Here is a 56,896-nt window from a genome sequence, read left to right on the forward strand (position 1 = left end):
TCGCCAGCGCGGTCCATCCCGTGTGGGCGGCGCTGCGTGTGGCGCCGCATGGCGCGCTGACCGGCCGGCAGGACGACGAATCGGTGCGCGCCAGCCGCGTGCGCAAGGCGATGACGATGCTGCAGATCGGCGCGGCGATGGGCCTGGCCTGCGTGACGCTCGCCATCACGTGGCAGACCCGGTACGCGCTGGCGCAGGCGCCCGGATTCGATCCGTCGTCGCTGCTGATCGTCGACCTGGAAGGCGGCGCGAACGCCAAGGACAGCGCGGCCGTGCGCGGACTGATCGCGGCGCTGAAGGCCGATGGCGCGGTGGCCGGCGTCGCGATCAGCGAAGACGCGGTGGGCCGCCACGATGCCGCCTGGTCGCGCGAAGTGCGCCGGCCCGGCGTGGCCGACGTGCGCGTCGAGATGAAATCCGTCAGCCCCGATTTCTTCGAGCGGTACGGCATCCGGCCGGTGGCGGGCCGCTTGTTCGATCCGCGCGTCGACGCGGACGACGCGGCCGAACCGTTGGTCGTCAACGCCGTCACGGCCCGCCAGCTCGGCTTCGCCACCGCGGCCGCCGCCGTCGGCCAGATGGTGGTCTTCACGAGTTTCGACGACAGCGTCGTCCACAAGCGGATCGTCGGCGTCGCGCCCGAATTGCGCTTCCATTCGCTGCACGAGGCACCGGCCGCCATCGGGTACGAGGTGTGGATCGCCGGTTCGACGCTGACGGTGAAGGCGGCGCATGCGCTGCCCGAGGCCGAAGCGGCCGTGCGCGCGTTGTGGCCGCGCTGGTTCCCCGACGCGGTGCTCACGATGCACCGCGCCGCCGACGTGCTGGCCGCCGACTACGCCGAGGACCGGCGCCTCGCCCGGCTCGTCGCGATCGCCACCGGCATCGCGCTGGCGATATCGGCCTTCGGCACGTATGCGCTGGCGGCCGACGCCGCGCAAAAACGGGCGCGCGAAATCGTCCTGCGCAAACTGTACGGCGCCCGCAGGCGCGACATCGCCATGCTCATGCTGCGCGAGATCGGCGTGCTGACGTTGGCGGGCGCCGTCGCCGGATTGCCGCTGGGGGCGCTGGTGGGCGAACGCTATCTGTCGTCGTTCGTGGAGCGCGCCCCGTTCGGTTACTGGAACGTGGCGCTGGCGTTTTGCGCGAGTGCCTGCGTGGCGGTGGCGGCGATGGCGCAGCATGCGTGGGGCGCGATGCGCATGTCGCCGGCCGATGCGCTCAGGTAGAATCCAACGGCGGCGCGCGCTGCACCCTGGACGATGAGGACTTTGCATGAGCACTCAAGAATGGACTCCGGTAACCCATGACAACTGCGGCCACGTGCCGGGCCCGTTCTACCACGGCACCCGGATCCGCCTGCAGCCCGGCGACCTGTTGACGGCGGGCCAGGCTTCCAATTTCGAGGACGGGCGCGTCTCCAACAACGTGTATTTTTCCGCGCTGCTGGAGCCTGCCGTCTGGGGCGCGGAGCTGGCCGTGGCGCTCGCTGGCGCCGAGGGTCGGGGGCACGTCTACATCGTGGAACCGACGGGGACGTTCGAGGACGATCCCAATTTGACGAACAAGCGCTTTCCCGGCAACCCGACGCGGTCGTACCGCACGCGTGCGCCGCTCAGGATCGTCGGGGAAGTGGAGGACTGGGCGGGGCATCCGCCCGAGGTGCTGCGGCAGATGCTCGACCACCTCGAGGAACTGCGGCGCGCCGGGCGCGCCGTGATCGAAGACTAGGTCAGCCCCGCGTGCGCTTGCGTGCGCGGCGCGCGGCAAGCAGCGCGGCCAGGCCGGCGCCACCCAGCAGCAGGGTGCCCGGTTCTGGTGCGGCGCCCGGTTTCGTCGGCGTCTTGCCGGGTTTGTCCGTGGTGCCGGGCAGGTCGGTCGTCGGGGGCAGCAGGGTGTCCGGGATCGACGACGGCGGCTTCGTGCCCGTGTCGGTGGAGGGCAGGTTCGTGTCGTCCAGCGTCGTCGGCAGCTGCGGGGCGCCGGCTGGGGAGCCGCCCTTGTCCGCAACGCCGCCGGTATCGGTGCCGTTATTGCCGCCCGTTCCCGTTCCCGTGCCCGTGCCGGCCGGAGACGTCTTGGTCGCCAGCACCTGCGGCAGCGTGCCCCGGTCCCAGGCGCCGACCGGGTTGCTGTTGTAATAAGCCGGTATGCCAGCCATGCGGTGCGCCAGCGGCGTGCCGTTGTTCAGGACCGCGCCGCCCGTGGCGAAGGTTTGCAAGTGGAAGCTCTGGCCTGCGGGATTGCCGTCGACGGCGAATCCGACCTGTGTCACGCCGCCTTCGCCGTCGCCTTCCTGCGCCTGCTCGACGGAGGAATCGAGTTCTTCCTCGCTCGGGCCCCTCGCTTCGACCGGCAGTCGCGGCACGTCGGAGATGCGGTTGCCGCAGCGCGTGCGGATCTCGTTCTGGCCGTCGGACAGCACGGTCTCGCCTTGTGCCAGCTGGAGCTTCTTCGCCGTCCAGTACACCTTGTCGCCCTTGCGGTACGAGACGTACACGCCGCGCGGCGCGGCGACCGTCCTGATGGTGGCCTTCGGCGCTTCGAAGGCGGCGTAGTGCGCCGCGACGACCTTGTCCACGACGATGGCGCGCGACAGTTCGCGGCGGTCGAGCACACCGCCGGGCACGATCGAATAGGGATAGACGCGGCGCGTCTTCTTCGTCTCCGCCTGCGCCGCGGCCGGCCGCACGGCGGTTGCCTGGGCGGGCGCAGCAGCGAGCGCGGTCGCGCCCGTGACCGGTGCCGTGGACGGGCGCATCGCCAGCGCGAACGCGGCGGCGCAGGCGGCCACGCCGAGCACGCCGGCGACAGCCAGGCGCCGGTTCAGGCGCGAACCTTTTCTGCTGCGACGGATGTAGGCGCTGCGGTAGTCCATAAGAGGCTAGGCAAGAAGAAAGTAGGATATCTCCTACAGGGTACCATCTTTCCCAGCGTCAAATCTACGGGTTGTTAAAAAAACTCAATTTGCATAGTGTAATTACGACAGGCGGCGCGCGACCCGAGAGTGCCGGCGTCAGCGTTCGACGAGCGCCAGCACCGCCGTGATGTTGTCGCGGCTGCCGTGCGCCTTGGCCAGCGCGACCAGCTCGGCGCAACACTGTTCCAGCGACTGCGCATGCGCGCCGGCCAGCACGCGTTCGATGGCGGCATGCGGCGTGTTGCCGTACAGGCCGTCGCTGCACAGCAGGTACAGGTCGCCGGGGTGCGGCGTCGTGGCCTTGACGTCGGGCGTGACGGCGGCCATCGGGCCGATCGCCTGCAGCAGCAGGTTCCGCGGCGGGAAGTCGCCGGAGACGCCCGCTTCCAGCGCCTGCTGGTACAAGGTCTGGTCGCGCGTGAGCACGGCCAGTTCGCCGTCGCGGTAGCGGTACAGGCGGCTGTCGCCCACGTGGAAGACGACGAGCGGGCCGCCCGGCAGGCTTTGCCGGAAGCCCGTCAGCGTCGTGCCCATGCCGCCGCCTTCGCCGAGGCCGTTGTCCGCGTTGGCGCCGTACACGCGTGCATTGGCGGCGTCGACGGCCTCGTGCACGGCCACGATGGCGGGCATGTGCTCGTCCTGCCAAGTGGCGTCCGGATCGAACGCGTCGCCGGGACAGGCTTGTGTCGGGGCCGCCGCGGACAGCGCGTCGCGCAGCGTTTCCAGCGCCAGCCGGGCCGCGATCTCGCCGCCCTCGTGGCCGCCCATCCCGTCGGCCACCGCGACGAGGTTCAGCTGCGCATCGATGAGGAAGTTGTCCTCGTTGGATTGGCGCACGAGTCCGACGTCGGTCAGGCCGTACGCGCAACCGAACGACAGGCGGTGATAAATGCTCGGGGTTAGCTGCTTCCAGTTGCTCATCGACGGCGCGGCTTGCGTGGCTAAGGAGGGCTGCATGCTAGCACGCGTGACGCAGGCACCGGTGGATTTCACGGGAGCCGCAGGATGCCGCTGACCGTGAAGCGGATCTCGCCGGGCCGCTCGCCCGGTACCGTCTCGATGCGCACGTCGGACAGGCCCTCGCGCTGGCTGCCGGCCACGAGCGCGGCGACGGCGTCGACCAGCTTGTCCGCGCGCGCGGGCGCAAGCGGGACGGATTCGGCGGCAGCGCCGAAGTACTGGTCGAGCATCGCCGCGAAATCGCGCCGCGTCGTCACGCAGAACACGGGACGCGCTTGCGGGAACAAGCGCGCCACCGCGTCGTCCGACCGGACGCGTTCGGGATCGATGCAGACGACGTACAGCGCATGCTCGTTGCGCTCGACGGGCAACCACTGGCGCACCTCGGCGCTCGCGCGGTCGATGCCGGCCAACAGGTCCGCCGGGACGCGCCGTCCCGGGTGGAACGCGAGATACGGCACGGCGTAGTGATCGGCCAGCGCGCGCCCGACGACGGGCAGCTTGAGCTTGCAGTCGTCGAGCAGCACGTCCTCGATGTCGCGGCCGTCGCGGCGCGCCTGCTCCACGGCCGCGTCGACTTCCGCGCGGCCCAGCAGCCCCGCGCGCAGCACGCCGACGAAGCCCATGCGTTCGCGCGGCGCGTCGTTGCGGCGCTGGGCGAACGCGATGCCCAACGTGTCGCACAGGTAGCGCGCGCCTTCGACGACGGTGCCGTCGAACGGGCCGCCGTGCAGGTTGTTGATGACCTGGAGGACGCCGCTCACTTCATTGTCATGCACGATCGGCACGACGAGCATCTGCGTCGTGCGGTAACCCGTGCGTTTGTCGACGCCCTGCTGGAAGCGCAGGTCGGCCGCGTAGCGCTGCAGTTCCCGCGCATCGTAGACGTCGTTCAGGTTCAGCAGGCGGCGCGCCAGCGCGGCATAGCCCGCCACGCTTTGCGCGGAGATCGGCAGGCGCAGCTGGCGGAACGACGCCATGCCCGTCTTGACCTTGGCGACGAGGCTCGCCTTGTCGTCGCCGACCGTGTAGATCGTCAGGCGGTCGGCACCGAACAGGGCGCAGATGTCCGGGGACAGGTCGAGCATGATCTCGTCCACGTGGCGCGTCGCGTGGATGCGCGTCGTCAGCTGCTGCAGGCGGCGGAAGAAGTCGCCGTGCGCGCCGGGGCCGTGCAGGAGGGTCGTGTCGTTCATGGGCGCGTCATCGAAGCGAAGCGCGTCGCATCGACGTCGTCGTCCGCCGCGGCCGGGGCCGGTGCCGGGGCAGGCGGCGCGATGCGGGTGGCGTCGGCGTCGACGGGTGCGGGGCGGACCGTGGGCGGGCGCGGCGTCACGGTGTCGGGCCGCCACGACGGCTGCGTCGGCGTGTCGCCGTCGAGTGCGCGCAGGAGGTCGTCGCGGAATGCCTCGGCGCTGGGGTAGCGCTCCTCGGGGCGCTTGGCGAGCGCGCGCAGCACGATGCGGTCGAACGCGGGGCCGAGCAGGGGATTCAGCAACGTGGGCGGGACGGGATGCTCGTGCAGGATCTTCTGCTGCACGGCGAACATGCCGGCGCCGCGGAACGGCCGCTCGTTGGTGAGGAACTGGTACAGCACGATCCCGACGGCGAAGATGTCCGCCTGCGGTCCGACGGCCTGGCCCGTGATCTGCTCGGGCGCCATGAAGCTGGGCGTGCCGACCATGTCGGCGCCGTCCGCGTCCAGCACGGCCGCGTTCAGCGCGGCCATGTGGGCGACGCCGAAGTCCGTCAGCTTCACGCGCAGGTCGTGGCTCAGCATGATGTTGGCCGGCTTGACGTCGCGGTGGATCACGCCGTGGCGGTGCGCGTAGCCGAGCGCGTCGAGCAGCTCGCACGTCATGCGCTCGGCGTCTTCCAAGGTGAAGTCGAGCTGGAAGTCCTGCGTCATGTCGAAGTAGGCCGCGAGCTCTTCGCCGCGCACCAGTTCCATCACCATGTAGGCGACGCCGTTTTCCTCGCCGAAGTCGTACAGCGCGACGATGTGCGGATGGTTCAGGCGCGCGACGGCCTGCGCTTCGCGGATGAAGCGGGCCGAGTACGAGGCGAGGAGGTCGGGATCGGCATCGCTGGCGGTCGAGATGACCTTGATGGCGACGCTGCGGTCCAGGCGCGGATCGAGCCCTTCATAAACCTCGCCCATGGCGCCGCGGCCCAGCACGCGCACGATCCGGTATCTGCCTAACTGCGTCGGTGGATTCATGGCCGCAAGTGTAATTCAAATTGATTCATCGACAATAAAAATCGGCCCCGCACGGGGATGCCGCAGCGGTCGCGGAGGTTTATACTTGATGTATGAACGACATCCGCTGCACCTGGGCCAACATGGCCAATCCGCGCTACATCGCCTACCACGACCACGAGTGGGGCGTGCCGTGCCACGACGAGACGACGCTGTTCGAAATGCTGAACCTCGAGGGCGCGCAGGCCGGGCTGTCGTGGGAAACGATCCTCAACAAGCGCGACAACTACCGCCTCGCGTTCGACGGCTGGGACGCGGAAAAGATCGCGCGCTACGACGATGCGAAAGTGGCCGACCTGCTCGCCAACCCGGGCATCGTGCGCAACCGCCTGAAGGTCGCGGCCGCCATCGCCAACGCCCGAGCTTACCTGCGCCTGCGCGACGAGGGCTTGACCTTGGACGGCTACCTGTGGGGCTTCGTCGACGGCCGACCCATCGTCAACGACTGGCCCGACGGCGCGCGGCCGGCCCGCACCGACCTGTCCGACCGCATCTCGAAGGACCTCGGCAAGCGCGGCTTCAAATTCGTCGGATCGACGATCGTGTACGCATACATGCAGGGCATCGGCATGGTGGACGACCACGACCGTGCCTGCCTGTGCCGCCGCCGGAGGTGATGCCATGGACTATCGCGCATGCTGGTGCAGCCGGGCGCGTTACACCGTCTTCGATGCGCATTACGGCGACGGGAGTGCGGTCCGCGTCCTGACCGACGTCTGGCGCACCGACCCGCACCGTTCGCCGAACCTGCACGTGATCGCCGTCTGCGACCACCTGCTACCGGGCTTCCACCGCATGCCGCAGGCGGAGCCGGGCCTGACCGTCGACCTGGTCAGCGCACCGCTGGAGGAGGCGCTCGCGCAGCTGACGGCGCGCGTCGACCTGTTCCGCCTGCACGACATCGAACAGGCCGGCACCGACTTCGCGCGCCACGTCGCGCGCGTGGCCGCGCAGGATGCGCACCTGCTCGCGCAAGGCCTCACGCCAGCGCAGATCGACGCGCTGACGGCGCAAGGCTTCGTGTTCGACGCGGGCGGCCAGCACGCGCGCTTCGCCAGCCGCAAGCCGCGTGCGCCGGTACCGCCCGCGCCCGAGCGGCGCGCCATCGTGCTGGGCGCCGGCATCGCCGGTTCCGCCGCCGCGGAGCGCCTGTGCGCGCGCGGCTGGCAGGTGACGCTCGTCGACCGCCAGCCGCAGCCCGCGATGGAAGCGTCGGGTAACCTGGCCGGTATCTTCATGCCGCTGCTGTCGAAGGACGACAACGTGCCCACGCGCCTGACGCGCGCCGCCTACCTGTACGCGCTGCGCCACTGGGAGCATCTGGGTGGCATCGGCCGCGCCATCGAGGGCGACACGTGCGGCGTGCTGCAGCTTGCGCGCGACGCCGGCCACGCCGACGTGCAGCGTGCCATCGCCGCCGACAAGTCCCTGCCGCCCGATTTCGCCGAGTGGCTCGAGCGGCCCGCGGCGGAAGCCTTGCTCGGCCTGCCGGCGCCGGACGGCGGCTGGCTGTTCCGCGGCGCCGGCTGGGCGCGGCCCGGCAGCGTGTGCGAGGCGATGCTGGCCGCGTGCGGCGGCCGGCTCGAGCGGCGCTTCGGCGTCGGCGACGTGCGCATCGAACGGGTCGGCGAGCGCTGGCACCTGACGGACGCGCACGGCGCCACGGTGGCGTGCGCGCCGAACCTGATCCTCGCCAACGGCAGCGGCGCCGTCGCGGTGCCGCAAGCCGCGCAGCTTCCGCTGACGACGCTGCGCGGGCAGGTGTCGCACGTGCCGGCCGGGATGGTGCCGAAGCTGTCCGTCGTGCTGTGCCGCGAAGCCTATCTGACGCCGGCGTCCGGCGGCGTGTGCAGCGCGGGCGCGACGTACGACGCCGATCCGAACCCGGCGCTGTCGCCGGAAAGTCACGCGGAAAACCTGGAGCGCCTGCGCGGCCTGCTGTCCGACCCGCAGGCCGCACAGGATGCGCCGCTGGAAGGCCGCGTGGGCTTTCGTTGCGTCGCGCCGGACCGCCTGCCGCTCGTCGGCCGCCTGCCGGATTTCGACGCGGCCGGCACCACCGAGCGCCTGCGCGACGTGCCGCGCCATCCGGGCCTGTACGCACTGCTCGGCTACGCATCGCGCGGCCTGATCTGGGCGGGTTTGGCGGCCGAACTGCTGGCCGCGCAGATGGAGGGCGAGCCGCTGCCATTGGAAGCCAGCCTCGTGGACGCGCTCGATCCGGCCCGCTTCGTGTTGCGCGCACGCCGCGCGCCGCGGGGTCCGCAGTCCGAAAATTGATTTCTTTCGGGAAACCGAAAGTTTCAAAGGTATAATGTGTGCAGAGCAACATTTCACACATGAACCGGACATGGACGACGACACCCCCGACGCGCCAGAGCTGTCCCTGTTTCTCGCCTCGACCGCGCACGACATGAAGAATTCGATCAGCGTCCTGTCCGGGACGCTGGAGCGGCTGCTGGTCGCGCATTCTTCCCGGCCCGCCGCGCAGACGGACCCGGAATACACGCAGATGGCGCACATGCTGTACCAGACGAAGCGCCTGAATGACAACCTGATGCAGCTGCTCGCGCTGTACAAGCAGGTGGGGACGCCCGCGTACCCGTTCGACATGCAGCCGCTCGAGCTGGGCCAGCTGGTCGACCAGGTGGTGGCGCTGGAGCGCGTGCTGCTGACGTCGCGCGGCATGAAGCTGGAGCTGGACTACGACGCTGGCCTCGTCTGGCATCTCGACGAAGACCTGATCGTGGGCGTGCTGTCGCATGCGATCAACAACGCCATCCACTACACGTGCGACACGGTGCGCCTGGCGATCCGCACGACGGATGACGGCTGGCTCGAACTGCGCGTGGAGGACAACGGCCCAGGTTATCCGCCGGCGCTGCTGAAGGCGGGCGCGATCGCGACGCGCGATACGGCTCCCGGCATGAACTTCCTGACCAACAGCGCGGGTCTGGGCCTGTATTTTTCGAGCGAAGTCGCGCGCATGCACCGCCACCGCGAGCGCCGCGGCGCGCTGCGTCTCGAGAACGGCGGGCGTTACGGCGGCGGCTGTTTCATCCTGAACCTGCCATGAACGCACCCGAGAATTCGACGGTAAAGCCGGTGGCCGAGATCGACTGGGCCGACAAGAACTACCTCGTCGTCGACGATTTCGTCGGCGTGCGCCAGCTGCTGCGCGAAGCCCTGCGCAGCCTGGGCGCGAAGAACATCGACCAGGCGTCGTCGGGCGGCGAGGCGATGGGCCTGCTCGCGCGCATCCGCTACGACGTCGTCCTGTGCGACTACAACCTCGGCGATGGCAAGAACGGCCAGCAGGTGCTGGAGGAAGCGCGCGTACGCAACCTCGTCAACCCGAGCACCGTGTGGCTGATGGTGTCGGCCGAGAAGAGCGTGGAATCGGTGATGGGCGCGGCCGAGCACCAGCCGGACGCCTACCTGATCAAGCCGATCACGGAAGGCGTGCTGCTCACGCGCCTGAACCGCGTGTGGCACAAGAAGCAGATCTTCCGCCTCATCGACCAGGCCTATGCCGAGAAGGATTACCTGCGCGCGGCGCGCATGTGCGACGCCGCGATGGAGGTGCACAAGGCGCACGAGATCGACCTGTTGCGCATGAAGGCCAAGCTGATGGAGAGAAGCGGCGAGCCGGATCGCGCGCGCGAGGTGTACGAGCGCGTGCTGGAACAGCGCGAGTACCAGTGGGCACGCTCCGGCATCGCCAAGATCCGCATGGCCAACGGCGAATTCGAACAGGCGCGCCAGGCCTTCCAGAGCGTGATCGCGGAAAACCGCTACTACATCGACGCGTACGACCAGCTCGCGCTCGCGTACCAGAACATGGGGAAGCTGGACGAGGCCTGCGCGATCCTCGAGCGGGCCGCGAAGCTGTCGCCGAATTCCGTGCCGCGCCAACGCAACCTCGGGAATGTCGCGCTCAAGGTGGGCAATGTGCAGATCGCGGAGAAGGCCTTCCGCAAGTGCATCGCGATCGGCGAATACTCGATCATGAAGACGCCCGACGCCTACCTCGGCCTGGCGCGCGTGTGCGGCCAGAAGAACGACGCGAAAGAGGCGCTGCAGCTGCTGGCGCAGGCCCAGCGCGAATTCGGCGCGGACCATCCGGACATCGCGCTGCGTTCGAAGATCACGGAGGGCCTCGTCTACCACGAGAGCGGCGACTACCGGCGTGCGCGTAAGGCCGGCGACGAGCTGGAAGCCCTGTTGAACGCGACGGAGAACCGGCCCGACATCCCGACCTGCCTGGAGCTGGCCACGTTGCTGTTTGCCGTCGGCGTGAAGGATGCGCCGGCCGACCTGCTGTGCTACGTCATCCGCAACAACCACGACAACCCGCTGCTGCTCGACGAGGTGCAGAAGATCTTCGAAAAGGCGCGCCTCGGCGACGAGGGCATGGAACTGATCCGCGCATCGAAGAAGGAAGCGACCGACCTGATGAACCAGGGCGTGCTGCTGTGGAAGACGGGCAAGCTGAAAGACGCCGTGACGTGGATGCGCGAGGCGCGCAAGAAGGTGCCGAACAACCAGCGCATCCTGTTCAACGCGGCCCAGATCCTCGTCTCGCACCTGCAGCAGCACGGCTATGACGCGGCGCTGTCCGCCGAAGCCTACGACGTGCTGCACCACGTCGACCGCCTGCTGCCGGGGCAGCAGCGGTTTGCCCAGCTCATGGAGCAGCTGGCGCAGTTGCAGCCGGCGGCGGAAGGTGGGGCGGTGGACGAGGTGGCTTGATCGGCCGGCAAATTCTGCTACGCGATCTGGTGAAAATCATAACGCCGGCGGCGCTGATCGCCGTGTGAGAATTTCAGCCTGACCAAAGCGGAGGGCTGCATGCGCATCGAACGGACGAACCCAGCCCCGAACGGCGTGTCACGCCGCGGCTTCCTGAAGTCCGCCGGCGGACTCGTGATCGGCTTCGTCGTTCCCGGCCCCGCGCGCGCGGGCGCGACGGCACCCGCCTCACCCAACGCGTTCCTGCACATCGCCCCGGACGACACGATCACCGTGATGGTCGACCGCCTCGAATTCGGCCAGGGCGTGCACACGGCGCTGCCGATGCTGATCGCCGAAGAGCTCGACGCGGACTGGTCGCAGATGCGCGGCGCGCTGGCGCCTGCGGCCAGCGCGTACAACGATCCGCTGTTCGGCATCCAGATGACCGGCGGTTCGATCTCCGTGTCGCACTCGTTCACGCACTACCGCGACATCGGCGCCCGCGCCCGCGCGATGCTGGTCGCGGCGGCTGCCGAGCGGTGGCAGGTCGAGCCGGCGCAGTGCACGACGGCGAAGGGCGTCGTCTTCGGCCCCGGCGGCCGCAAGGCGAGTTATGGCGCGCTGGCCGACGCGGCGATGAAGCAGCCCGTGCCGGCGACGGTCAAGCTGAAGGATACGAAGGACTTCCGCCACATCGGCAAGCCGGTGCGGCGCCTCGATGCGCGCGCGAAGGCGAGCGGCAGGCAGCAGTTCGGCATCGACTTCACGCTGCCCGGCATGAAGGTGGCCGTCGTCGCGCGTCCGCCCGTGTTCGGCGCGCGGGTGCACAGCGTCGACGCGGCCAAGGCCAGGGCGATCAAGGGCGTCGTCGACGTGGTCGAGGTGGCGGCCGGCAGCGGCGGCCATGGCGTGGCCGTGATCGCGGACGGTTACTGGCCCGCGACCCAGGGCCGCGCCGTGCTGGCGATCGACTGGGACACGAGTGCCGTCGACAAGCCCGATTCAAGCCGGCAGATGCGCGCCTACCGTGCGCTTGCCGCCACCCCGGGCTTGCCGGCCAGCGTGGCGGATACCGGCCGGCTCGCATCGGCACCGAAGACGATTGCGGCCGTCTACGAATTTCCGTACCTGGCACATGCGCCGATGGAGCCGGTCAATTGCGTGGTCGATCTCCAGGCCGACCGGTGCACGGTCTGGGCCGGCGTGCAGTTCCAGACCTTCGACCGCGCCGCCATCGCCACGGCGACCGGGTTGAAGGCAGAGCAGGTCACATTGCACACGATGATGTCGGGCGGCGGTTTCGGCCGGCGCGGCGTGACGACGTCGGACGACCTGGTCGAAGCCGTCAGCGTCGCGAAGGCGTACGGACGGGGGCCCGTGAAAGTCGTCTGGAGCCGCGAGGACGACATCAAGGGCGGCTACTATCGCCCGTCACACGTCCACAAGGTCGATATCGGGCTCGATGCCGAGGGCGACGTCGTCGCGTGGAAGCACGTGATCGTCGGCCAGGCCATCAGCGCCGGCACGCCGTTCGAAGGCGCGTTGATCAAGGACGGCATCGATTCCACGACGACGGAGGGCATCGCGGGCATGTACGACCTGCCCGTGAACCTGTCGGTCCACCACCCGAAGGCCAACGTGCCCGTCCTGTGGTGGCGCGGCTCGGCGTCCACGCACACGGCCTTCGTGATGGAGACGCTGGTGGACGAAGCGGCTCACGCGGCCGGCGCCGATCCGGTCGCGTACCGGCGCAAGCTGCTGGGTGCGACGAAGCCGCGGCATCTGGCGGCGCTCGACCTGGCCGTCGACAGGTCCGGCTACCACACCCGGACGCTGCCCGAGGGCCGTGCCTGGGGCGTCGCGATGCACGCGATGGCGGGCAGCGTCGTGGCCTACGTGGTCGAAGCGTCGATGGAGAAGGGCGTGCCCCGGCTGCACAGGGTCACGGCCGGCGTGCATTGCAATCTGGCCGTCAATCCGCTCGCGATCGAGGCGCAGGTGCAGGGCGCCGTGCTGATGGCAGTCGGCACTACGTTGCCGGGCGCCGCCATCACGTTCAAGGACGGCGCCGTCGAGCAGAAGAATTTTGGCGACTACACGGTGGCGCGCATACCGGACATGCCGCACGTGGACGTCTTCATCGTGCCGTCCGGCGAGCCGCCCAGCGGCATGGGCGAGCCGGGCCTGCCGCCGCTGGCGCCGGCGTTCGCCAACGCCGTCTTCAGGCTCACCGGCAAGCGCTTGCGCACGCTGCCGTTCGATCTCGATGCGGCGTGAGTTCGCGCCGTATCAGCCCGCCTGCCGCTGCCATTCGTCGTAGCGCTGCGCGATGACCGGCGCGAGCCGGTCGTACGATGCCCACGTGTCGGGCACGTGGTACAGCGATGGCAGTGCCTCGCCCAGGGTCATCGTATTTTACGGCGCGCCCTTGTCCGTCTTGGACCGGCTCTGACGCTTGCCGTTGCCGCCCTCGCTGCCGTTGCCGGCGCTCGTTGCGCCGTTGCCGGCTTTCGGCGCGGGTTTCGCTGCCTCCGCCTTTGGCGCATTAGCGGCACTCTGCGCCGGTGCCGGTGCCGGTGCAGGCGCCATCGCGCTGGCAACCGCCTGCGTAAATTGATCCTGCAACATGTTCCACCACGCGACGGCGGCCGGCATCGCCATCGCCGCCGCGTTGGCCTGCGCGTCCGGTATGGCCGCGGCTTGCGGTGCCGGCGTGCCCGGCTGTGCCGTGCCTCCGCCGCCCGCGCCGCTCGCGTTGCCTGCATTGCCCTCGCCCGGCGCGGGCGCAGATGGTGCCGGCGCACCCGGTTTCGCAGCGGGCGCGGCCGGCGCCGCCGTCTTCGCGGCGCTGCCGCCCTGGGCCGGGGCGCCGAAGAACGCGGCGAACGGCGTGGCGGCCATCTTTTCCGCGCTGACGCCGGACTGGCGCATCGCTTCGGCCATCGACGCGCCCATCGATTTCAAGGTCGCCAGCGTGCCGCGCTGCACCTCGAGGGTCTGGATGGTTCCTCGCAGCATCGAGAGATTCAGGCTCAGCCAGGATTCGACGGCCTTGAGGTCGGCGATCCGCTTCTCCAGGTCGTCGGTCGACATGGGCGGCGTGGCGATCCCGGGCATGCCGGGCAGGCCCGTGCCGGGGATCTGCATCGATCCCCACAGGTTCTTGACGAAGTCGAGCGTGTCCGTCATGCCGGGCATCGGCGCGGAGGGTTTCAGCATGGTGGTCTCCCTGATTGGTCGCCGCTAGCGTAACAGATAAATAAGACCGGATATAGATGCGAATGGACATGCGGCGACGCGTGCGGACGGCCCCGCGCCGACGGACCGGCTACACTAGGCGGATGAGTACCGCCCATGCTCTCATCCGTCGCCGCCGGCAACTGGTGCTCGGTGCGCTCACGGTCGTGCTGCACGTGCTCGTGTTTCGTTGGTTCGCGGGCCAGATGGGCCGCGTGCCCGAGCGCGCCTTTCGCGCGGCGCGCGTGACCATGGCGGAAGTGATCGAGGCGCCCAAGCCGCCCCCGCCGCCGCCCGTGCCGCCGCCGCGGCCGGCGCTGGCGCAGCCGCCGCTGCCGGAGGTGGCCCCCGTGCCGGTCGAGCCCGCGGCGGCGGCGCCCGCTTCGCCTGCTGCCCCTGCTGCCGGGACGCCCGACGCGGCCGCATCCGGTGCGGGCGTGCCCGTTCTGGCGCCGGATGCGGACGGTGTCGCCGCCGCCGCGGGACGGCAACCGGGCCAGGATGGCGCCGCCGCCGGCCCGGGGGCCGTACAATCGGGGCAGGCAGCGAAACCGGACGTGCCGGCGCAAGCGAAGGCTCAGGCAGATGCGGCCGCGAAACCGGCCCCCGCGGCGCCGGAAGCGCGTCATTACAAGGTCGACATGCCGCCATCGGCCGACATCACGCTCGACGTCGCGCGCACGGACGCGAACGGCACGAAGTGGAGCGGCGATGCGCTGCTGTCGTGGCGGGTGACGCCGTCCAGCTATCGTGTCCAGGTCGAGGCCGGCATCGGCGTGCTGTTCGCGCACGTGAACCTGCTGACCCTGACCAGCGAAGGGACGGTCGGAGACGAAGGATTCGTCCCCACCTTGATGACGGAGAGGCGGCGCGGGCGCGCCATGACGGCGACGCATTTCAATCGCCAGGACGGCACGCTCACGTTTTCCGCGTCGGCGGCGAAGTATGCGCTCGTGCCGGGCGCGCAGGACAAGGCCAGCGTGCCGCTGCAGCTGACGGCGATCGCGCGTGCCGATCCGAAACAATTATCGGGAAATATCGACATCCTTGTCGGCGAAGACCGCGACGCAAGCGTTTTTACCTTCATGGTGGCCGGACAGGAACAGATCGATACCCGGCTGGGCCGCATCGCCACATGGCATCTGGTGCGGCCGCCCAAGCCCGGCTCGTACAACTCGCGCCTGGAATTGTGGCTGGCACCGGCGTACGGCTGGTATCCGGTCCAGATTCGCAATGTCGAGGCGAGCGGGGCCGTGACGACGCAGACCGTGAACAATATCGCAATCAAATGAGCAGGAGCTTGAATTGAAGAATGTGGTGAAACTGGCAGGCGCGAGCCTGGTACTGATGGCGGCGCTGGGCGGCCATGCGCAGGCGGCGGAAGAGCATCCGGCCGTCAAGCGGCCGTTCGACCTGCCGCCGTCGGCCGACCTGAGCTATTCGATCTCCGCGCGCCAGCACGGGTTCAACCTCAGTGGCGACGCGCTCGTCACGTGGCGCGCGGGCGCGGGCAAGTATTCGGTCAACGCCGAGTCGCGCGTGGCGATGCTGGGCAAGCTGACGGAGAACCGCAGCACCGGCATCGTGGACGGCTACGGCCTGGCCCCCACCGAGTACTACGACAAGCGCTTCCGCAAGGACCCGACGACGGCCGCGTTCAACCGCGACGACAAGGCCATCACGTTCAGCCAGGGCGACAAGAACTACCCGATCAAGGGCGGCGAGCAGGACCGCGCGTCCGTGTCCTGGCAGCTGGTTGCCATCGCCCGTGCCGCGAAGGACAAGTTCAAGCCGGGCTCGGAATGGCAGTTCTTCGTCGTCGGCCCGCACGATGCCGACCCGTGGACGTTCCGCGTCGTCGGCCGCGAAAAGGTCCAGGCCGGGCCGTCGCTGGGGGAAGTGGACGCCGTCCACGTGATGCGCGCGCCGCCGCCCGATTCCAAGGACCAGACGCTGGACATCTGGCTGGCCCCTGGCCACGAGTGGTATCCCGTCAAGCTGCGCTTCACCGACAACGACCGCGACTACGTCGAGCAGACGCTCGAACGCATCGTCAAGAAGTAGCCCAGTTCTTCACGTAGGCCGGTGGCGCCACCGTGCACTGCGCGTCCGGCACGGGCGTCCCGCGCGCCTCGGCGAGCGGCAGCACGCCTGCCCAGGCGGCGATGTGCATGTCTTCCTCGTCGTCGTCCGGCGGGCCCGTGCGGACCTTGATCGCGGCTTCAAGAAGCGCGATCCGCAGCACGGTCGTCGCCGCGAATTCCCTGTCGTTCCCCGCGCGGACCTCGCCCTGGCGGCCCGGTGCAATGTGCTCCATGAAGTCGGCGAGCGCCTGCCGCTTGGCGGGTTCGCCGACGATCTCGAAGCGGCCGTAGACCATCGCGCTGCGGTAATTCATCGAGTGATTGAAGGCGGAGCGTGCGAGCACGAGGCCGTCCAGGTGCGTGATCGTCACGCAGCACTCGTTCTCCGTCAGGCACTGCAGCATGCGGCTGCCGTTCGACCCGTGGATGTACAGATGGTCGCCGCTGCGCCAGCAGGCGGTGGGGATGCAGTGCGCGCCGTGCGGGTCGGCGAACGCGATGTGGCAGACGTAGGCGGCATCGACGATGGCGTGCAGCAGGGCGGGGTCGTAGGACGCCTTGGAAGCGCCGCGTTTGACCTGGGTGCGGGAGGAAGGAGCAGTGTTCATGGCCTCGATGGAGTAGGTGGAAGCCGCACTATAATGGTCGGGATGGCCCCATCAACAGATCCAGGGCCGCACTATTTCATGGAGCCACGATGGACTATGCCCTGCTGCTCGACACGTTCGGCCGCGACCACGCGCGCCACGCCTGGCCGCGCCAGCGCCTGCTGCACGAATGCCTGCGCGCCGCGATCCGCGACGGCACCTTGGCCGCCGGCACGCGCCTGCTGGCCACGCGCGCGCTTGCGCAGGAGCTGGGCATCGCCCGCAACACGGTGCTGTATGCGTACGAGCAGCTGGCCTGCGAAGGGTTCGTCATCCCGGATCGCCGCGGCACCGTGGTCGCCGGCATCGCCCCGGTGGCGCGCCGGCGCGGCGCCGACGTGCCGCACGCGGGCCTGGCACGCCGCGCGCAGAATCTGCGCATCGTGAACGGCACGGCGGGCGATGCGCTGCCGTTCACGCCCGGCGTCCCCGATTTGCGCGCGTTCCCGCTCGTGCAATGGCGCCGCCTGCTGGACCGCGCTTGGCGCGGCCTCGCCGCCCACCAGCTGAACTACGGCGACCCGGCCGGCGAGCCGGCCCTGCGCACGGCGATCGCGGACTATCTGCGCGCGTCGCGCGGCGTCGTGTGCGAGCCGGGCCAGGTGTTCATCACGGACGGCACGCAGGGGAGCCTCGACCTGTGCGCGCGCGCCTGCGCGGACGCGGACGACGTCGCCTGGATCGAGAACCCGGGCTACGGTGGCGCGCTGGCCGCGTTCCGGGGCGCCGGCCTCGCCGTCCTCGGCATCGCGGTCGACGGCGAGGGCATGGCGCCCGTCGCGCACGACTGGACCGCGCGCCGCCCGAAGCTGATCTACACGACGCCGTCGCACCAGTACCCGATCGGCGTGGTGACGTCGGCCGCGCGGCGCATGGCGCTGATCGACGGCGCGCGTGCGGCCGGCGCACTGATCGTTGAGGACGACTACGACAGCGAATTCCGCCACGAGGGTCCGCCGCTCGCGGCCATGCAGGGCCTCGTGGCCGACGCGCCCGTGCTGTACTGCGGGACGTTCAGCAAGACGATGTTCCCCGCGCTGCGCATCGGGTTCGTCGTCGTGCCGGCCGGGCTGGCGCCGCAGCTTGCCGTCATGCGCGCGCAGTCGGCGGCGGCGGGCCGCACGGCCGAGCAGCTTGCGCTGGCCGAATTCCTGCACAGCGGCGAGTTCGCGCTGCACCTGCGGCGCATGCGGCGGCTGTATCGGCAGCGGCGCGATGCGCTGGTCGACGCGCTCGATCGTCACCTGGGCGGTCACGCCGTCATCGAAGGTGCCTCGGCCGGGATGCATCTGGCGCTGTGCCTGCCGTCCGATGGCGTTGCGGACGTGGAGATCGTACGCCGGGCGCGGGAGCAGGGGATCGTCGTGAACGCGTTGTCGGCCCATGCGCTGCCTGGCCCGGCGATGGCCAACGGTCTGCTGCTCGGCTATGCGCAGGTACCGGTGGAGCGCATGGATGCGCTGGTGGCGCGGCTGGCGGGCGTGATCCTGGCGCGGTAGACCCTAACGGGGCGACAGCCAGCGACCCCACCCGCGCAAGGCTTGCTGATATCGCGTAAACAACCGCAGCCAGCGCACGCGCCGCGGGCCATCCGCATACGCCAGCGCCGCCTTGATCTCGATCCGCCACGTCGTCCCGGCACCGGGCGCCGTGCGCAGGACGGCATCCGCATGGATCAGGCGGGCCCGCTCTTCGATGCCGGGCAGGCCCCAGTGGCCTTGCTTGGCGTCGGCGTCGACGTCGATGCCGCGTCCGTCGTCGCGCACGGTCAGCACGAGGGCGCGCGCACCATACTCGACGATTACGTCGTGCTGCTGCGCATCCGCATGGCGGAAGGCGTTGCGCAACGCTTCGCGTCCGATGGCGCACAGCTCCTGCTCGACGATCGGATGCAGCGCCCGTGCCTCGCCCACGCAGCTCAGCGTGAACCGCTGGCCCGGCGCGGCGTCCTGCTCGCCCACCATGCGCAGATACTCGTGCAGCGCGGGCCCGTTGCGCTCCACCGCGCGCAACGCGGTGATCTTGTCGCGGCCTTCCCGGATGGCGTACGTGGCGTCGCCCAGGCTGCGTCGCAGCGCGTCGCCGAGGCCGGATTCGGAGTCGGGCAGGATCGTCTCCACCTTCAGCACGAAGCCCTGGAACGTCTGCAGCACGGTGTCGTGCAGGTCGCGCGCGATGCGTTCGCGCTCTTCCAGCTGCGCGCTCAGGCGCGCGGTGAGCGTGCGGGTCAGGTAGCGCACGCGCAGACAGTAGCCGAGCCAGAGCAGCAGCAGTCCGGCCACGATGCACGTCACCTTGAAGTACACGGTCTGCACGAGGGTCGGCGCGATGCGCAGGTCGAGCGTGCGTTCGTTGTCGCTCCACGCGCCGTCCTCGTTCATGGCACGCACGCGGAATCGATAGTCGCCGGGACCGAGTCCCGTATAGGTGGCGCTGCGTTCGGTCCCGGTCTGCCACGCGTCGTCCACGCCGTCGAGCCGGTAGCTGAACACGACACGCTCGGGGCGGCTCAGCGCGGGCGCCGTGAAGTCGAAGCGCAGGCGCGTCGTGCCGGCGCGGATATTGGGCGGCTGCGTCGGCGCGTAGGCGACGTCGTCCCCCGTCACCGCCAGCAGCGACGGCTGCGGCGCGGGAAGCGTGTCGTCGCGCCGCGCCAGGTCGGCCTCGACGATGCCGTCCGTCGTCGTCACCCACAAGCGGCCGTTCACCATCCGCAGCGACACCACGCCCGCGGCGGTGCCGGTGTAGCCGTCGCGTACGCCCATCAGTGCATAGCGCAGCGGCGCGCCGGTCTCCACCGCCCGGCGCCAATCGCTCGCCTCGATACGCAAGAGGCCCGTGCTGCCGTTGAGCCAGCGGGCGCCGTCGGGGGCCACGACAAAGCCGGTGACACGCTGCAGCACGTCGTCGCGCAGCGCGCGCAGGCGCCGGAACCGCCCGGCATGGGAGACGACCACGCCGCCTTCGCCAGCCACGACCAGTTCCGGCGCCGAGGACACGGACGTCACCTCGCCGATGCCGCCCAGCGCCGCCTGGTCATATTCCGTCCGCACGCGACCGCCCTCGAACAGCACGAGGCGTCCGTCGGCCAGCGCACGCCACATCTGGCCATGCTTCCCCGGTGCGCTGAACACGAACTCGGCGTCGCGCAATTCGCCGATCGGCTTCCAGTCGCGGCCATCCCACAACTGCACCGGGACGTTGAATCCGCCGAGCCAGACACGTTCCCCGTCACTGCGTGCCCACGCGGCCAACGGCAGGGGCCCCGGCAGATCGACATGGGTGTCGCCGCCGGCGCGACGCAGCAGGATGCCGTCTTCCCTGAGGAGCACGACCGTGCCGTCCGGGTCGACCGTCGCGCCCCGGTACTTGTCCGGCAATGCCGTGAGGCTGCGCGCGGCGGGGGCGTAGCGCCATCCCCGTTTTTCCTGCGGCGCAACGACCCACACGCTGCCATCCGCGTCGGGCGCGACATGGAAATCGCCCTTGATCGCCGGCAGCCCCACGGGACGCAGGGTGTTGCGGCGGAAGCGCTCGATGCCGGTCGGCGAACCGAGCCAGATGTCGCCTTCGCGGTCTTCGAAGATGACGCGGGGCGCCAAGGAACCCAGTTGGCCACGCTGGTCGAGCCGGCTCGTCGTGGCCGCGGCCACGTCGATGTAGCCGCCAGCATCCTTGCCGGCGGACGCGGCCAGGCAGACGCCGGTCGGGCAACGCAGCGCCCACAGGTTGCCGGCACGGTCGAAGATGGCCGTGCTGCCCGATATGTGGCTGAGGTAGGCCGGTGGCGCGGACGCGCCGGCCGCGGGCGCCGCAACGAGCGCAAGAAACCGGTCCCCGCCAACCCAGAGCCGGCCGTCCGGCGCGATCCTGAATCCCTGGATTCTTTCCGACTGTTCGCCGTTTCCCTTGCGCAGTTCAATGGGGATGCAGCGGCCCGTGGTCCGGTCGTAACGGAACAAATGGCTGAGTGTCGTGCCCCACAACTGTCCGTCAGGGCCGAGCGCAGTCGCGACAGCTTCATCGGGACAGCCTTGCGCCGCGCCGAGCACCGACCAGCGCCCGTCCTTCAGATGGCGCAAGCCATACGACGTGGCCACCCAGACCGACCCATCGCGATCGCGTTTCACGTCATTGGCCCAGTTGACGGGGCCGCCGTTCGTCGCAGGAGCGATGTGTTCGAGCCTGCCGTCCGGGTGGAGTACGCTCAGGCCCGGGGCCTCGTAGCCGATGTACAGATCGCCGTTGGGCTGGGGCGCCAAATCCGAGATCCGGGGACTTTGCAAATGCGCGCCGTTCGTCGCGGCGAATAGGTAGAAACGCACGCCATCGAAGCGGTACAGGCCATTCGGCGTTCCCAGCCACAGCCAGCCATCGGGCGTCTGCGCCATGCGCGTGACCTGCACCGGCGCCCCGTCGCTCGCGGTCCAGACGGCGTGATTGTAGTCCGCGAAGGTCGGGTCATGATCCTGTCCGAAAGCCGCCCCGCTCAAGACAATACCGAGCAGCGCGCAGCAGAATCGTTGCATCCGGATCATTTCCGCGCTCGCCCCATCGTGTCGACTCCGTTCAGTGTTACCTCATGAATAAGGTCCCATTGTAGAGTTTCCGAGCGTTTTCAGCAGAGGGCGACTGTCCAGGCAGCTTACTCGCCCGGTCCAGGATCGTCCGGATTGTCATTTTCCCAATGCAGCACGATCTCCTTCGGCGCGGTGCCCAGCTTGACGGTCCGTTTGAAGGTCTTGCCCTCGGCCGCCGCGCTAATGCGGTACGTCCCGGCCGGCAGCTTGGCGAAGAACATCGGGCCGACGTTCGCGACGCTCAGCAGGTCGGTGCCCTTGGCGTCCATGATGTCGAGCTGGATGTCGGACCGGTAGGCGCCGCTCTGTTGCGTGGCGAAGGTCAGCAGCAGGTTGTAGTCGGCGCGCTGGGCTTTCATGGCGGCTTGCTCTTCCAGGCCGACGCCGCCGTTGGCGTAGGTGATGCCGTTCTGTTGCTGCGGGGTGGTGGCCGCCAGGACGGCGGCCGGGGTCAGGCAGGCGGCGAGGATGACGGCCGCAAGTGTGCGTTGCATGGCATTCCTCCTTCTGATGATGTAAATATCACAACGGTCATTATCGCGCTGTCGGGCCGGAAGGGGCGCGCGCCTGGTGTTGCAAGGTTGGCAAGTCAAGCGGCGATTCGATTCCGTTGCATATTCGCCAGTCGGGAACCGTGCGCGGGTGTTCCGTATAAGTTGCCAAGCCTTAACTGTTATACTGACGCCCCCGCGCCCGCCGGCGTCAATGTGCCGCGCGCGACAGCAGACTGGTAAGCCTTACGATGATCGACAACCTGGCAGCAACCGCCGCCGACCTCCAATCCCCAGCGCTAGATGAGACGGCAGCCGCTGCTGTCGACCCGCTGCAGACGCACTTCCAGGACGGAGTGGCGCCGGACGAGATCGAGCATGTATATCACCTCAAGCGCGCGCAGCCGATGCTGCAGGCGTTCACGGCGCTGTTCCACGGCTCGCAGGACGGCGTGATCGTGCGCCTGCTCGTGCTGCGCGAACTCGCGTCCGACGCGATGGATTCCGCGTTCTCGCGCGCCGACATCAACCAGAAATTCGCCTACCTGATCCCGGAAAGCCTGGAGACGGTGCTGGGCCGCCTGCGCAGCCACGGCCTGCTCGCGTGGGACAACCCGGCCGCCGTCTACCGCATCACGCCGCTGGCGCGCAACGTGCTGGCCGCCCTCGACACCCTGCTCGCGCTGGGCAAGCCGGAAGAGGACGAGGCCGAGATGGGCTTCCTGCTGTCGCAGGTGGCGGGCGCGCAAGCCGTCGGCGGCGTCACTGTGGAGCAGCTGAAGCATCTACTGGGCCGCCTCGTCGAGCTGCACGAGGAATTCCGCGACGCGATCGCATCCGGCTCCGAATTCCGCCTGCGCGCGTCGCAGGCCAAGTGGCACATGGCGTGCGACTGGGTGGAGAAGGGCTCCGTGATCCTGCGCGCCATCACGTCCGACGAGCGCGCCGATTCGGCCACGCACCGCGCGGCGCAGGCGATCGGCCGCGCGCAATCGCAGCTGCTCAACATGCAGGGCATGTTCTCGCGCGCGCTGAACCAGATCGAGCGCCAGCGCGTGCACCTGGGCCAGTCGGGCCTGTCGACGACGGACATCAAGCGCTGGCTGCTGGCGCACGACGACCTCGCGAGCCTCGCCGAGGACGCGATCGACCGCCCTGTCGTCCCGCTGTTCACGACGCCGGCCGAAATGATCGACGTCGCCGAAACGGAACTGATGATGGAGCGCGTGGCGGCTGTCGCGCCGACGGGCCTGCCGAGCGGCGAGGACGCGGCGATGACCATCAACGACAACCCCGCCATGCAGGCGGAGCTGGACGACTGGATCAAGCGCCTGTCCGATTTCGCCAACCTGGACAACTTCCCCGTGATGGCCGAAGGCGCGCCGCGCAGCGTGGCGATCCAGGAATCGCTGCTGCCGGCCAGCTTCGCCGTCGCGTCGTACCGCGCTTCTCTGCTGCCCCTGCTGGGCGATCCGGCCGAGGCGAATTTGCAGGGCCCGACGGCCGAACTGGCGCGCCTGCCCGTGCGCTTCGACTCGGCCGACGAAATGATCGCGCTGGACGACCCGCACATCGCGGCCATCTCGCGCGCGACCCTCTCACTGAATCTCGATCTACCGAGCACCCCGGAAAGCAACACGCAAGATGAATGACGACGCCCAAATCCTGATCGCGCGCCTGCTCACGCACCAGACCCTGCGCCGCGACGACAAGATAGTCAAGCGCGCGCTGTCCGACGACCTGTTCCGCGCCGAGATCGACAAGCGCCTGCTCGAATGCGGCCTGAAACTCCTCGACAACGTGTACGCGGACCACGTCACGCTGGCCCTGCACCGCAACGTCGAGCCGAAGATCTTCGGCGCCAAGGACATCTGGCAGAACAATAATTTCGGCCTCACGCGCGACGGCGTGGCGCTGCTCGTCGTGCTGTGGGCGCAGATCATCCTGCCCAAGCGCCAGCGCCAGGAAACCCACCAGGCCATCGACGTCGACCAGTCCGACATGTTCGACAAGGACAATCCGATCCCGCGTGCGGAAGACACGTCGATCGGCATCTCGTACACGGCGCTTCTCGCCGACTTCGGCGAGAAGCTGGGCAAGAAGACCCGGATGGACATGAACCTGGGCCTGCTGTCGAAGCTCGGCTTCATCGAGCGCCGCGGCGACGTGATCCTCGAAGGTCCGCTGCTGGACCTGCTGATGGACACCGACGTGCTGAAGGAACGCATCATCAACGGCGCGCTGGCCGACGTGTTCAAGCGCGCCCCGCTGGCCGCAGCGCCGCGCCGCCACGTCAGCGAAGCCGCGAACGACGAGCCGACGGAACCCGTCGACACGGCCGCCGACACCGACACGCCCCAAGCTTAAGAGACCCGCATGTTCCACATTAAATCCCTCGAGCTGGTCCACTGGGACTACTGGCAGCGCATCAAGAACATCCCACTCGACGCCAAGATCATCACCATCGCGGGCCAGAACGGCTCCGGCAAGACGACGTTGCTGGACGCGCTGCGCACCCTGTTCGGCCTCGATTGCTCGATGGGCCGCACGTACAAGCACTACGCGCGCCACTCGGGCCAGCAAAGCGCCTGGCTGCGCGCCGTCGTCGACAACAAACCGGTCGGCCGCCAGCTGTCGAACCGGCCGTTCCGCCATTCCGGCTTTTTCAGCGACGACGAAGTCACCTTGTTCTGCCAGGTGCAGAAGAACGGCGGCGACTGGAAGCGCCAGTACCTGATGCGACCCGGGAACATCCAGATCGAGGAAGTGACGGAAGCGACGGACTGGCTCGGCGTCGAGAACTACCGCAAGCGCCTCGCCTCGGCGGGCCTGTCGCCGGCGATGTCGAAGGTGCTGGCACTGGAGCAGGGCGAGACCGACAAGCTGTGCGAATACGCGCCGCGCCAGTTGCTGGACCTCGTGTTCCAGGTGTTCGGCGACAAGGAAGTGCTGGATGCGTACGACGAGGCGAAGCGCCACCAGCGCGACACCGAGTCGGAGCTGAAGCGCTTCGAGGCCGAGCTGGAAACGTCGCGCATCAACCTGGAAGGCCTGCGCCTGCGGGTGGCGAACTACCACCAGTGGGAAGACCTGAACAAGGAACGCCGCGCCCTCGTCGAGGAAGTGCTGCCGAGCCTCGAGTACCACGAGGCGCGCGAAAAGGCCGCGAACGTCAGCCGCGCGCTGCGCGAGGCGAAGAAGCCGCTGATGCAGGCGGACGGCCTCCTGTCCGAGAAGCGCAACGCGCTCGCCGCGCAGCAGCGCGCGCTGACGGAAGCGCAGCAGCAGGAAGTGAAACTCGAACAGGAAGCGAACGAGCTCGCGAGCCGCCTGACGCAGGTGAACGCGAAACTCAAGCCGCTGGAAAGCCTGCTCGAACAGAAGGAACGCCTGAATAAACTGGCGGCGGACGCCGGTGCCGACATCGCGGAAGTGGCGACCCAGCTGGAAGCGAAAGAGGCGGAACTCGCGAAGAAGAAGGCCGAGCGCGAAGCGCTGGCCACGCGCATCGCGGGCGAGCTGGCGACGATCTCCGCGCTGCAGGGCAAGACGACGATGCCCGAGCCGGAAGCCCAGCGCCAGATGCGCCGCGCGCTGCGCGATGCTGGCATCCCGCACGCCATGCTGTCGGACATCGTCGAAGTGACGGACCCGAAGTGGCAGGGCGCCGTCGAGGGTGTGCTCGGTGGTTATGCGTCCGTCGTGCTGCTGGAGCGCGCGAAGGATGCGCCGGCCGCGTACAAGCTCGCGGAGAAGGAGCGCTACCGCCACTTCATCGTGCCCGACTGCGTCGACGCGCCGGTCGTCAAGGACGATACCTTGCTGTCCGTCGTGCGTTTCAGCTCGAAGGCGCCGTCCTGGCTGATCGACCAGCTGGAACGCATCGAGCGCGTGGAGTCCGTCGACGCCGGCTTCAAGAGCGATGCCGACGAATGGATCACGCCGGACGCCTACCACCGCGAACGCCGCGGCGGCCGCTCGCTGTTCGTCGAACCGTCGCGCTATCGCTTCGGCGCGGCCGGCAAGACGCAGCGCCTGGAAGCCATCCAGAAGGCGCTGCCGTCGCTGGAAGCGCAGGAAGACACGTTGACGCTCGCGATCAGCAAGCTGGCGGCCGAAGTGTCCGCGCTGCGCGTACGCATCGCGGGTGTGGACGCGGCGAAGGAGCTCTCGGCGCGCCAGGCGGAATTCGAGGAAGCTACGCGCGCGCTGGAGCCGTTGAAGGCCGAGCGCCTGCAGGTCGGCGCGCGCCTGGGTGAGCTGCAAGTCCTGATCAAGAACGCGACCGTCACGCGCACGCGCGCGGACACCGTCTGGCAGAACGCCCGCATGGCGCTGTCGGAAGCGGAAGCGGGCATGCGCCTGAACAACCGCCGCGTGATCGAGCAGCGGAGCGAGCATGCGCGCGAGCTGCTCACGTTGCGCCGCTCGTGGCGCCACGTGCCGAAGTCGTGGCGCAGCGCGCAGCAGCGCGCGACGCTCGTCGCGACGCACCAGAACGCGCACCAGGTCAAGCTGCGCATGAATTCCCTCGATGCGTCGCTCGCGCGCGGCGACTGGGAGCAGGACCCGACCGTCATCGACCAGTACGCGCGCCTGAACGACCAGCTGTCCGGCCGCCAGGTGGAGACGGAGGAGCGCCGCTACCAGAACAACCGCGCGATCGAGGCGACGGACAATGCGCGCGGGGCCTATATCGAGCGCCTGCGCTACACGATCAAGACCTATTCGAAGAACATCCGCGAACTGGGCGAGCTGGCGAACATCGACGTCTCGGTGGACCCGGTGCGCCTGGAGAACGACGACGTGCAGCTGGCGCAGGCCGGCCTCCACGTGCGTTTCAAGTTCGACGGCAAGGGCCAGATCGGCATGAACGACGGCGAGGCGTCCGGCGGCCAGCAGGTCATGAAGTCGCTCGTGCTGCTCATCGGCCTGTTGAAATCGGAAGAAGGCTCCGGCGGCTTCGTGTTCATCGACGAACCGTTCGCCCACCTGGACATCCGCAACATCCAGCTGGTCGGCGAGTTCCTGAAGAACACCGACGCGCAATACCTGATGACGACGCCGCTGACGCACAACACGGACGTCTACGATCCGTCCGACCTCACGCTCATCACGAGCAAGAAGAAGAAGGACGTGCAGTGGGCCCAACCGATCTTCGTGCTGCAGCGGCGGCGCGAGGGCGAGGCGGAGAAGGCGGCGTAAACGTGGGCTTCACGATGGCATAAAAAAACCGGCGTTCGCAAACGCCGGTTTTTTTTCATCCGCGGTCGGGTCAGATCTCGCCGATTTCCTTGCGCTTGCGCTGGCGCCAGCGCATGAAGCTCGCGGAGAAGGTGGCGAAATACGCGGCCGTGATCCCGAGGCACAGCATCGTGACGGGGCTGTCCGTGAAGCGCGGGTTCGGTTTGTTGCTGCCCTGGTTCATGTAGATCTCGATGCCGAGGTAGATCACGCGCGCCACCAGCAGCATGGCGACGAGGATGCCCATGCGCGACGGCGGCGTGAAGAAGTAGCCTTCCGGCGTGTCCTCGAAGCGCGTGCGGCGCAGGCCATACGTGCCCAGCGCGATGCCCGCGATGGCGCCGCCGGCCAGCGCGGCCAGCTGGAACGGGCGGTCGCCCAGTTCCGACGCGGGGATCAGGAGCATGACGGCGAACACGAACAGGCCCGTGTAGTGGCGCGACATGATGGAGCGCTGGCGCGTCATCTGCTGCTTCAGGCGCGAATAGATGCGCCACACGAGCAGCGGGACGAGGGCGATCAGGGCGAGGGTGGTCAGGCTCATTCGATAAAACTCGTGCGATAAAAACTCAGGCGGTGCGCTTGCGCCAAACGAGCAGGCCGAAGGCGTAGGTCATGTAATAGCCGGCCAGGACGCCGAAGATGACGAGGGTCAGCGGGCTCGATACGAACTCGCGGTGCGCGAACGAGCCCAGCGCGTAGAACTCGTACGCGCGCCACGCCATGCGGGCCATGAACAGCAGCGCGACGGCCATGCCGATCGGCGCGTGCGGCGTGAAGAAGAACTCATCGCCGACCTGTTCGAAGCGCGTCTTGCCGGTCGCGATGCGGCCCAGGATCGCACCGACGGGCAGCCCGGCCGCGAGGCCCACGAGGGCGAACGGGTTCGTCTGGATGCTGAGGACGGTGAGCAGGACGATCAGCAGCGGGAAGAACACGAGGGTCGTGCGGTGGCGCCACGTCCTGGAGCGTTGGCGGGTCGTCAGGCGCTTGATGCGGCTGTACATGCGCCACAGCACGAGCGGGGCGAGCACGGCAGCAACGACGGGAGTCGGCAACATTGGTTTCCTCGTGGTTCTTTCTGTCGAATCCGCCATTGTAATCCAGGCGCGCGTCGGCAAACCGCCGGCCATGGTAATGTTTTGGCATCGTCCGCAGGAGTCCCACCCATGATCCAGCACCTGAGCGCAGAGCAGGCGATTCGGCGCCATGCCCACCGCGCGCCCGATCCGGCACCCATCGAAGAGGCGCCGCCCGACCCGTTCGAGAATTCCGATCCGCACCAGCCGCCGATCCGCACACCGCAGAACGACGAACCGCCGACCGACCCCAATCCCAGCATAACGTTGCACTAGGCCAGCCAGGCCGCGTGCGCCTGCAACACCTCGGCCAGCAGTTCCGCCATCACCGTCACGCGCGGCGAGCGGCGCACGTCCGGATGGACGGCCAGCCACAGCGGGCGGCTCAGCACCTGGGCGTAGTCCGGGTGCAGCACGAGTGACGGGTCGCCGCGGCCGAGGAAGTGCGGCAGCACGGCGACGCCGAGCCCCGCGCGGCACGCCGCCAGCATCGCGGCCGCGTCGTTGGTCCAGAACGCATACGGCCGCCCGGCCACGAACTTTGCCAGCCATGCCTGCTGCGGGGTCTCCTTCATCGCCTCGCCGTAGCCGATGAATTCCCATGCCTCTGCGGGACGCTCGAACCAGCCCGGCGCCGCATACAGGCCGTAGCCGGTCTGCGCCAACGGCCGCGCCGCGAGACCGCCCTGGTCCGGACGCGACATGCGCAGCGCGAGGTCGGCCTCGCCCCGGTACAGGTCGGCCTGGCGGACCTCGCCAATGATCTCCAGCGTGATCGCGGGCCAGCGCGCCCGCGCGGACGCGAGCCGAGGCACGAGGAAGACGTTGGCGAAGGTCGGCGGCGCGGACAGCCGCACGACGCCCCGCAAGGTCGCCGCGCCCGCGCCGGCGCGCGCGAAGGCGAGCGCCTCGTCCTCGACCTTGCGCGCCTGGGCCAGCAATTCCTCGCCATCCACAGTCAGCACCCAGCGCTTGGGCAGGCGGTCGAACAGGCGCACGCCCAGCCGGGTTTCCAGCATGCCGATGCGGCGCGCGACGGTCGAGTGTTCCACGCCGAGCACGCGTGCCGTCGCACTCAGCTTGCCCTGGCGCGCCAGTTCGACGAAGTAGCGGATGTCGTCCCAGTCGAAGGCGGCGGCCTCCGGTTGACCTATGGATTTTTGCACGATAAGTGACGAGTTTTTGGGATTTCGGGCGATTTTCGATCAATCTACCATGGAGTCTCAACCATCAGGAGGAATCATGGACGAATCGATCGAACAGGTACGCATCCACCGCCAGGGCGGTGCCGGTGAACTGGAAGCGGAACGGGTCGCCCTCGCGCCGCCCGCGGCCGGAGAAGTGCGCGTGCGCCAGGTGGCGGCCGGCGTGAATTTCGTGGACGTCTATTACCGCAACGGCACGTACCCGCTGGCGCAGCTGCCGGCCACGCTCGGTGTCGAGGGGGCGGGGATCGTCGAGGCGGTCGGGCCCGGCGTCACCGGTTTCGCGCCGGGCCGGCGCGTCGCGTACACGGGCCTGATGGGCGGCTATGCGGCCGTGCGCAACGTGCCGGTGGAACGCCTCGTCGCCGTGCCGGACGGCGTCGCGCTGGATGCCGTCGCGGGCGGCCTGCTGCGTGCCGTCACGGCGCACATGCTGTTCGCGCACGTGCGTGAGCTCCGCCCCGGCGACACGGTGCTCGTGCACGCAGCCGCCGGCGGGCTCGGACTCGTCCTGACGCAGTGGGCGAGCGCGCTCGGGGCGCGCGTGATCGGCACCGCCGGCAACCGCGACAAGGCGGCGCTGGCGCTGGCGCACGGCGCCGAACGCGTCGTGCTGTATCGCGACGAGGACTTCGTGGCGGCCGCGCGCGAGTTCAGCGGCGGGCGCGGCGTCGACTATGCGATCGACGGCATCGGCGGCGCCACCTTGCTGCGCACGTTCGACGCCGTGCGCCCGTACGGCATGGCGGCCAGCGTCGGCCAGGCCGGCGGCAGTGTCGAGCCGATCGACCTGATGCAGCTCGGCAGGCCGCGCCAGATCGCGTTCGCGCGCCCCAGCGTGATGCAGTTCATGACGGACCTCGCACTGTACCGCGAAGGCGCGCAGGCCGCGCTGGACCGGCTGGCGGCGGGGCTGCGGGTGCCGGTCGGGCTGGAGTTGCCGCTGGCGCGCGCGGCCGAGGCGCATGCGGCGCTGGAGCAGGGGCGCACGAGCGGCGCGGTGCTGCTGCGCACGGCATCGTAAAAACGCTTGACGACTGATAACCGGATGGTTATGATTAAATTCATAGCCAGACGGTTATTAATTGCCATGACAGACGCTCAAGACATTCTTTTCCGGACACTCGGCGACCCCACGCGGCGCGCCATCTTCGAATCGCTGTGCCGCGACGGCGAGCAGACGGTCGGGGCCCTCACGGCCCGGGCCGGCATCTCGCAGCCGGCCGTGTCCAAGCACCTGGGCTTGCTGAAACAGGCGGGGCTCGTGCGCGATCGGCATGCAGGACGCCAGACGCATTACACCGCACAGCCGGGCGCGCTCGCGCCGCTGACCGATTGGACGACCGAAATGGCCCGGTTCTGGGAGAGCCGGCTCGACGACCTGGAAGACCTTTTGAAAAGGATGGACCAATGAACGATACCTCGCTCCAAACGCGCACCGTCACCGTCGAACGCGAATTCGCGCATCCGCCGGAAAAGATCTGGCGCGCGCTCACCCAGCCGCACCTGATCGAGGCCTGGCTGATGAAGAATGACTTCGTGCCCGCGCTGCACCACCGTTTCAAGCTCAGCGGCGACTGGGGCTCCGTCGATTGCGAAGTCCTGGAAATCGAGCCGAACCGGTCGCTGTCGTACACCTGGGCCGCGATGGGCCTCGACAGCGTCGTCACCTGGACCTTGACCCCGGCGGGCGCGGGCACGCATTTGAAAGTGGAGCAGACGGGCTTCCAGCCGGGCCAGGATGCGGCCTACAATGGTGCGAAGTATGGCTGGAACAAATTCACGACCGCCCTCGACGAGGTGCTGGCGAAGCTCGACGACTGAACGACTGGAGGCCACATGAAGCAGGAGAATGCGTCCGCGGACTTGCCCGCATCCGCTCTGATCGACCGCCGCATCGCCGACCTGGGCGACTGGCGCGGCGCGGCACTCGCCCGGGTGCGCGCGCTGATCCACGAAGCCGTGCCGGGCGTCGTGGAAGAGTGGAAGTGGATGGGCACCCCCGTGTGGAACAGCCAGGGCATCCTGTGCACGGGCGAATCGTACAAGTCGCACGTGAAGCTCACGTTCCTCAAGGGCGCGTCGCTGGACGATCCTGCCGGCCTGTTCAACTCCAGCCTGGACGGCAATGCTCGCCGCGCCATCGACATCCACGAAGGCGAGGAGTTGGACGCCGACGCATTCCGCGCCTTGATCCGCGCGGCGGCCGACCTCAATGCGGCCGCGAAGGCCAAGCCGAAGCGCGCGAAAACCTCGGCCGCGTGAAAATCATGGTGGGCTCGGGGAGCCCACCCTACGTTGACCGAGCCGTAGGGTGGACGGGTCTCCCGTCCACGCGTCGATACGTGACGGACGATTTGACGCGTCTGTGCCGGTGACCGTTGAACGCGTGGACGGCGAGCCGTCCACCCTACGGTGTCGTCAATCGAACGCCCCCGCGTCCGGCCGGCACCCGTCAATCGAACGCCCACGAGTACAGCACGTCCAGCGCCGTATTGGTACCGGTCTGCAGCTGCAACGTGATGCGCGGATTGATCTTGTAACGCACGCGTACGACGCTCGATGCCGTGGCCGCGCCCTGTTCGAAGCTCAGGTACAGGCGCGACGAGATGCGCTTGCCGACCGTGACCACCGTATTCTCCAGCCCCGACGCCTGTCCCGCGCCCTGGCGCACGCCCAGCTCGTCCACGCCCAGCGAATTCGCCAGCTTGCTCGTGATGCCGCCCGTGCCGCCCTTGCCGCCGAGGAGGGCGCCCGCGGCCGCGCTCAGCACGTCGGCCTCGTTGCCCGTCGTCGCTTCCATGCCGTGGCCCAGCACGAGCCACGACAGCTTGTCGCTGTCCGACACGTTCGGCGTCGACACCAGCTTCGCCGTCGGCGACAGCGCCGAGCCGCGCACCTGCACGCCCGCCTCGACGTTCGTCGTGCTCAACTGGTCGCCGCCCGGGGCCTTGCGCACGGCGAGGATGTCCAGCGATGGATTGTCGTACGGGCCGCTGAACGTGATGACGCCGCGCTCGATCACGAGGTGCTGGCCGTACGCTGCATACGTGCCGCTCACGGTGTTGACGGTGCCGTTGATGCGCGGTGGACGGTCGCCCGTTTTCTGCATGCGCACGGTGCCCGCGAGATAGGCGTCGGCGCCCATGCCGCGCAGGTGGAAGTCGTCGCCCAGGTCGGCCGTCAGGTCGATCGTCAGGGGCACCGCCGGCTGTTTCTTCGATTGCGTGGCGGCCGTCTTGCCGCGGCCCAGCACGATCACGTCGTCCGAGATCGTGGGCCGGTCCTGCGGCGCCAGTTCGACGAGCGCGCGGTCGGCCTTGAAGTTGCCCTCGACCTTGAACTGCGTCGCGTCGCGCACGACGCTGGCCTGGCCGCTCAGGATCACGGTGCGGTCGGGACGCGACAGCGCTTCCAGCTTGTCCGCCACGAGTTTCAGGTTCATCGTCGCCTCCCCGCCGGCGAAGCGCACGAAGCCCTCCGCCGTCGCGCGTCCGCTGTTGCCTTCCAGGGTGAGGCGCTGCAATTGCAGCTGGTCGCCGGCGAGCTGCGCGCGCAACTGGCCGTTGCGCAGGCGGACGCCCTGGTCCGGCCAGCGCACGGCGAGGCCGTCGCCGTCGACGCTGCCGTTCAACGTGGGTGCGCCGACGGTGCCCGTGCCGTTGATGGCGAGGCGCAGCGCGCCGTCCACTTCCAGGCCCGGCTGGCCGAGCAGCGGCGACACCCATGCCAGCGAGGAAAGATTCGCGTTCGCCGTCAGCTTCAGAGGACTGTCGTTGTCGACGCGGCCGTGCAGCAGCTGCGCCGTCGCATCGACGCGCGCCGTGCCGATGCGCGTGCCGTCCAGCGCGACCTGAGTGCGCAGCGCGCCGCCCGCGACGTCCGCGCGCACGTCGAGCTGGCGCAGGCCCAGCGCGATCGGCGCGACGTCGCCCGCGATCAGGTCGCCCTTTTCGCGGAACACGTGCACGCTGCCGGCCAGCTGCGGCACGGCGCCCGGCACGGCGGGTGCGCGCAGGTCGATCGCCCATTGCGCGCCGAGGGTCAGGTCGCCGCGCAGGTTGTCGGCCACCGCCTGCGACGCCTGTCCGAGGTAGCTGATCGAGACGCCGCTGGCGCTGCCGCGCGTCGTCCAGCGCGGGCCGGTCTTGACCAGGGAGTCCACCGTCACCGTACCCTCCGCCAGCTTGAACGTCGCGCCGTTGAACGCGATCTGCTCCGGTTTCATCAGTCCAGCAAGGCCCGTGCCGGGCGCGCCGGCAATGCGCAGCGGCGTCGGTGCGACGAGCGCCAGCGCGTAGCGGCCGCCGTTCTGCAGCGCGTCGACGGTGCCGTTCCACGCATTGCCCGTGAGGCCGCCGTGCACGGCCAGCGACGCGTCGAACGTGTCGCCACGCGCGGCCGCGCGGATCGTGTGCGCGCCGCGCGTGCCCGTGGAGGTCAGATGGGCCGACGCGATTTTCGTCTCGCTGACGTTGCCCTGCTTGTCCGTCTTCGAGCCCACATAGTCCGTGACGGCCACGTCCAGCGCGAGCGGATCGGCGGCGCCGCGGCCCGCGCCCAGGTTCGCCGTCGCCTTCAATGCGCGCACCGACAGCGTGCCCATCGCACGGATGTTCTGGCCGTCGAGGGATGCCGTCAGCGACGGCGTCTCCATCGTGCCGGACAAGGTGCCGGCACCGCGCAGCGCGCCGCCGAAGTCGGGACCGAGCGCGGCAAGCTGCGGCGCGTCGATGCGCCAGTTCAGCGTGTCGCGCCCGCTGCCGAACGCGCCGGTCGCCGCGACGACGTTGCCGCCCAGGTGCAGGTCGACGTCGGCATTCGACACGCGGTGCTTGTCCGCGGCGAGCTTCGCATGGCCCCACAGGGGCGATTTCGACAACGTGGAATCCTGCAGCGCGAGGTCGATGGCGCCACCCATGTTCGCGCCCGTGTGACCGCTCGCCGTGAACCCGCCGTTGATGCTGCCGGCCAGCGGCGAGCCGAAGGCGGCCGGGTTCAGGCGCTGCATGTCGCCCTTTGCCTTGACTTCGACGACGCGCGCGCCGGCGGCGCCGGCCAGCCACGCCTCGCCGCTCGCGTGTACGGATCCGTTGTCGTTCTTGCGTTCGCGCGCCACCCAGCCGAGGTTGCGGGCGTCGATGTCGAACGTCGTGCGCGGCGCCTGCATGGTGCCCGTGACGACGCCGCTCGCGAGCACGGCGCCATAGAGGTCGCCGCGCAGCGCGGACAACTGCTTGCCGTCGACCTTCCACGCCAACTGTTCGCCCGGCTTGCCGAACGCGCCGCGCAGGTCGACCGTGTTCTGGCCCAGCGCCAGGGTGGCGTCGACATCGTGCACGTGCGTGGCGTCCGCATCGACCTTGCCGCGGCCGGCCAGCGGCTGGCCGAACAGGCGGCTGTCGCGCACGGCGAAGTCAGCGGTGACCTTCCACTGCGGCGCCAGCGCGCCGGCCGCGTTGATGTCGGCATTGATGTCGGCCTGCGGGAACGTGCCGAAGTCCGCGGGGTTGAAATGGCTGGCGACGGCGTTCGCCTTGAACGGCTTGTTGTCCTTCAGGCTCGCGCGACCCGTCACGCGCACGCTGCTCCTGCCCGCAGACAGGCGCGCGTCGCGCACCGTCAGCTCGTTGCCGGCCAGCGCGGCCTGCGCGGCGAGGCGCATGCCGGCATCGAGCAGGTTCACGTCCAGCGTCTGCACGTCCTTCGTGTTCGCCACCTTGACGTCGCCCGCGATCTTCGTCGGCTTCATGCTGCCGTAGACGCGATGCAGGTCGAAGCGATCCGTGTGCAGCGCGAACGCCGCGGTGCCGAGCCCTTGCTCGTGGGGGCCGCGCTGCACGCTGCCGCTCCCGGTGAAGCGGCCGGCGTCGCCGACGTCGATCAGCACGTCCGTGATGCGCATCGCCGACAGATTACCGCCCAGCCGCCCGCGCATCGCGCGCAGCGGCAGGCGTTGCTGGTCCAGCGTGCCGACGGCGCCGTCGTTCGCCAGGTCGACGGTGCCCGCGATGTTGCGGTTGGCGTCGAGATGGACGGCCACGGCCAGGTTCAAGTCCGCGCTCGGCAGGGTGGGGCTGAAGAAGCCCGGGTCGATATTGTGCGCGTCGAGCGTGAAGGCTTGCAGCGGGATGTCGGCGAACGGCGCCAGCACCAGTTGCGCCTTGCCTTGCGCGCGCGCGGCCTTGCCGGTGGCGTCGACGACGGTCTTCTGCAGGTCGCCGCCCGCGTGCAAGGTCAGCTGCGCGCCCAGCGACGCCGGCGTGACGGATTCGCCGGCACCGGCCTGCGCGGGCGCGGCCGGCTGCGACTGCGTCAGGCTCGCATCCGCATCCAGCTTGTACGGCAGCGTGTTGGCGATCGTACCCTTGGCCGCGACCTGGCCCCACGGCGTGGTCGCCGACGCGTGGTCGAGCTTCCACTGCACCTTGTCGCCGTGCAGGCGCGCGCGGATGTCGTCGATTTCCGTCGCCGCGCCCTTGTTCACGAAGATGGCTTTTGCGAGGCGCGCATCCTCGACCGCGATCTGGAAGGGCGGCGCGAGGTGCGTGGGCATCGTCGCCGGTTCCTCGGAAGGCTTCAACGTCTCCACGCGCACGACGCGCGCGTACAGCTTGTCGATCTCGACGCCGCGCGACAGGTATTGCCAGGGCTTCCAGTCGATGTCGATGTCGTCGCCCGTCGTCACCGATGTCTCGGTGCGGAAGACAACGTGGCCGATGTGCATGTGGCCGTACAGCGAGCCGGAGACGCCGGCCAACGTCAGCTTGCCGCCGCTGGCGTTGGCGACGCGCTGGGCGAGCATCTGCAACGTGGTTTCGCGCCCCAGGTACCAGACGGCGCCGCCCAGCACGACGCCGACGACGACCACGCCGATGCCGACGCGGCGCGGCCAGCGGCGCTTGTGTTCCGCGGCAGGGGTCTCGGGCGTTTGCTTATCGGCTTCCATCAGAACGTGAACCCCAGTGAGAAGTGCAGGCGGACTTTATGCACGGCCTTGCCGTACGCGACGTCGACGTTGATCGGGCCGACCGGACTGCGCCAGCGCGCGCCGACGCCGTAGCCGACCTTCGGCTTCAGGTCGTGGAAATTGTCGCCCGCGTTGCCGACGTCGTAGAACACGGCCGCGCCCCACGGCGGCTTGAACCAGTAATCGTATTCGGCGCTGCCGGTGAGCAGGTAGCGGCCCCCGGTGATGGCGGAACCGACCGGCACGCCCAGCTGTTGGTAGCCGTAGCCGCGCACGGACTGGTCGCCGCCGGCGCGGAACAGGAACGTCGAGGGCACGCCGTTCTTGTCCTTCGAGCCGACGGCGCCGAATTCGCCGCGCGCGATGAAGGTGCCGGCCTCGCCGACGGGCTTGTAGACGAGGCCGCGCGTGTAGATGCGCACGAATTTCTCGTCCGTCAGGACGGGCAGCACGGCGCCGCCGACCTGTGCGTTGACGATGTAGCCGCGCGACGGCTGCACGAGGCTGTCCAGGTGGCGCTTCGTGATCGAGAACGTCAGCGGCAGACTATTCACACGCGTCGTCGGCATGTCGTCGATGGTCACCTGTTCGGTCAGCGCTTCCAGGGTGAGCGTCTTTTCCAGCAACGGCGAGCCCCACGCGCGCTTGGCGTGCACGCTCGTCGTGCGCGTGATCTGGCCGTTGGCGTCGAGGCGGTCGTAGCCGGCGCCGAAGCTGTTGTTGTAGCCGCCCGTCGTCGTCGGCAGGTAGAACTCGGCCTTCGCGGCCTGGTGCTTCTGCTCGTACAGCAGGTTGCTCTTCATGCGCTTGCCGAACACGTTCAGGTCGTCGTATTCGGCCTGCGCGCGGGCGCCCGTGTTGGTCGAGTAACCGAGGCCCAGCGCCACGTTCTTGCGCTTGTTCTCCGTGACGCGCACGAGCACCGGGAGCACGGCCGGTGGGCTCGGCGGCTGCGGCGTCGCCGCCTCGTTCTCCTTCAGGTCCTGCACCTGCGACGCGATCACGGACGACATGTCGGCGCTCACTTCGACGCCGCTGAAATAGCCCGTGTCCTGCAGGCGGCCCTGCAGTGCCTGCAGCGCCGCCTCGCTGTATTCGTCGCCGGGGCGGATCGTGTTCAGGTTCGTGATCACGCTGGCCGGGTAGCGTTTCAGGCCCTCGATCTCGAGGCCGCCGAAGTGGGCGTCCGGGCCGCTGTCGACGACCACCTTCAGCAATGCGCGGTGCGTGTCCGGATCGACGGTGGCGGAAGAATCGAGGAGCTGTGCGCGCGGGAAGCGCGTCTGCGCGATCTGGCGCACGAGGCCGCGCTTGGCCGCTTCCCAGTCGGCCGTGCGGAAGCGCTTGCCGACAGGCAGGGTCCAGCGGTTGCGCAGCGCGGCCGCGTCGATCGGGGCGCTGCCCTTGTCGAACGGGACGAAGCCGCGCAGCTCGATGTCGACGTCGCCGACGGTGACGGGGTCGCCCGGCACGACGTCGATGAGCACCAGCGGCTTCGTGCCGGACGTGTCGAGGTCGGCGGACACGGTCGGGCTGTAGTAGCCCTCGGTGGCGATCAGCGTCTTGATCTGCTCGGGCGCCGCGCGCACGAGGCGCAGCAGCTGTTCGCGGTCGAGCCGAGGGTTGCCGCGCCAGCGCATCAGGTCGAGGTTATTCTCCATCAGCTCGCGCAACTGGCGCGGCGCGTCGATGCGGACGTCATAGTCGACGGCACGGGATGGCGCGACGTCGGCGGCTGGGGCCGGCGCTTGCGCTTGCTCGTCCTGCGCGGCCGCGACCGGGACCAGTAACAGCGGGCATAGCGCGTTCACGGCCAGCACGATTTGTGCCAAAATTCGTGATCGCGCCGGCGCCATCGCCGTGCATGGGTCGGGTCGTGCGGGAAACATGTCGCTCCATTCGTCAATATGCCGGCCACATCTTAACTGATTGTCAAATGTGATGGCGGACGCCTCGCTCGACAATTACTTCAGGAAATCCACTATGCACCCACCCGATACCGCGCTCGTCCTGTTCAGCGGCGGACAAGATTCCACCACCTGCCTGGCCTGGGCCCTGCAGCGCTACGAGCGCGTCGAGACCATCGGGTTCGACTACGGCCAGCGCCATGCGATCGAGCTGGACGTGCGCGCACCCGTGCTCGCGAAGATGCGGGCGCTGTCCGCCACGTGGGACCAGCGCCTCGGCGAGGACCACCTGATCGACCTGTCGCTGATCGCGCGCATCTCCGACACGGCACTGACCAGCAACGTCGAGATCGCGATGCAGGCCAACGGCTTGCCGAACACGTTCGTCCCCGGCCGCAACCTGCTGTTCATGACGGTGGCGGCGACGGTCGCGTACCGGCGCGGCCTGAACGTGCTCGTGGGCGGGATGTGCGAGACGGACTTCTCCGGCTACCCCGACTGCCGCGACGACACGATGAAGGCGCTGCAGGTCGCGCTGAACCTCGGCATGGCAACGCGCCTGAAGGTGGAGACGCCGCTGATGTGGATCGACAAGAAGCAGACGTGGCAGCTGGCGGAGGCGTGCGGCGGCGAGGCGCTCGTCGACCTGATCCGCTTCGAGACCCACACGTGCTACCTGGGCGAGCGGGGGGCGCCGCATGCCTGGGGCCACGGCTGCGGCAAGTGCCCGGCGTGCGAGCTGCGCGCGCGCGGCTACGAGCAATACGCACGGGAACGCGCGGGCGCGTGACCCCCGCCTGACCCCCCATGCGCCTCGCCCTGCTGACCGACCTGCACGCGAACCGCGAAGCCGTCGAGGCCTGCCTCGCGCACGCGGCGCAGCAGCACGTCGACCAGTACGCGTTCACGGGCGACTTCGTCGGCTACGGCGCCGATCCGGCCTGGGTCGTGCGCACGGTGATGGACCACGTGGCGCGCGGCGCCATCGCCGTGCAGGGCAACCACGACTACGCCGTCACGCACCCGCCCACGTCGCGCATGCACGCGGAAGCGCGCGAAGTCATCGCCTGGACCGGCGGCCAGCTGGACGCCGACCAGATCGCGTTCCTCGCCGCGCTGCCCCTCACGCACAAGCAGGGCAACGCCTTCTTCGTGCACGCCAGCGCGCATGCGCCGCAGCAGTGGGAATACATCACGGACGTCGCCGCGGCCGAGCGCAGCATCCGCGCCGCCGGGAGCCGCATCGTGTTTTCGGGCCATGTGCACATGCCGGCGCTGTACCGCCGCGCCGACGACGGCCGCATGGGCCGCCACGTGCCGCAGGCGGGGGAAGCCATCGCCCTGCAGCCGCAGCACCAGTACCTCGTGCTGCCGGGCGCCGTGGGCCAGCCGCGCGACCAGAACAATGCGGCCTGCTATGCGATCTTCGATGACGGGGCGCGCGAGATCCAGTATTTTCGCGTGCCGTACGACCACGGGGCGGCCGCGCGCAAGGTCATCGCGGCTGGGTTGCCGATCGTGTTCGCGATGCGGCTGGTGGAAGGGATTTAGACGGCTTGCTGCATCACGCGGTGCTTGCGCGACCGGCTCACGAAGAACCACACGATTGCGACAGGGACCAGCAGCGGGAGCAGCAGCGGCGACACCATCAGCGCCAGCACGCACGCGCCGATGGCCAAGCCGCCGATGCACAGGACGCCCACGCCAGCGAACACCACGGCCAGCACGGCGCCCACGAACAGCATGATCACGCCGGCCAGCAGCAGCCCGCCGCCCGCGAAGAACGTCGCCAGCAGGGCGCCCAGCGGTCCGCCAATGTCTTCGCCGTCGATGTTGACGACGCTGTCGCCGAACGTGAACACATTCCAGACGAGCAGGGCGAACAGGAACAGGATGATGATGGCGGCGGTCTTTTTCATGATGGGTCCTCGCGGTGTCTTGTTGATCGGGTCATGTCGTTGTCGGCATGGTCGTACTGTATCTGTACGTCCCGCGCGCCTCCACCAGGCTGCGACAAGCTGCATTTTTCGAGGGCCGGAGGGTTGCCTGCGGCGACGAACGGCGCGCCCGCGCGGCTGGCCCAACCACAGCCGCTAGTCGTCGCCGTCGACGTCGAAGCGGCTGCGCACGTAGTCGATGTGCGTCTGCATGGCCGTGCGCGCCTCTTCCGGGCGGCGCGCACAGATCGCGTCGCAGATCGTGCGGTGCTGCAGCGACAGGGTTTCCGACACCGACTGGTTCAGTTCGCGCAAGCCGTCCACGTTGCGGATGATGTGCTCGCGCATCATCTTCGTGATGCTGCTGTGCAGGTGCAGGAACATGCCGTTGCCCGACGCCTTGGCGATCGCCTCGTGCAGCTCGACGTCGATGCGCGATTCGCCCCCATGGTCGCCTGCGCGCCGTGCCTGGTCGAGCCGCGCCATCGCGCCGCGGATGCGCTCGAGGTCGTCGTCCGTGCCGCGCAACGCGGCGAAATACGCGGTCGCGCCTTCCAGCACGCGGCGGAATTCCAGGATGTCTTCGCGCCGCGCGGGGCTGTCGGCGATCAGCTGGCCCCACGGCGACGTCGCGCCCGTGCGCAACTGGTCGGACACGAACACGCCGCTGCGCGGCCGGATCTGCACGAGGCCGCGCGCCCCCAGCTGCTGGATCGCTTCCCGCACCGTATTGCGCGACACGGCGTAGCGGGCCGCGAGCTCGCGCTCCGACGGCAGCCGAGAATTCGCGGGGAACGTGCCGTCAAGCAAGGCGTCCTCCAGCCTGCGCGTGACCGAGGTGACCCGTCCGCCGGTCTGCCGATTCGATGTCGCCACGTCAATCCCTTTCCTGGCCCAACCAGTTTGTCGTGCATACAGATTACTGGAAATATCTGCCAACAAAAAGAAAAACACGTATCCACGATCCGGAGACAACCATGACCCGCTACGACCGTCCGCCCGCCAGCGACGTGTATCTGTTCGCCACCTGTGTGATCGACCTGTTCATGCCTCAGGCCGGCCTGGACGCCGTGCGCGTGCTCGAGGCGTCCGGCATCACCGTCCACTACCCGCGCGGCCAGAGCTGCTGCGGCCAGCCCGCCTGGAGCAGCGGCAATCCGGACGAGGCGCGCGCCGTCGCCCGCGCCCAGCTCGACCTGTTTCCGCACGACTGGCCCGTGATCGTCCCGTCCGGCTCCTGCGCCGGCATGATGCGCAAGCACTGGCCCGAACTGTTCCGCGACGACCCTGTCCTTGGCCCGCAAGCGCAGGCATTGGCCGAGCGCGTGTTCGAGTTCGCCGAATACCTGACGTGCGTGCTGGGCTGGAACTTGCCCGCCGGGACGTCCGTGGGATCGGAGACGGTCGCGCTGCATACATCGTGCTCGGCACGGCGCGAGATGGGCACACGCGCACACGGCGTGGCGCTGCTCGATGGCTTGCCCGGCGTGACGCGTGTGGACCACGAACGCGAATCGGAATGCTGCGGCTTCGGCGGCTCGTTCTCGATCAAGCATGCCGATATTTCCGGCGCGATGGTCAAGGACAAGGTGGCGGCCGTGAGCGCGACCGGATGCGGCCGCGTCGTGTCGGCCGACTGCGCGTGCCTGCTCAACATCGGGCACGCGGCGCGACACCAGGGCGCGCCGTTCGACGTCGAACACCTGGCCAGCTTCCTGTGGCGCCGGATGGGAGAACAGGCATGACGGCGCGCGACAGCATCCTCGGGCGCCTGCGCGCCGCCAATCCACGCGCGGCCGGCACGGCGGACCTCGAACGCCGCATCGACGCCCATTTCGACGCGCGCCGCGCCGCAACGCCGGATTCGCCGGACACGCTGGCGCAGCGCATGCTGGAGGCGCTGCACGCGGTGCGTGCGCAAGCCTGGTGCATGGCTGCCGAGGTGTGGCCCGCGCTGCTGGCCGAACGCATCGCGGCGGCGGGTGTGCGCCGCATTCTCGTCGATGCCGCGACGCCGGAAGGCCGCGCGCTGCGCGCCGCGCTGCCGGCGGGCGTGGAAGCGGTCGCATTCGAACGGCCGCTGGAAGACTGGAAAGACGAGCTGTTCGACTCGGTCGATGCCGGCTTCACCGTCGCGCGCTCGGGTATCGCGGCCACGGGCACGCTCGTGCTGGCGCCGGATGCGGTCACGCCGCGCACGGTGTCGCTGGTGCCGCCGCTGCACATCGCGCTCGTCCACGCGCACACGCTGCACGCCGACCTGCACCAGGCCCTGCACGCCGAGCGCTGGCAGGACGGCATGCCGACGAACCTCGTGCTGGCGACAGGACCGTCGAAGACGTCCGACATCCAGCAGACCCTGGCGTTCGGCGCACACGGTCCGCGCTGGACGTGGATCGTGATCGTCACCGATGAGAGGAACCGCGCATGACGACGTCCCCGTTGCAATTCGTGCCGCCGCAGGACTTCCACGCGCGCAGCCGCGCGGCGCTCGCCGACCCGCATTTGCGCCAGAGTTTTCGCGGCGCGATGACCTTCCTGCAGGACAAGCGCCGCAGCCAGTTCGGCGACGACGACGAGCTGCAGCAGCTGCGCGACCTCGGCGAAGCGGTGCGCAAGAACGCATTGGCCAAGCTGCCCGCGCTGCTCGAGCAGCTGGACGACAAGCTGACGGCCGCCGGGGCGCACGTCCACTGGGCCGCCACGCCCGAGGAGGCGAACGCGATCATCCACCGCATCGCGACGGCGCGCGGTGCCCGCCGCATCGTCAAGGGCAAGTCGATGGCGAGCGAGGAAATCGAGCTGAATCATTACCTGGCCGAGCGCGGCATCGAATGCCTGGAATCGGACATGGGCGAATACATCGTCCAGCTGGCGGGCGAAAAGCCGTCGCACATCGTGATGCCGGCCATTCACAAGACGCGCGCCGACATCGGCGCGCTGTTCGCGGAGCACATCCCTGGCGCCGCGTACACGGAAGATGTCGACCAGCTAATCCAGACCGGACGACTGACGTTGCGCAGCGCGTTCGTCGATGCCGACATCGGCCTGTCCGGCGTAAACTTCGCCGCGGCCGACACGGGCACGTTGTGGCTCGTCGAGAATGAGGGCAACGGCCGGCTGTCGACTACGGTGCCCGACGTGCACATCGCCATCATGGGCATCGAGAAGGTCGTGGAAAAGCTGGAGCATATCGTGCCGCTCGCGAGCCTGCTGACGCGCTCCGCCACCGGCCAGGCCATCACGACGTACTGCAACCTGATCTCCGGCCCGCGCCGCGCGGGTGAACTCGATGGACCGCGCGAACTGCACCTCGTCCTGCTGGACAACGGCCGTACGCAGGCGTATGCGGACGAAGAGCTGCGCGCGACACTCCAATGCATCCGCTGCGGCGCGTGCATGAACCATTGCCCCGTCTATGGCCGCATCGGCGGGCATGCGTACGGCACGACGTATCCCGGACCGATCGGCGCGATCCTGTCGCCGCACCTGCTGGGCCTCGAGTCGACGGCGGATCTCGCCACGGCGTCGAGCCTGTGCGGCGCGTGCGGCGACGTCTGCCCCGTGCGCATCCCGATCCCGCAACTGCTCGTGCGCCTGCGCACGGAGGCGAACCGCAATCCCGATGCCGAAGTCGAACACCCGCTGCGCGGGCAGGGCGCCAAGTACAGCCGCGGCGAGCGCCTCGTCTGGCGCTTCTGGCGCGGCGCGTTCGCCCGGCCCGGCGTGTATCGCATGTTCCGCTGGGCGGCCACGCGGCTGCGCGCGCTGGCACCGAACGAGCAGCTGGGGTGGACGGCGCACCGCACGCCGCTGAAGCCGGCGCCGCGCAGCCTGGCCGACCTGCTGCGCGAGCGCGGGCAGCCCGAATAAAAACATATAAAAATTCTATCAATCGAGGAGACACACATGGTTTGGCAACAGATTTATGATCCGTTCGGCAGCATGGCGTTATCGACGTTGTTGGCGGCAGTACCCGTCGTGGTGATGCTGGCCGCACTGGGCTTCTTCCACATCAAAGCCCACATCGCCGCGGCGCTGGGCCTGGCCGCCGCGTTCTGCGTCGCGGTCTTCGCCTACCACATGCCGGCCCCGATGGCGGGCAAGGCCGCGCTGCTGGGCGGCTTCACGGGCCTGCTGCCGATCGGCTGGATCGTCCTGAACATCATCTTCCTGCAGCAGTTGTGCGAGCAGAACGGCAGCTTCAAGGTGCTGCAGGCGTCGCTGTCCGGCATCACGAACGACCGCCGCCTGCAACTGCTCTTGATCGCGTTCTGCTTCGGCGCGTTCTTCGAGGGCGCGGCGGGCTTCGGCACGCCCGTCGCCGTCACGGCCGGCATCCTGATCGGGCTCGGATTCTCGCCGCTGGCCGCGTCCGGCCTGTCGCTGATCGCGAACACGGCGCCCGTCGCATTCGGCGCGCTCGGCTCTCCGGTGATCACCTTGGCCAAGGTGCACGGCTACGACCTGATGGAAGTGACGGCGATGATCGGCCGCCAGCTGCCGTTCTTTTCGCTGCTCGTGCCGTTCTGGCTGATCTGGGCGTTCGCCGGCCGCAAGGCGATGTGGGACATCTGGCCCGCCATCCTCGTCACGGGCCTGTCGTTCGCGATCCCGCAATACCTCGTGTCGAACTTCATCGGCCCGGAACTCGTGGACATCATCGCCGCGCTGGTGTCGATGGCGGCGCTGATCCTGTTCCTGCGCGTGTGGCAGCCGAAGACCGTATGGACGAACGCGAGCCTGAAGGGCCGTGAAGCGGAATCCGCGCCGCGCCGCGCGGAGAGCACGAAGGCGTACACGCGGGCGGAATACGTGCGCGCCTGGACGCCGTGGCTCATCCTCACCGTGTTCGTCTTCATCTGGGGCCTGCCCCCGGTGAAGGCGTATTTCAACGGCGTGTTCGCGCCGAAGTTCCCGATGGACGGCCTGCACAACGCGGTCATGCGCGTGCCGCCCGTGGTGCCGAAGGCCGTGCCGGAAGCGGCCGTCTACGTCTTCAACCTGCTGTCCGCGACCGGGACAGGCATCCTGCTGTCCGCCATCGCCGGTGCGCTGTTCATGCACTACAGCCTCGGTGCAATCGTACGCACGTTCTTCCGCACCTTGTGGCTCGTCCGCTATTCGCTGCTGACGATCGTGCTGATGCTCGCGCTGGGCACACTGACGCGCTACTCCGGCACCGACACCACGTTGGGTCTCGCGTTCGCCAACACGGGCGCGCTGTACCCGTTCTTCGGCACCTTGATGGGCTGGCTCGGCGTGGCGATGACCGGGTCGGACACGGCGTCGAACGTGCTGTTCGGCGGCATGCAGAAGGTCGCGGCGCAGCAGCTCGGCCTCGCGCCGAACCTGATGGGCGCCGCGAACAGTTCGGGCGGCGTCATGGGCAAGATGATCGATGCCCAGTCCATCGTCGTCGCGTCCACGGCGACGCGCTGGGTCAACCACGAAGGCGACATCCTGCGCTTCGTCTTCTTCCATTCGTTCGCGCTGGCCTCCCTGGTCGGCGTCATGGTCACGTTGCAGGCGTATGTGTGGCCCTTTACGTTGCTGGTGATCCGATGAATGCTCCCATCTCTCCCGAAACCGGAGCGGTCAGCCACCGCGAAGTGACGGCCGCGCTGCTGGCGGTGCTGCCTGCGCGCTGCGTGCGCGCCGACCCGGAAGATACGCGTCCGTACGAATGCGACGGCCTCGCCGCCTACCGCCAGATGCCGATGATCGTGCTGCTGCCGGAAGACGAGGCGCAGATCATGGCCACCATCGCCGTGTGCCGGCAACTGGGGCTCCCGATCGTGCCGCGCGGCGCGGGCACCGGATTGTCCGGCGGCGCGATGCCCATCGCAGGCGGTGTCGTGCTGTCGACGGCCCGGCTGAACCGCATCGTCAAGCTCGATCCGGTGTCCCGCACGGCCGTCGTGCAGCCCGGTGTGCGTAACCTCGCGATCTCGGACGCGGCCGCGCCGCACGGCTTGTACTACGCGCCCGATCCGTCGTCGCAGATCGCATGCACGATCGGCGGCAACGTCGCCGAGAACTCGGGCGGCGTGCACTGCCTGAAATACGGCCTCACCGTGCACAACGTGCTGCGCGTGCGCATGGTGACGACGATTGGGGAGATCGTAGAACTGGGCAGCGAGGCGCTGGACGCGCCAGGGCTGGACCTGTTGGCCGTGGCGATCGGCTCGGAAGGCATGCTCGGTGTCGTGACCGAGGTCACCGTCAAGCTGGTGCCGAAGCCGCGCGTGGCGCGCGTCGTCATGGCGTCGTTCGACGACATCGTGAAGGCCGGCGATGCTGTCGCCAGCGTGATCGCGGCCGGTATCATCCCCGCTGGCCTGGAGATGATGGACCGGCTGTCGTCGCAGGTCGCGGAGGAATTCGTGCACGCGGGCTATGACACGCAGGCGGCCGCCGTGCTGCTGTGCGAATCGGACGGCATCGCGGAAGAAGTCGAGGAAGAGATCGCGCGCATGAGCGAGGTGCTGAGCCGCTGTGGTGCGACGGCGCTGTCCGTGTCGCAGGACGAAGCGGAGCGCCTGCGCTTCTGGTCCGGCCGCAAGAACGCGTTCCCCGCCGTCGGCCGCATCTCGCCGGACTATTACTGCATGGACGGCACGATCCCGCGCAAGCACCTCGCGCACGTGCTGCAGCGGATCGAGGAGATGGAACAGAAATACGGCCTGCGCTGCGCGAACGTGTTCCACGCCGGCGACGGCAACCTGCATCCGCTGATCATGTTCGATGCGAACGCGCCCGGCGAATTCCATCGCGCGGAGCAGTTCGGCGCCGACATCCTCGAGCTGTGCGTGGAGGTCGGCGGCACGATCACGGGCGAACACGGCGTCGGCATCGAGAAGATCAATTCGATGTGCGTGCAGTTCTCGCGCGCGGAGCTCGATGCATTCCTCGCCGTGAAGCGCGCGTTCGACCCCGCCGGCATCCTCAATCCCGACAAGGCGATCCCCACGTTGCACCGCTGCGCCGAATACGGCCGCATGCACGTGCGCCGCGGGCAGATGCCATTTCCCAACCTGCCGCGCTTTTGACGATGGATACGACACTCCAAGAATTCGCCGACCGGATCGGCCACGCCGCCGCCAGCGGTACGCTGCTCCGCCTGCGCGGCGGCGGCAGCAAGGACTGGTACGGACAGGACGTGCAGGGCACGGTGCTCGATACGACCGCGTACCGCGGCATCACGGACTACGAACCGACGGAGCTCGTGATCAGCGCCCGCTGCGGCACGCCGCTGGCCGAGATCGAGGCGCACCTGGCGGAACACGACCAGATGCTCGCGTTCGAGCCGCCGTATTTCGGCCCGTTCGCGACGATCGGCGGCACGGTGGCGGCGGGCCTGTCCGGGCCGCGCCGCCAGGCGGCAGGCGCCGTGCGCGATTTCGTGCTGGGCGCCGTGCTGCTGGACGGCCGCGGCGAGCTGCTGCACTTCGGCGGCAAGGTGATGAAGAACGTGGCCGGCTACGACGTGTCGCGCCTGCTGGCCGGATCGCTGGGCGTGTTCGGCCTGATCGCCGAGGTGTCGCTGAAGGTGTTGCCGAAGCCCGTCGCGGAATGCACGGTGCGCCAGACTATGACGCAGGGAGAAGCGCTGCGCCGCCTGAACGAGTGGGGCGGCCAGCCGCTGCCCGTGTCCGCGTCGAGCTGGCACGACGGCGTGCTGACGGTGCGCCTGTCCGGCGCCCGCTCGGCCGTCGACGCGGCACGCCAGCGCATCGGCGGCGACGTGCTCGCGGACGCGGACGCGTGGTGGGGCGCGCTGCGCGAGCAGGATGCGGGCTTCTTTACCGAAGCGGCGCGTGGGCTGTGGCGCCTGTCGCTGCCGTCCGCCGCGCCGGCACTGACTCTGCCCGGCACGCAGCTGATCGAATGGGGCGGCGCGCAGCGCTGGCTCAGTACCGACGCCGATGCGGCCACGGTGCGCGCGGCGGCCAGCGCGGCCGGCGGCCACGCGACACTGTTCCGCGGCGGTGAGCGGGACGCGGGCGTGTTCCAGCCGCTGGCACCCGCCGTCCTCGCGCTGCACCGACGGCTCAAGACCACATTCGACCCGGCCGGGGTAATCAACCGCGGCCGCATGTACAAGGATTTCTAGCCGTGCAAACCAATCTCGCAGACTTCATCCGGGACACGCGCGACGGCATTGACGCCGACGCCATCCTGCGCAAATGCGTGCACTGCGGCTTCTGCACCGCGACGTGCCCGACTTATCAACTGTCCGGCGACGAGCTGGAAGGCCCGCGCGGCCGCATCTACCTGATCAAGCAGGTACTCGAAGGCCGGCCCGCCACCGACAAGACGCAGGCCCACCTGGACCATTGCCTCACGTGCCGCAACTGCGAGTCGACCTGTCCGTCCGGCGTGCAATATGGACGCCTCGCGGACATCGGCCGCCGCGTCGTCGAGCAGCAGGTGCCGCGGCCTGCGGGGCAGCGTCTGCTGCGTACGGTGCTCAAGGAAACGCTGCCCCGGCGGTGGCTGTTCAAGCCTTCGATGAAGGCAGGCCAGCTGGTGCGCCCGCTGCTGCCGCAGGCGTTGAAGGACAAGGTGCCGGTGCCGAAAAACGCGGGCACATGGCCGCGCACGCAGCACGCGCGCAAGATGCTGTTCCTGGAAGGCTGCGTGCAGCCGGCGATGTCGCCGAACATCAATGCGGCGACGGCGCGCGTGTTCGACGCGGTTGGCGTGCAGCTCATGGCTGCCAGCCGGGCAGGGTGCTGCGGCGCCATCCGCTGGCACATGAACGATGCGGACGGCGGTCGCGCCGACATGCGCCGCAACATCGACGCGTGGTGGCCCTACCTCGAGCAGGGCGTCGACACCATCCTGATCAACGCGTCCGGCTGTGGCGCGATGATCAAGGAATACGGGCACGCGCTGGCCGACGACCCCGCGTATGCCGAGAAAGCGGCGCGCGTGTCCGCGGCGGCGAAGGACGTCAGCGAAGTGCTGCCCGCGTTCGAGGCGCAGTTGCGCGAGAAGCTGGGCACGCGCGCGGGCGCGCAGCGCGTGGCGTACCACCCGCCTTGCACCTTGCAGCACGGCCAGCAGATCCGCGGCAAGGTCGAGGGGCTGTTGCGCGTCGCTGGTGTCGACGTGCAGCTGTGCGCGGACAGCCACCTGTGCTGCGGCTCGGCCGGTACGTACTCCGTGCTGCACAAAAACGTGGCGCGGCAGCTGCGCGACGACAAGCTGGCCAAGCTGCAGGCCACGAGGCCGGAGCGTATCGTGTCGGCCAACATCGGCTGCATCACGCACCTGCAGTCGGGGACGGACGTTCCGGTCGAGCACTGGATCGAATTGCTCGACCGCGCGCTGGCGTAGCGGTAAAAAGTGGCCGGAAATCAAGCCTTGCAATGCTGGACTCGAAGTCTATACTGACAGCCTGCTCTGTTGCAGGAGGCAATCTATGCAGTGGATGTTCGATACCCGCAGTCAGAATGCGGCCGGCCACAAGAATCCGCCCTCGGCACCGCCGGCGATTCCGCCCATCATCATCAACCCGTTCAAGAGCCAGATTCCGTCGCCGGCGATCGACCCGCGTCGCACGCCGCCCGGCCCCCCGATCATGCCGCCGCGCGGCCCCGATTTGCGCATCATCTAGCGGGCCTGTCATTCTTGCGTTCCAAGGGAATCGGCGCTTGTCCAGTGCGCTGCGAACGCCTATGATCTTGCCTTTGGGCGCACGCCCGCAAGACTGAGTCCGCAAGAATGAACGATCATATTTCCGACCACAATCACAACGACGACGGCGGCCACGACGACGACGCCCCCGTCCAGGAGGCCCGCCTGTGGCAGGGCAACGGCTGGACCGCGCGCGTCATCAAGAACGAGGATGACGACGGCTGGGCCGTGGCCATGTACAAGGACGGCGAATCGGAACCGGCCCTCGTCGGCCCGTGGACCATGGGACGCGACAAGAAGAACCCGAAGCCGCTCGACGTCAGCGCCTTCCACACGCTCGTCAAGACGGCCTCCGAAGTGATCCGCCGCCACGAGCAGCAGTTGCACGCGCGGCTGCACAAGAGCACCGTCGTCTCCACCGACGACGGCGAGCTGAAGGTGACGCTCGACATCGTGCCGGACGAGGACAATCCGTACGCGCTGCTGAGCGCCTTCGACCCGATGGGCGAGCGCGTCGCGCAGGTACGCGTGGACCCGGCGTTCAAGCTGTCGCCGGCATCGGCGCATACCTGGATCGAGAACAATTTCCGCGCACCGCGCTAAGAACCTGTTCCGGTGGTGGTTTTCCGCGACACAATCCCCGCAAGCTCGGCCTGAGCTGATAATATTTCCCGAACGCATCTTTTTGGTTCGATAAGGGAAAACGATGGAAGACCGTCTCGCCCGCCTGGAAACCGTGCAGGCCATGTTGCTCGGCATCGGGCACCTGTCCGCCAGCTGCACGGACGTCACCGAATTCATCGGCGCCGTGCACCGCGCGCTGGGCCGCATCATGTACGCGGAAAACTTCTACGTGACCCTGGCGGAGCGGGAAGACGACACGGTCCGCTTCGTCTATTTCGCCGATTCGCGCGACGAAGGGCCGAGCCCGGACGAGCGCGTGCGCCTGGCCTCGCCCGACGAATCGCCGACCGCGTGGGTGATGCTCAACAAGCAGCCGCTCACGATGACGGGCGACGAGATGCGCGAGCGCGAGACGGGCATGGTGTGGGGCAAGGGCAGCCTCGCCGAACACTGGATGGGTTGCCCGCTGCTCGACCAGCAGCACGAAGTCCTGGGCGCCATCGTCATCCAGAGCTATCAGCCCGAGCACACGTACAGCGAGGAAGACCAGGCGCTGTTCGCACTGATCGCGAACCACGTGTCGAACGCGCTGCAAGGACTGCAAAGCATGGACCGCCTCGAGCGCGCCGTGCAGGAGCGCACGCGCGCCCTCGCGCGCGAGGTGGCCGAGCGGCGCCGCGCGGAGCAGGTGCAGCATGCGCTGTACCAGATCGCCGACCTGTCCGCGGCCGCCCTCGAGCCGGACGTCCTGGCCGCGAGCCTGCACGGCATCATCGGCGAGCTGATGATGGCGAAGAACTTCATCATCGCGCTCACGCACCCGGACACGGGCGAGATCAGCATCCCGTACTTTGCCGACGAAAAGGACGGCGAGGCGCCGCAGAAGCGCTTCCCGTTCGGCATGGGCATGGTGTCGTACGTGCTGCAGACGAAGCAGGCGCAGCTCCACGACGCCGGCAGCTTCGCCCGGCTGCACGCGGCGGGCAAGGTGAAGCACCCGCTGGGGAGCACGGACATCGCCAGCTGGATCGGCGCGCCGATGCTCGTGCACGACAAGGCGTACGGCGTGCTCGTCGTGCAGAGCTACGACCCGACCGTCGTCTACACGAAGGCCGATCTCGACCTGCTGGCCTTCATCTCCAGCCACGTGGCCGTGGCCATCGCGCGCATGCAGTCCGACCGCGCGATCCGCAAGGCGAAGGAGCGGCTGGAGCAGCAGAACGCCGCGCTGGAACAGGCGCTGCACCAGTTGCAGGAAGCGCAGTCGGAACTCGTGCGCAAGGAAAAGCTGGCGTCGCTGGGCCAGATGGTCGCCGGTGTCGCGCACGAGATCAACACGCCGCTGGGCATCTGCGTGACGGCCACGAGCCATCTCGTGCAGGAACTCAAGCTGACGCGCGAGGAACTGGCGGCCGGTGCGATGACGGAGGACAGCCTGAACGCGTTCTTCGACATCGTCGACCAGTCGCTGCGCATCATGACGACGAACACGCAGCGCGCGGCGGCCCTCGTGCGCAGTTTCAAGCAGGTGGCGGTGGACCAGTCGTCGGACGATATCCGCAGCTTCAACCTGGGCACCTACCTGAACGAGGTGCTGCTGTCGTTGCAGCCGAAGCTGAAGGGCCGGCCGATCGAAGTCGCCGTCGACTGCCCGAAAGACCTCGTGCTGGAAAGCTTCCCCGGCGCCGTGTCGCAGATCGTCACCAATATGGTCGTCAATTCACTGATGCACGGCTTCGAGCGCGACCAGCGCGGCCACATTACGGTGCACGCGGCGCTCGACGGCGACCATGTCGTCTTCGAGTATGCCGACGATGGCGCCGGCATGGACGCGGAGACGCTGGCCAAGCTGTTCGATCCGTTCTTCACGACGAAGCGCGGCAGCGGCGGCAGCGGCCTCGGTGGCCACATCCTGTATAACCTCGCGACCAATGTGCTCGGCGGATCGTTGCGCGTCGAGAGCAGCCCGGGGCAGGGCTTGCGCTACCACCTGCGCTTCCCGCGCAAGACCGCGCGGCCCGTGCTGAAGGCTGCCTGAGTTATTCGAGCACGGTGGCGATGGCCGCGCACACGCGGTCGACGTCCGCCTCGTTCATCCCGCAGTGCAGGGGAATTGCGACGGTCTCGCGCCCGATCCGCTCCGCGTTGGGGAACTGGCCGTCGCGCCAGCCCAGGCTGCGGCCGAGCGTCGTCAGGTGCGACGGTTCGTACGACAGGCCCGTCGCGATGCCCCGTTCGCGCAGCGCGGCGCGGAATGCCTGCCGCGTCGTGCCGAGCGCTTCATACGGCAGCAGCACGCAGAACATGTTCCAGCTCTGGCCCGGCACGCCGCGCGGCGGCAGCACGGCGCCGTCGATGGCGGGAAACGCTTCGAAATAACGGTCCGCGAGGCGCTGGCGCTGCGCAAGGAAGCCCGGCAGCTGCGCCAGTTGCGCGAGCCCGATCGCGGCCGACACGTCCGACATATTGTATTTGCCGCTGGCGACGGCGACGTCACGCGTGTCGTCCGGCAGGCGTTCGATGCCGTGGAAACGCAGCACCTCGATGCGCCGCGCCATCGCGTCGTCGGGCACGACGATGGCGCCGCCCTCGATCGTCGTCATGTTTTTATTCGGGTGGAACGAGAACGTGGCGATGTCGCCGAAGCTGCCGATGGGCTGCCCGTTCCACGTCGAGCCTTGCACCAGGGCCGCGTCCTCGATCACACGCAGGCCGTGGTGCCGCGCCAGCGCGTACAGCGCGTCCATGTCGCCTAAAGCGCCGGGGAAGTGCGTGGGCACGATTGCCTTCGTGCGCGGCGTGATGGCGGCGGCCACCTGGTCGAGGTCGATCGCGCGCGTGACGAGGTCGCAGTCGACGAAGACGGGGCGGGCGCCGACCTTGACGATCATGTTCATCGTCGAGAAGAAGCTCTGCGTGGACGTGATCACCTCGTCGCCTGGGCCGATGTCGCAGGCCAGCAGCGCCAGCTCCATCGCGCCCGTCGCCGAGGTCAACGTGCGGGTGGGCCGGCCGCCGAACGTGGCGGACAGCGCGCGCTCGAATTCCAGCACGCGCGGGCCGCTGGCGATCCAGCCCGTGCGCATCGTGTCGGCCATGGCGGCGATGGTGGCGTCGTCGAGCGCCGGTTGGGAGAAGTTCAGCATGGTCACGGTCGTCTTCAGGATGATGTCGGACCGGACATTCTAGCCCTACCCGACGAATGTCGCGGCAGCCGGCTGCAGCGCCACCGGGGTGGACTCGACGGCGGGCGCGTTCGCGGCCGGCTCGTCGAACCGGTAGTTGCAGGCATCGTGCATGGCCCAGCCGCCGTCGCCGTTCAAGTGCAGCACGTGCGTGTGGTGGCGTAGCACCCCCGCGCGGTGGGCGATGCTGACGAGCGTGGCGCCGCTGTCGCGCAGGCGCGCGTACAGCGACGCTTCGTTGCCGCTGTCGAGCGCACTCGTCGCCTCGTCGAGGATGACGATGGCGGGCTTGTGCACGAGCACGCGGCCGAAGGCGAGGCGCTGCTGTTCGCCGACCGACAGCAGCTTGTCCCAGTCCTGCACGGCATCCAGCCCGCCCACACGGTCGGCCAGGCGCGGCAGGTGGACGAGGTCGAGGATCTCCAGCAGTTGGTCGTCGCCGAGGTCCGTGCTGACGCTGGGGTAGATCAGTTGGCTGCGCAAGGTGCCCGACTGCAGATACGGTTGCTGGGGCAGGAAAAACACGTCGTCGGCGGGCGGATGGTGGATGACGCCGCTGCCTTCCCGCCACAGGCCCGCGATCGCGCGCAGCAGCGAACTCTTGCCGCAGCCGCTGTCACCGGTGATCAAGAGGGCATCGCCCGGCTTCAGGACGAGGCTCAGCTCTTTGATGAGCACGCGGTCCGATTGCGGCGGGCACAGGGTCAGCGCGTCCAGCGCGAGGTGCGTGCACGGCGTCATTTGGATATGCGGGCGCTCGTCGTTGGCGGCGGCCGCGGGTGCCGCGCCGGGCAGCACGAGGGTCGATAACGCCTGCAGGCGGCCGATGCCGGCGACGAAGCGGCTGAGGCTTTCGAAGTTGTCGACGATGACGCCGACGGCGCCCAGCACGGCGGTGAACGCGCCCGCCGCCTGCGTCGCCCGGCCCACTTCCAGCTCGCCGGACAGCACGCCGCCGGCCAGGATCGCGTACGGCAGCACGACGGTGAGCTGGCTGAATGTGCGCTGGAAAAAATTCAGCGAACGCTGTTTCCTGATCAGGCGCGCGAAGTTGCGGATGACCTTGTCGAACGTGGCGTCGATGCGCGTGCGCTCCTGGCCTTCGCCGCGGTAGAACGCGATCGACTCGGCGTTCTCGCGCAGGCGCACGAGGCTGAAGCGGAAATCGGCCTCGCGTCGCAGCTGCCAGAAATTCAGCTGGATCAGCGGGCTGCCGAAGAAGTACAGCGCGACGATGTTGCCCGTGACGGCGTACGCTACCAGCACGGCCACGAGCACGTGCGAGATCGACCACAGGACGGCGCTGAACCCCACCAGCTGCATGATCGACCCGAGGAAGATCAGCAGGAAGTTGATGGACCGGCCCGTGAACGTGTTGATGTCTTCGCTGATGCGCTGGTCCGGGTTGTCGATCGCGCTGCTCGCGCCAAGCGCATAGTAGCGGCGGCCCGATAGATAACCGTCGAGGAAGCGGCCCGTGAGCCAGCGCCGCCACTGGTTCGCGAACACGTCGCGCATGTAGTAATAGAAGGCGTACGTCGGCACCGCGAACGCGAGGATGAACAGGCACGCGCGCACCGACGTCCAGAAGCGGTCGCCGTTGCGCGCCGCCAGCGCCGAGGTCAGCTCGCCGGTCTGGTTGTTCAGCATGACGGCGAGCTTCGTGTCGACGACCATCAGCACGATCAGCAGCACCAGCATTGTCCAGGCGCGTTTCTTTTCGTCGCCGAGCCAGTACGGCTTGGCCACGTTGACGAACTGCTTCCACGCGGCGAGCGACAAGGGAGCAGGCTTGGGTAACAGGGCGTCATCGGTCGGCGTGGCCATGGTCGGTCTCTGCGGTTTCCTTACCCTGCAGCCTACGACCCGGAACGAGTCCGTTCAGTGCGGAAACGGACATAGCAACGCCTTTTGCGACAGCGGCGAGCCCGCTAGGGCGGCAGCCCCGCGTCGGCCAGACCCGTGAGCAGGATGGCGACATGTTCCGGCCGGCGTATCGGCAACCAGCTGGTGACTGTGATCAGACGCAACGCCGGGTCGATGCGCCGCACGTGGTCCATCGCGCGCTGCGCCTCGGCGGTGCGGCCGGCGAGCGCATGGCTGGCCGCGAGGACGACGGCCGCCAGCAGGAAATCCGGAAAATCCCGCGAGGCTTTCTCGGCCCAGGACGAGGCCGTGTCGAAGCGCTTCTCGAACAGATGCGCGACCGCCATGCCGGCCTGCATCCGGTACATTTCCGGATCGAGCGGGCTCAGACGTACGGCGCCCGTCAGAAATTCGATGGCGGCCTCGGTGTCGCCCATCCACAGTCTGAGGAAGCCGCCGAGATAGCGTGCCGCGGCGAGGTTCGGGTTGAGGAACAGCGCCTGGTCCAGCAACGCGATGCCTGCCGGGATATCGCCGGCAAGGTAACCGATCGCATGGCCGCTGCGGGTCAGCGCGACGGCGTCGCCCTTGTCCAGATCGACGGCGCGGCGCGCCAAGCGGATGCCTTCCGCCGTTTCCTGGGCCGGATCGACCGTCCACCGGTTCGCCTTGCGCCAGGAATAACACCAGGCGGCCATCGCGTGGGCAGAGGCGAATTCCGGGTCGGACGCGATCGCCTTGTACAGGAACTGGAGCGCTTGGGCGCTGGACGCCTTGCTCGCCCGGTGCAGTTCGGCGATGCCGCGGAGGTAGTAGTCGTAGGCGTCCAGACTCTCGGTCGGCTTGTGCCGGGCGCGTTCCATTTCCGCCCGCTCGAGTTCCGGGGCGACCGCGCCGATCACGCTTTCCGTGATCTGATCCTGCAGCTCGAAGATGTCCCCGAGCACGCCTTCGACCCGGCCGGCCCAGTGATGCGCGCCGGTCGTCGCGTCGATCAGCTGCCCCGTGATGCGCACCCGGTCTTTTGCCTTGCGCCAGCTGCCTTCCAGCACGTAACGCACCCCGAGCTCGCGGCCGACCTGTTTCACGTCCACCGTCCGGCCCTTGTAGGTAAAACTGGAATTGCGGGAGACGACGAACAGCCAGCGGTGCCGCGACAGGGCCGCGATGATGTCCTCGATCACGCCATCGGCCAGGTAGTCCTGCTCGGGGTCGCCGCTCAGGTTGACGAACGGCAGCACGGCGATCGACGGCTTGACGGGCAGGGTGGGCGCGGGGCCGGGCACCGGCATCGGCGCGGCGGCAGCGGCGCCGTCGT

48 protein-coding genes (2 of these 48 only partly in view) are annotated in these 56,896 nt (G+C 68.7%); 30 read left to right on the top strand and 18 right to left on the bottom strand.

All coding sequences use genetic code 11. The features are described 5' to 3' along the window. Both NX784_RS05985 and arr read left to right on the top strand, forming a co-directional pair. Positions 1-1,232 carry the 3' portion of an FtsX-like permease family protein gene (locus NX784_RS05985; protein ID WP_258815751.1) on the top strand. It extends 1,210 nt beyond the left edge of the window, so the window shows 1,232 of its 2,442 coding nt (coding positions 1,211-2,442); the start codon falls outside the window, past its left edge; it ends in the stop codon at positions 1,230-1,232. A 46-nt stretch (positions 1,233-1,278) separates the two neighbouring features. Continuing rightward, positions 1,279-1,734 carry an NAD(+)--rifampin ADP-ribosyltransferase gene (gene arr, locus NX784_RS05990; RefSeq protein WP_258815752.1) on the top strand — a complete coding sequence of 152 codons (456 nt, stop codon included), beginning with the start codon at positions 1,279-1,281 and terminating at the stop codon, positions 1,732-1,734. Between the two features lies 1 nt (position 1,735). Here arr and NX784_RS05995 read toward each other — a convergent pair whose 3' ends face one another. The 4 genes from NX784_RS05995 to NX784_RS06010 form a co-directional block, all read right to left on the bottom strand. Then, positions 1,736-2,881 carry a PEP-CTERM sorting domain-containing protein gene (locus NX784_RS05995; RefSeq protein ID WP_258815753.1) on the bottom strand — a complete coding sequence of 382 codons (1,146 nt, stop codon included), beginning with the start codon at positions 2,879-2,881 and terminating at the stop codon, positions 1,736-1,738. A gap of 138 nt (positions 2,882-3,019) precedes the next feature. Beyond that, complete coding sequence (locus NX784_RS06000; RefSeq protein ID WP_258815754.1) at positions 3,020-3,880, bottom strand: PP2C family protein-serine/threonine phosphatase; 861 nt, start codon at positions 3,878-3,880, stop codon at positions 3,020-3,022. A 32-nt stretch (positions 3,881-3,912) separates the two neighbouring features. Further along, on the bottom strand, positions 3,913-5,079 hold the full coding sequence (locus tag NX784_RS06005) for a GspE/PulE/PilB domain-containing protein (RefSeq protein WP_258815755.1): 1,167 nt from the start codon (positions 5,077-5,079) through the stop codon (positions 3,913-3,915). After that, positions 5,076-6,104: a serine/threonine-protein kinase gene (locus NX784_RS06010; RefSeq protein ID WP_258815756.1), complete on the bottom strand. Its 1,029-nt coding sequence runs from the start codon at positions 6,102-6,104 to the stop codon at positions 5,076-5,078. The genes NX784_RS06005 and NX784_RS06010 overlap by 4 nt, the downstream gene beginning before the upstream one ends. A gap of 92 nt (positions 6,105-6,196) precedes the next feature. Between NX784_RS06010 and NX784_RS06015 the strand changes: the two genes are divergently transcribed. From NX784_RS06015 to NX784_RS06035, 5 genes are all read left to right on the top strand, one after another. Further along, positions 6,197-6,760 carry a DNA-3-methyladenine glycosylase I gene (locus tag NX784_RS06015; RefSeq protein ID WP_258815757.1) on the top strand — a complete coding sequence of 188 codons (564 nt, stop codon included), beginning with the start codon at positions 6,197-6,199 and terminating at the stop codon, positions 6,758-6,760. Between the two features lie 4 nt (positions 6,761-6,764). Beyond that, positions 6,765-8,423, top strand: coding sequence for an FAD-dependent 5-carboxymethylaminomethyl-2-thiouridine(34) oxidoreductase MnmC1 (mnmC1, locus tag NX784_RS06020; protein ID WP_258815758.1), 1,659 nt, complete (start codon positions 6,765-6,767; stop codon positions 8,421-8,423). 70 nt (positions 8,424-8,493) lie between these two features. Beyond that, the gene (locus NX784_RS06025; RefSeq protein ID WP_258815759.1) at positions 8,494-9,219 is read left to right on the top strand and encodes a sensor histidine kinase; all 726 of its coding nucleotides are present in this window, start codon (positions 8,494-8,496) and stop codon (positions 9,217-9,219) included. Then, positions 9,216-10,895, top strand: coding sequence for a tetratricopeptide repeat protein (locus NX784_RS06030; protein WP_258815760.1), 1,680 nt, complete (start codon positions 9,216-9,218; stop codon positions 10,893-10,895). Before NX784_RS06025 ends, NX784_RS06030 begins: the two co-directional genes overlap by 4 nt. A gap of 99 nt (positions 10,896-10,994) precedes the next feature. Then, positions 10,995-13,154 (top strand): xanthine dehydrogenase family protein molybdopterin-binding subunit, encoded by a 2,160-nt coding sequence (locus NX784_RS06035; RefSeq protein WP_258815761.1) that lies wholly within the window; start codon positions 10,995-10,997, stop codon positions 13,152-13,154. A 138-nt stretch (positions 13,155-13,292) separates the two neighbouring features. Here the strand turns inward: NX784_RS06035 and NX784_RS06040 are convergent, their stop codons facing one another. Beyond that, the gene (locus tag NX784_RS06040; protein ID WP_258815762.1) at positions 13,293-14,096 is read right to left on the bottom strand and encodes a PhaM family polyhydroxyalkanoate granule multifunctional regulatory protein; all 804 of its coding nucleotides are present in this window, start codon (positions 14,094-14,096) and stop codon (positions 13,293-13,295) included. 122 nt (positions 14,097-14,218) lie between these two features. Between NX784_RS06040 and NX784_RS06045 the strand changes: the two genes are divergently transcribed. After that, positions 14,219-15,406, top strand: a complete 1,188-nt coding sequence (locus NX784_RS06045) for a DUF3108 domain-containing protein (protein ID WP_258815763.1) — start codon at positions 14,219-14,221, stop codon at positions 15,404-15,406. Between the two features lie 25 nt (positions 15,407-15,431). After that, positions 15,432-16,178: a DUF3108 domain-containing protein gene (locus NX784_RS06050; RefSeq protein ID WP_258815764.1), complete on the top strand. Its 747-nt coding sequence runs from the start codon at positions 15,432-15,434 to the stop codon at positions 16,176-16,178. Here the strand turns inward: NX784_RS06050 and NX784_RS06055 are convergent. Then, entirely contained in the window at positions 16,168-16,806 is a 639-nt protein-coding gene (locus NX784_RS06055; protein WP_258815765.1) for a pyridoxamine 5'-phosphate oxidase family protein, read from the bottom strand. The two genes, NX784_RS06050 and NX784_RS06055, sit on opposite strands and share 11 nt — an antisense overlap. Before the next feature lie 89 nt (positions 16,807-16,895). Here NX784_RS06055 and pdxR point away from each other — a divergent pair, with 89 nt between their 5' ends. Further along, positions 16,896-18,344, top strand: a complete 1,449-nt coding sequence (gene pdxR, locus NX784_RS06060; RefSeq protein WP_258815766.1) for a MocR-like pyridoxine biosynthesis transcription factor PdxR — start codon at positions 16,896-16,898, stop codon at positions 18,342-18,344. Positions 18,345-18,347: 3 nt separating this feature from the next. Here the strand turns inward: pdxR and NX784_RS06065 are convergent, their stop codons facing one another. Both NX784_RS06065 and NX784_RS06070 read right to left on the bottom strand, forming a co-directional pair. Next, entirely contained in the window at positions 18,348-21,374 is a 3,027-nt protein-coding gene (locus NX784_RS06065; protein ID WP_258815767.1) for a sensor histidine kinase, read from the bottom strand. A 116-nt stretch (positions 21,375-21,490) separates the two neighbouring features. Beyond that, a complete protein-coding gene (locus NX784_RS06070) occupies positions 21,491-21,919 on the bottom strand; it encodes a hypothetical protein (RefSeq protein ID WP_258815768.1) in 429 nt (142 codons plus the stop codon). 248 nt (positions 21,920-22,167) lie between these two features. Here NX784_RS06070 and NX784_RS06075 point away from each other — a divergent pair, with 248 nt between their 5' ends. From NX784_RS06075 to NX784_RS06085, 3 genes are read left to right on the top strand one after another with little or no spacing between them, the layout of a single operon-like run. Then, the gene (locus NX784_RS06075) at positions 22,168-23,568 is read left to right on the top strand and encodes a hypothetical protein (protein ID WP_258815769.1); all 1,401 of its coding nucleotides are present in this window, start codon (positions 22,168-22,170) and stop codon (positions 23,566-23,568) included. Then, on the top strand, positions 23,561-24,283 hold the full coding sequence (locus NX784_RS06080; protein WP_258815770.1) for a hypothetical protein: 723 nt from the start codon (positions 23,561-23,563) through the stop codon (positions 24,281-24,283). Before NX784_RS06075 ends, NX784_RS06080 begins: the two co-directional genes overlap by 8 nt. A 9-nt stretch (positions 24,284-24,292) precedes the next feature. Next, a complete protein-coding gene (locus tag NX784_RS06085) occupies positions 24,293-27,121 on the top strand; it encodes an ATP-binding protein (protein WP_258815771.1) in 2,829 nt (942 codons plus the stop codon). A gap of 70 nt (positions 27,122-27,191) precedes the next feature. Here the strand turns inward: NX784_RS06085 and NX784_RS06090 are convergent, their stop codons facing one another. Beyond that, positions 27,192-27,704: a CcdC protein domain-containing protein gene (locus tag NX784_RS06090; RefSeq protein WP_258815772.1), complete on the bottom strand. Its 513-nt coding sequence runs from the start codon at positions 27,702-27,704 to the stop codon at positions 27,192-27,194. A 25-nt stretch (positions 27,705-27,729) separates the two neighbouring features. Then, positions 27,730-28,221 (bottom strand): CcdC protein domain-containing protein, encoded by a 492-nt coding sequence (locus tag NX784_RS06095; protein WP_258815773.1) that lies wholly within the window; start codon positions 28,219-28,221, stop codon positions 27,730-27,732. Between the two features lie 108 nt (positions 28,222-28,329). Here NX784_RS06095 and NX784_RS06100 point away from each other — a divergent pair, with 108 nt between their 5' ends. After that, positions 28,330-28,515 (top strand): hypothetical protein, encoded by a 186-nt coding sequence (locus NX784_RS06100; RefSeq protein WP_258815774.1) that lies wholly within the window; start codon positions 28,330-28,332, stop codon positions 28,513-28,515. Here NX784_RS06100 and NX784_RS06105 read toward each other — a convergent pair. Next, positions 28,512-29,405, bottom strand: coding sequence for a LysR family transcriptional regulator (locus tag NX784_RS06105; RefSeq protein ID WP_258815775.1), 894 nt, complete (start codon positions 29,403-29,405; stop codon positions 28,512-28,514). The two genes, NX784_RS06100 and NX784_RS06105, sit on opposite strands and share 4 nt — an antisense overlap. Before the next feature lie 76 nt (positions 29,406-29,481). On the opposite strand from NX784_RS06105, the gene NX784_RS06110 reads away from it, so the two are divergent. The 4 genes from NX784_RS06110 (at position 29,482) to NX784_RS06125 (ending at position 31,709) form a co-directional block, all read left to right on the top strand. Further along, positions 29,482-30,468: a quinone oxidoreductase family protein gene (locus tag NX784_RS06110; RefSeq protein ID WP_258815776.1), complete on the top strand. Its 987-nt coding sequence runs from the start codon at positions 29,482-29,484 to the stop codon at positions 30,466-30,468. A gap of 66 nt (positions 30,469-30,534) precedes the next feature. Further along, positions 30,535-30,858, top strand: coding sequence for an ArsR/SmtB family transcription factor (locus tag NX784_RS06115; RefSeq protein ID WP_258815814.1), 324 nt, complete (start codon positions 30,535-30,537; stop codon positions 30,856-30,858). Continuing rightward, positions 30,855-31,268: an SRPBCC family protein gene (locus NX784_RS06120; protein ID WP_258815777.1), complete on the top strand. Its 414-nt coding sequence runs from the start codon at positions 30,855-30,857 to the stop codon at positions 31,266-31,268. The genes NX784_RS06115 and NX784_RS06120 overlap by 4 nt, the downstream gene beginning before the upstream one ends. A 15-nt stretch (positions 31,269-31,283) precedes the next feature. Next, positions 31,284-31,709, top strand: a complete 426-nt coding sequence (locus tag NX784_RS06125; protein WP_258815778.1) for a DUF1801 domain-containing protein — start codon at positions 31,284-31,286, stop codon at positions 31,707-31,709. Positions 31,710-31,899: 190 nt separating this feature from the next. On the opposite strand, the gene NX784_RS06130 is transcribed toward NX784_RS06125, so the two are convergent. After that, positions 31,900-36,393, bottom strand: coding sequence for a translocation/assembly module TamB domain-containing protein (locus NX784_RS06130; RefSeq protein WP_258815779.1), 4,494 nt, complete (start codon positions 36,391-36,393; stop codon positions 31,900-31,902). Further along, the gene (locus NX784_RS06135; RefSeq protein WP_258815780.1) at positions 36,393-38,303 is read right to left on the bottom strand and encodes an autotransporter assembly complex protein TamA; all 1,911 of its coding nucleotides are present in this window, start codon (positions 38,301-38,303) and stop codon (positions 36,393-36,395) included. Before NX784_RS06135 ends, NX784_RS06130 begins: the two co-directional genes overlap by 1 nt. A gap of 94 nt (positions 38,304-38,397) precedes the next feature. Here NX784_RS06135 and queC point away from each other — a divergent pair, with 94 nt between their 5' ends. Both queC and NX784_RS06145 read left to right on the top strand, forming a co-directional pair. Further along, a complete protein-coding gene (gene queC / locus NX784_RS06140) occupies positions 38,398-39,111 on the top strand; it encodes a 7-cyano-7-deazaguanine synthase QueC (protein WP_258815781.1) in 714 nt (237 codons plus the stop codon). 17 nt (positions 39,112-39,128) lie between these two features. After that, a complete protein-coding gene (locus NX784_RS06145) occupies positions 39,129-39,872 on the top strand; it encodes a metallophosphoesterase family protein (protein ID WP_258815782.1) in 744 nt (247 codons plus the stop codon). Here the strand turns inward: NX784_RS06145 and NX784_RS06150 are convergent. Both NX784_RS06150 and NX784_RS06155 read right to left on the bottom strand, forming a co-directional pair. After that, on the bottom strand, positions 39,869-40,240 hold the full coding sequence (locus NX784_RS06150) for a hypothetical protein (RefSeq protein ID WP_258815783.1): 372 nt from the start codon (positions 40,238-40,240) through the stop codon (positions 39,869-39,871). The two genes, NX784_RS06145 and NX784_RS06150, sit on opposite strands and share 4 nt — an antisense overlap. Positions 40,241-40,414: 174 nt before the next feature. Next, positions 40,415-41,134, bottom strand: a complete 720-nt coding sequence (locus tag NX784_RS06155; RefSeq protein WP_258815784.1) for a FadR/GntR family transcriptional regulator — start codon at positions 41,132-41,134, stop codon at positions 40,415-40,417. A gap of 101 nt (positions 41,135-41,235) precedes the next feature. On the opposite strand from NX784_RS06155, the gene NX784_RS06160 reads away from it, so the two are divergent. The 10 genes from NX784_RS06160 to NX784_RS06205 all read left to right on the top strand — a co-directional run bounded on the left by NX784_RS06160 (position 41,236) and on the right by NX784_RS06205 (position 52,565). Continuing rightward, a complete protein-coding gene (locus NX784_RS06160; RefSeq protein WP_258815785.1) occupies positions 41,236-42,003 on the top strand; it encodes a (Fe-S)-binding protein in 768 nt (255 codons plus the stop codon). Beyond that, positions 42,000-42,689 (top strand): LutC/YkgG family protein, encoded by a 690-nt coding sequence (locus NX784_RS06165; RefSeq protein WP_258815786.1) that lies wholly within the window; start codon positions 42,000-42,002, stop codon positions 42,687-42,689. Before NX784_RS06160 ends, NX784_RS06165 begins: the two co-directional genes overlap by 4 nt. After that, on the top strand, positions 42,686-44,131 hold the full coding sequence (locus tag NX784_RS06170) for a LutB/LldF family L-lactate oxidation iron-sulfur protein (protein WP_258815787.1): 1,446 nt from the start codon (positions 42,686-42,688) through the stop codon (positions 44,129-44,131). The genes NX784_RS06165 and NX784_RS06170 overlap by 4 nt, the downstream gene beginning before the upstream one ends. Before the next feature lie 36 nt (positions 44,132-44,167). Further along, on the top strand, positions 44,168-45,826 hold the full coding sequence (locus NX784_RS06175) for an L-lactate permease (protein ID WP_258815788.1): 1,659 nt from the start codon (positions 44,168-44,170) through the stop codon (positions 45,824-45,826). After that, entirely contained in the window at positions 45,823-47,310 is a 1,488-nt protein-coding gene (locus NX784_RS06180) for an FAD-linked oxidase C-terminal domain-containing protein (RefSeq protein ID WP_258815789.1), read from the top strand. Before NX784_RS06175 ends, NX784_RS06180 begins: the two co-directional genes overlap by 4 nt. A gap of 2 nt (positions 47,311-47,312) precedes the next feature. Then, positions 47,313-48,374, top strand: a complete 1,062-nt coding sequence (glcE, locus tag NX784_RS06185) for a glycolate oxidase subunit GlcE (protein ID WP_258815790.1) — start codon at positions 47,313-47,315, stop codon at positions 48,372-48,374. 2 nt (positions 48,375-48,376) lie between these two features. Beyond that, positions 48,377-49,603 carry a glycolate oxidase subunit GlcF gene (glcF, locus tag NX784_RS06190; RefSeq protein ID WP_258815791.1) on the top strand — a complete coding sequence of 409 codons (1,227 nt, stop codon included), beginning with the start codon at positions 48,377-48,379 and terminating at the stop codon, positions 49,601-49,603. A gap of 85 nt (positions 49,604-49,688) precedes the next feature. After that, positions 49,689-49,883: a hypothetical protein gene (locus NX784_RS06195; protein WP_258815792.1), complete on the top strand. Its 195-nt coding sequence runs from the start codon at positions 49,689-49,691 to the stop codon at positions 49,881-49,883. Between the two features lie 107 nt (positions 49,884-49,990). Beyond that, the gene (locus NX784_RS06200) at positions 49,991-50,506 is read left to right on the top strand and encodes a hypothetical protein (protein WP_258815793.1); all 516 of its coding nucleotides are present in this window, start codon (positions 49,991-49,993) and stop codon (positions 50,504-50,506) included. A gap of 103 nt (positions 50,507-50,609) precedes the next feature. Next, complete coding sequence (locus tag NX784_RS06205) at positions 50,610-52,565, top strand: GAF domain-containing sensor histidine kinase (protein WP_258815794.1); 1,956 nt, start codon at positions 50,610-50,612, stop codon at positions 52,563-52,565. A 1-nt stretch (position 52,566) separates the two neighbouring features. On the opposite strand, the gene NX784_RS06210 is transcribed toward NX784_RS06205, so the two are convergent. From NX784_RS06210 to NX784_RS06220, 3 genes are all read right to left on the bottom strand, one after another. Further along, positions 52,567-53,673, bottom strand: coding sequence for a DegT/DnrJ/EryC1/StrS family aminotransferase (locus NX784_RS06210; protein ID WP_258815795.1), 1,107 nt, complete (start codon positions 53,671-53,673; stop codon positions 52,567-52,569). Positions 53,674-53,718: 45 nt separating this feature from the next. Continuing rightward, positions 53,719-55,539, bottom strand: coding sequence for an ABC transporter ATP-binding protein/permease (locus NX784_RS06215; RefSeq protein WP_258815796.1), 1,821 nt, complete (start codon positions 55,537-55,539; stop codon positions 53,719-53,721). A gap of 104 nt (positions 55,540-55,643) precedes the next feature. Beyond that, positions 55,644-56,896: the 3' portion of a winged helix-turn-helix domain-containing tetratricopeptide repeat protein gene (locus NX784_RS06220; protein WP_258815797.1), read on the bottom strand. It continues 325 nt past the right edge of the window; only the last 1,253 of its 1,578 coding nucleotides appear in the window; the start codon falls outside the window, past its right edge; it ends in the stop codon at positions 55,644-55,646.

This window comes from Massilia pinisoli (assembly GCF_024753285.1).
Classification (GTDB): domain Bacteria; phylum Pseudomonadota; class Gammaproteobacteria; order Burkholderiales; family Burkholderiaceae_D; genus Telluria; species Telluria pinisoli.

Excerpts from the sequence above, each read along its gene's own strand:
- NX784_RS06080 (WP_258815770.1), top strand. The coding sequence starts at position 23,561 with ATGAATGACGACGCCCAAATCCTGATCGCGCGCCTGCTCACGCACCAG.
- mnmC1 (WP_258815758.1), top strand. The coding sequence starts at position 6,765 with ATGGACTATCGCGCATGCTGGTGCAGCCGGGCGCGTTACACCGTCTTC.
- NX784_RS06000 (WP_258815754.1), bottom strand. The coding sequence starts at position 3,880 with ATGCAGCCCTCCTTAGCCACGCAAGCCGCGCCGTCGATGAGCAACTGG.
- NX784_RS06100 (WP_258815774.1), top strand. The coding sequence starts at position 28,330 with ATGATCCAGCACCTGAGCGCAGAGCAGGCGATTCGGCGCCATGCCCAC.
- NX784_RS06175 (WP_258815788.1), top strand. The coding sequence starts at position 44,168 with ATGGTTTGGCAACAGATTTATGATCCGTTCGGCAGCATGGCGTTATCG.
- NX784_RS05995 (WP_258815753.1), bottom strand. The coding sequence starts at position 2,881 with ATGGACTACCGCAGCGCCTACATCCGTCGCAGCAGAAAAGGTTCGCGC.
- NX784_RS06055 (WP_258815765.1), bottom strand. The coding sequence starts at position 16,806 with ATGAACACTGCTCCTTCCTCCCGCACCCAGGTCAAACGCGGCGCTTCC.
- NX784_RS06160 (WP_258815785.1), top strand. The coding sequence starts at position 41,236 with ATGACCCGCTACGACCGTCCGCCCGCCAGCGACGTGTATCTGTTCGCC.
- arr (WP_258815752.1), top strand. The coding sequence starts at position 1,279 with ATGAGCACTCAAGAATGGACTCCGGTAACCCATGACAACTGCGGCCAC.
- queC (WP_258815781.1), top strand. The coding sequence starts at position 38,398 with ATGCACCCACCCGATACCGCGCTCGTCCTGTTCAGCGGCGGACAAGAT.
- NX784_RS06025 (WP_258815759.1), top strand. The coding sequence starts at position 8,494 with ATGGACGACGACACCCCCGACGCGCCAGAGCTGTCCCTGTTTCTCGCC.
- NX784_RS06085 (WP_258815771.1), top strand. The coding sequence starts at position 24,293 with ATGTTCCACATTAAATCCCTCGAGCTGGTCCACTGGGACTACTGGCAG.
- NX784_RS06095 (WP_258815773.1), bottom strand. The coding sequence starts at position 28,221 with ATGTTGCCGACTCCCGTCGTTGCTGCCGTGCTCGCCCCGCTCGTGCTG.
- NX784_RS06150 (WP_258815783.1), bottom strand. The coding sequence starts at position 40,240 with ATGAAAAAGACCGCCGCCATCATCATCCTGTTCCTGTTCGCCCTGCTC.
- NX784_RS06200 (WP_258815793.1), top strand. The coding sequence starts at position 49,991 with ATGAACGATCATATTTCCGACCACAATCACAACGACGACGGCGGCCAC.
- NX784_RS06130 (WP_258815779.1), bottom strand. The coding sequence starts at position 36,393 with ATGGAAGCCGATAAGCAAACGCCCGAGACCCCTGCCGCGGAACACAAG.
- NX784_RS06210 (WP_258815795.1), bottom strand. The coding sequence starts at position 53,673 with ATGCTGAACTTCTCCCAACCGGCGCTCGACGACGCCACCATCGCCGCC.
- NX784_RS06045 (WP_258815763.1), top strand. The coding sequence starts at position 14,219 with ATGAGTACCGCCCATGCTCTCATCCGTCGCCGCCGGCAACTGGTGCTC.
- NX784_RS06065 (WP_258815767.1), bottom strand. The coding sequence starts at position 21,374 with ATGCAACGATTCTGCTGCGCGCTGCTCGGTATTGTCTTGAGCGGGGCG.
- NX784_RS06090 (WP_258815772.1), bottom strand. The coding sequence starts at position 27,704 with ATGAGCCTGACCACCCTCGCCCTGATCGCCCTCGTCCCGCTGCTCGTG.
- NX784_RS06070 (WP_258815768.1), bottom strand. The coding sequence starts at position 21,919 with ATGCAACGCACACTTGCGGCCGTCATCCTCGCCGCCTGCCTGACCCCG.
- NX784_RS06170 (WP_258815787.1), top strand. The coding sequence starts at position 42,686 with ATGACGACGTCCCCGTTGCAATTCGTGCCGCCGCAGGACTTCCACGCG.
- NX784_RS06005 (WP_258815755.1), bottom strand. The coding sequence starts at position 5,079 with ATGAACGACACGACCCTCCTGCACGGCCCCGGCGCGCACGGCGACTTC.
- NX784_RS06125 (WP_258815778.1), top strand. The coding sequence starts at position 31,284 with ATGAAGCAGGAGAATGCGTCCGCGGACTTGCCCGCATCCGCTCTGATC.
- NX784_RS06110 (WP_258815776.1), top strand. The coding sequence starts at position 29,482 with ATGGACGAATCGATCGAACAGGTACGCATCCACCGCCAGGGCGGTGCC.
- pdxR (WP_258815766.1), top strand. The coding sequence starts at position 16,896 with ATGGACTATGCCCTGCTGCTCGACACGTTCGGCCGCGACCACGCGCGC.
- glcE (WP_258815790.1), top strand. The coding sequence starts at position 47,313 with ATGGATACGACACTCCAAGAATTCGCCGACCGGATCGGCCACGCCGCC.
- NX784_RS06075 (WP_258815769.1), top strand. The coding sequence starts at position 22,168 with ATGATCGACAACCTGGCAGCAACCGCCGCCGACCTCCAATCCCCAGCG.
- NX784_RS06015 (WP_258815757.1), top strand. The coding sequence starts at position 6,197 with ATGAACGACATCCGCTGCACCTGGGCCAACATGGCCAATCCGCGCTAC.
- NX784_RS06035 (WP_258815761.1), top strand. The coding sequence starts at position 10,995 with ATGCGCATCGAACGGACGAACCCAGCCCCGAACGGCGTGTCACGCCGC.
- NX784_RS06040 (WP_258815762.1), bottom strand. The coding sequence starts at position 14,096 with ATGCTGAAACCCTCCGCGCCGATGCCCGGCATGACGGACACGCTCGAC.
- NX784_RS06115 (WP_258815814.1), top strand. The coding sequence starts at position 30,535 with ATGACAGACGCTCAAGACATTCTTTTCCGGACACTCGGCGACCCCACG.
- NX784_RS06180 (WP_258815789.1), top strand. The coding sequence starts at position 45,823 with ATGAATGCTCCCATCTCTCCCGAAACCGGAGCGGTCAGCCACCGCGAA.
- NX784_RS06215 (WP_258815796.1), bottom strand. The coding sequence starts at position 55,539 with ATGGCCACGCCGACCGATGACGCCCTGTTACCCAAGCCTGCTCCCTTG.
- NX784_RS06205 (WP_258815794.1), top strand. The coding sequence starts at position 50,610 with ATGGAAGACCGTCTCGCCCGCCTGGAAACCGTGCAGGCCATGTTGCTC.
- NX784_RS06195 (WP_258815792.1), top strand. The coding sequence starts at position 49,689 with ATGCAGTGGATGTTCGATACCCGCAGTCAGAATGCGGCCGGCCACAAG.
- NX784_RS06120 (WP_258815777.1), top strand. The coding sequence starts at position 30,855 with ATGAACGATACCTCGCTCCAAACGCGCACCGTCACCGTCGAACGCGAA.
- NX784_RS06145 (WP_258815782.1), top strand. The coding sequence starts at position 39,129 with ATGCGCCTCGCCCTGCTGACCGACCTGCACGCGAACCGCGAAGCCGTC.
- NX784_RS06030 (WP_258815760.1), top strand. The coding sequence starts at position 9,216 with ATGAACGCACCCGAGAATTCGACGGTAAAGCCGGTGGCCGAGATCGAC.
- NX784_RS06135 (WP_258815780.1), bottom strand. The coding sequence starts at position 38,303 with ATGTTTCCCGCACGACCCGACCCATGCACGGCGATGGCGCCGGCGCGA.
- NX784_RS06010 (WP_258815756.1), bottom strand. The coding sequence starts at position 6,104 with ATGAATCCACCGACGCAGTTAGGCAGATACCGGATCGTGCGCGTGCTG.
- NX784_RS06165 (WP_258815786.1), top strand. The coding sequence starts at position 42,000 with ATGACGGCGCGCGACAGCATCCTCGGGCGCCTGCGCGCCGCCAATCCA.